This is a genomic window from Streptomyces sp. NPDC058464 (assembly GCF_042721035.1).
GTDB lineage: Bacteria > Actinomycetota > Actinomycetes > Streptomycetales > Streptomycetaceae > Streptomyces.
In genome coordinates this window covers 55064-108254 of record NZ_JBHXMA010000033.1, presented here as the reverse complement: position 1 = coordinate 108254, position 53191 = coordinate 55064, and the positions used below count along the sequence as shown (strand labels likewise).

Annotated in this window: 63 protein-coding genes (2 of these 63 cut by a window edge); 34 read left to right on the top strand and 29 right to left on the bottom strand. The window is 71.1% G+C overall.

Translation table 11 applies throughout. The features are described from left to right. The 3 genes in view from pstC to pstB are tightly spaced (at most 39 nt apart) and all read left to right on the top strand, a layout consistent with a single transcriptional unit that may run on beyond the window. Positions 1-267, top strand: the 3' end of a protein-coding gene (gene pstC / locus ACFWPQ_RS36170) for a phosphate ABC transporter permease subunit PstC (RefSeq protein WP_384044452.1). Its footprint begins 744 nt before the window's first position; only the last 267 of its 1011 coding nucleotides appear in the window; its start codon lies off the left edge, out of view; it ends in the stop codon at positions 265-267. Then, positions 264-1310, top strand: a complete 1047-nt coding sequence (pstA, locus tag ACFWPQ_RS36165) for a phosphate ABC transporter permease PstA (RefSeq protein WP_384044449.1) — start codon at positions 264-266, stop codon at positions 1308-1310. The genes pstC and pstA overlap by 4 nt, the downstream gene beginning before the upstream one ends. Before the next feature lie 39 nt (positions 1311-1349). Further along, positions 1350-2126, top strand: a complete 777-nt coding sequence (gene pstB / locus ACFWPQ_RS36160) for a phosphate ABC transporter ATP-binding protein PstB (RefSeq protein WP_384044447.1) — start codon at positions 1350-1352, stop codon at positions 2124-2126. A gap of 361 nt (positions 2127-2487) precedes the next feature. Here the strand turns inward: pstB and ACFWPQ_RS36155 are convergent, their stop codons facing one another. Both ACFWPQ_RS36155 and ACFWPQ_RS36150 read right to left on the bottom strand, forming a co-directional pair. Continuing rightward, a complete protein-coding gene (locus ACFWPQ_RS36155) occupies positions 2488-3486 on the bottom strand; it encodes an anion permease (RefSeq protein ID WP_384044445.1) in 999 nt (332 codons plus the stop codon). Between the two features lie 7 nt (positions 3487-3493). Further along, a complete protein-coding gene (locus ACFWPQ_RS36150) occupies positions 3494-4114 on the bottom strand; it encodes a DUF47 family protein (protein WP_361300303.1) in 621 nt (206 codons plus the stop codon). Between the two features lie 197 nt (positions 4115-4311). Here ACFWPQ_RS36150 and ACFWPQ_RS36145 point away from each other — a divergent pair, with 197 nt between their 5' ends. Then, on the top strand, positions 4312-4650 hold the full coding sequence (locus ACFWPQ_RS36145) for a metal-sensitive transcriptional regulator (protein WP_217546246.1): 339 nt from the start codon (positions 4312-4314) through the stop codon (positions 4648-4650). 34 nt (positions 4651-4684) lie between these two features. Here ACFWPQ_RS36145 and ACFWPQ_RS36140 read toward each other — a convergent pair whose 3' ends face one another. The 9 genes from ACFWPQ_RS36140 to ACFWPQ_RS36100 all read right to left on the bottom strand — a co-directional run bounded on the left by ACFWPQ_RS36140 (position 4685) and on the right by ACFWPQ_RS36100 (position 12842). Beyond that, a complete protein-coding gene (locus ACFWPQ_RS36140) occupies positions 4685-4852 on the bottom strand; it encodes a hypothetical protein (protein ID WP_361300299.1) in 168 nt (55 codons plus the stop codon). Positions 4853-4956: 104 nt separating this feature from the next. Continuing rightward, entirely contained in the window at positions 4957-5811 is an 855-nt protein-coding gene (locus ACFWPQ_RS36135; protein WP_384044443.1) for a hypothetical protein, read from the bottom strand. Between the two features lie 562 nt (positions 5812-6373). Then, a complete protein-coding gene (locus ACFWPQ_RS36130) occupies positions 6374-6790 on the bottom strand; it encodes an NUDIX hydrolase (protein WP_384044441.1) in 417 nt (138 codons plus the stop codon). Next, positions 6787-7809: a CHAD domain-containing protein gene (locus ACFWPQ_RS36125; protein ID WP_384044438.1), complete on the bottom strand. Its 1023-nt coding sequence runs from the start codon at positions 7807-7809 to the stop codon at positions 6787-6789. The genes ACFWPQ_RS36130 and ACFWPQ_RS36125 overlap by 4 nt, the downstream gene beginning before the upstream one ends. Then, complete coding sequence (locus ACFWPQ_RS36120; protein WP_384044436.1) at positions 7790-10147, bottom strand: RNA degradosome polyphosphate kinase; 2358 nt, start codon at positions 10145-10147, stop codon at positions 7790-7792. Before ACFWPQ_RS36120 ends, ACFWPQ_RS36125 begins: the two co-directional genes overlap by 20 nt. Positions 10148-10343: 196 nt before the next feature. Beyond that, positions 10344-10628, bottom strand: a complete 285-nt coding sequence (locus tag ACFWPQ_RS36115) for a hypothetical protein (RefSeq protein WP_384044433.1) — start codon at positions 10626-10628, stop codon at positions 10344-10346. Then, positions 10628-11533, bottom strand: coding sequence for an ABC transporter permease (locus ACFWPQ_RS36110; protein WP_384044430.1), 906 nt, complete (start codon positions 11531-11533; stop codon positions 10628-10630). The genes ACFWPQ_RS36115 and ACFWPQ_RS36110 overlap by 1 nt, the downstream gene beginning before the upstream one ends. Beyond that, the gene (locus ACFWPQ_RS36105) at positions 11530-12408 is read right to left on the bottom strand and encodes an ABC transporter ATP-binding protein (protein WP_384044427.1); all 879 of its coding nucleotides are present in this window, start codon (positions 12406-12408) and stop codon (positions 11530-11532) included. The genes ACFWPQ_RS36110 and ACFWPQ_RS36105 overlap by 4 nt, the downstream gene beginning before the upstream one ends. After that, a complete protein-coding gene (locus ACFWPQ_RS36100; protein ID WP_384044424.1) occupies positions 12405-12842 on the bottom strand; it encodes a GntR family transcriptional regulator in 438 nt (145 codons plus the stop codon). The genes ACFWPQ_RS36105 and ACFWPQ_RS36100 overlap by 4 nt, the downstream gene beginning before the upstream one ends. Before the next feature lie 111 nt (positions 12843-12953). Between ACFWPQ_RS36100 and ACFWPQ_RS36095 the strand changes: the two genes are divergently transcribed. The 4 genes from ACFWPQ_RS36095 to ACFWPQ_RS36080 all read left to right on the top strand — a co-directional run bounded on the left by ACFWPQ_RS36095 (position 12954) and on the right by ACFWPQ_RS36080 (position 16833). Beyond that, positions 12954-13505, top strand: a complete 552-nt coding sequence (locus ACFWPQ_RS36095) for an RNA polymerase sigma factor (RefSeq protein WP_384044421.1) — start codon at positions 12954-12956, stop codon at positions 13503-13505. After that, the gene (locus ACFWPQ_RS36090) at positions 13502-14311 is read left to right on the top strand and encodes a zf-HC2 domain-containing protein (protein ID WP_384044418.1); all 810 of its coding nucleotides are present in this window, start codon (positions 13502-13504) and stop codon (positions 14309-14311) included. The genes ACFWPQ_RS36095 and ACFWPQ_RS36090 overlap by 4 nt, the downstream gene beginning before the upstream one ends. A gap of 120 nt (positions 14312-14431) precedes the next feature. After that, positions 14432-15295, top strand: coding sequence for an ABC transporter ATP-binding protein (locus ACFWPQ_RS36085; protein WP_384044415.1), 864 nt, complete (start codon positions 14432-14434; stop codon positions 15293-15295). Beyond that, positions 15292-16833 carry an ABC transporter permease gene (locus tag ACFWPQ_RS36080; protein ID WP_384044412.1) on the top strand — a complete coding sequence of 514 codons (1542 nt, stop codon included), beginning with the start codon at positions 15292-15294 and terminating at the stop codon, positions 16831-16833. Before ACFWPQ_RS36085 ends, ACFWPQ_RS36080 begins: the two co-directional genes overlap by 4 nt. 35 nt (positions 16834-16868) lie before the next feature. On the opposite strand, the gene mshD is transcribed toward ACFWPQ_RS36080, so the two are convergent. Further along, positions 16869-17798 (bottom strand): mycothiol synthase, encoded by a 930-nt coding sequence (gene mshD, locus ACFWPQ_RS36075; RefSeq protein ID WP_384044409.1) that lies wholly within the window; start codon positions 17796-17798, stop codon positions 16869-16871. 178 nt (positions 17799-17976) lie between these two features. Here mshD and ACFWPQ_RS36070 point away from each other — a divergent pair, with 178 nt between their 5' ends. Beyond that, entirely contained in the window at positions 17977-19773 is a 1797-nt protein-coding gene (locus ACFWPQ_RS36070; protein WP_384044407.1) for a bifunctional metallophosphatase/5'-nucleotidase, read from the top strand. Positions 19774-20653: 880 nt separating this feature from the next. Further along, positions 20654-22441 carry an ABC transporter ATP-binding protein gene (locus tag ACFWPQ_RS36065; RefSeq protein WP_384044404.1) on the top strand — a complete coding sequence of 596 codons (1788 nt, stop codon included), beginning with the start codon at positions 20654-20656 and terminating at the stop codon, positions 22439-22441. Here ACFWPQ_RS36065 and ACFWPQ_RS36060 read toward each other — a convergent pair. The 3 genes from ACFWPQ_RS36060 to ACFWPQ_RS36050 form a co-directional block, all read right to left on the bottom strand. After that, entirely contained in the window at positions 22431-23144 is a 714-nt protein-coding gene (locus ACFWPQ_RS36060; protein WP_384044401.1) for a response regulator transcription factor, read from the bottom strand. The genes ACFWPQ_RS36065 and ACFWPQ_RS36060 overlap by 11 nt on opposite strands. Before the next feature lie 88 nt (positions 23145-23232). Further along, positions 23233-23835 (bottom strand): PH domain-containing protein, encoded by a 603-nt coding sequence (locus ACFWPQ_RS36055; protein WP_384044398.1) that lies wholly within the window; start codon positions 23833-23835, stop codon positions 23233-23235. 71 nt (positions 23836-23906) lie between these two features. Beyond that, on the bottom strand, positions 23907-24650 hold the full coding sequence (locus tag ACFWPQ_RS36050; protein ID WP_384044395.1) for a PH domain-containing protein: 744 nt from the start codon (positions 24648-24650) through the stop codon (positions 23907-23909). Positions 24651-24912: 262 nt separating this feature from the next. On the opposite strand from ACFWPQ_RS36050, the gene ACFWPQ_RS36045 reads away from it, so the two are divergent. The 4 genes from ACFWPQ_RS36045 to ACFWPQ_RS36030 all read left to right on the top strand — a co-directional run bounded on the left by ACFWPQ_RS36045 (position 24913) and on the right by ACFWPQ_RS36030 (position 26921). Then, on the top strand, positions 24913-25560 hold the full coding sequence (locus ACFWPQ_RS36045; RefSeq protein ID WP_384044392.1) for a Uma2 family endonuclease: 648 nt from the start codon (positions 24913-24915) through the stop codon (positions 25558-25560). A 150-nt stretch (positions 25561-25710) separates the two neighbouring features. Beyond that, a complete protein-coding gene (locus ACFWPQ_RS36040) occupies positions 25711-26001 on the top strand; it encodes a hypothetical protein (RefSeq protein WP_384044389.1) in 291 nt (96 codons plus the stop codon). Beyond that, the gene (locus tag ACFWPQ_RS36035) at positions 25998-26396 is read left to right on the top strand and encodes a hypothetical protein (RefSeq protein ID WP_384044386.1); all 399 of its coding nucleotides are present in this window, start codon (positions 25998-26000) and stop codon (positions 26394-26396) included. The genes ACFWPQ_RS36040 and ACFWPQ_RS36035 overlap by 4 nt, the downstream gene beginning before the upstream one ends. Positions 26397-26738: 342 nt before the next feature. Continuing rightward, complete coding sequence (locus ACFWPQ_RS36030) at positions 26739-26921, top strand: hypothetical protein (protein WP_384044383.1); 183 nt, start codon at positions 26739-26741, stop codon at positions 26919-26921. On the opposite strand, the gene ACFWPQ_RS36025 is transcribed toward ACFWPQ_RS36030, so the two are convergent. The 6 genes from ACFWPQ_RS36025 to ACFWPQ_RS36000 all read right to left on the bottom strand — a co-directional run bounded on the left by ACFWPQ_RS36025 (position 26884) and on the right by ACFWPQ_RS36000 (position 32834). Further along, a complete protein-coding gene (locus tag ACFWPQ_RS36025; RefSeq protein WP_384044380.1) occupies positions 26884-28317 on the bottom strand; it encodes a sensor histidine kinase in 1434 nt (477 codons plus the stop codon). The two genes, ACFWPQ_RS36030 and ACFWPQ_RS36025, sit on opposite strands and share 38 nt — an antisense overlap. After that, positions 28314-29048, bottom strand: coding sequence for a response regulator transcription factor (locus ACFWPQ_RS36020; RefSeq protein ID WP_361300203.1), 735 nt, complete (start codon positions 29046-29048; stop codon positions 28314-28316). Before ACFWPQ_RS36020 ends, ACFWPQ_RS36025 begins: the two co-directional genes overlap by 4 nt. A gap of 100 nt (positions 29049-29148) precedes the next feature. Further along, positions 29149-29382, bottom strand: coding sequence for a hypothetical protein (locus tag ACFWPQ_RS36015; protein ID WP_384044378.1), 234 nt, complete (start codon positions 29380-29382; stop codon positions 29149-29151). Between the two features lie 72 nt (positions 29383-29454). Further along, positions 29455-30636 carry a S1C family serine protease gene (locus tag ACFWPQ_RS36010; RefSeq protein WP_384044376.1) on the bottom strand — a complete coding sequence of 394 codons (1182 nt, stop codon included), beginning with the start codon at positions 30634-30636 and terminating at the stop codon, positions 29455-29457. 285 nt (positions 30637-30921) lie between these two features. Beyond that, entirely contained in the window at positions 30922-31947 is a 1026-nt protein-coding gene (locus ACFWPQ_RS36005) for a LacI family DNA-binding transcriptional regulator (protein ID WP_384044373.1), read from the bottom strand. Between the two features lie 107 nt (positions 31948-32054). Further along, complete coding sequence (locus ACFWPQ_RS36000; protein WP_217546290.1) at positions 32055-32834, bottom strand: response regulator transcription factor; 780 nt, start codon at positions 32832-32834, stop codon at positions 32055-32057. Between the two features lie 179 nt (positions 32835-33013). On the opposite strand from ACFWPQ_RS36000, the gene ACFWPQ_RS35995 reads away from it, so the two are divergent. From ACFWPQ_RS35995 to ACFWPQ_RS35960, 8 genes are all read left to right on the top strand, one after another. Then, positions 33014-33850, top strand: a complete 837-nt coding sequence (locus ACFWPQ_RS35995) for an alpha/beta hydrolase family protein (RefSeq protein WP_384044370.1) — start codon at positions 33014-33016, stop codon at positions 33848-33850. Positions 33851-33922: 72 nt separating this feature from the next. Next, positions 33923-34177, top strand: coding sequence for a MoaD/ThiS family protein (locus ACFWPQ_RS35990; protein ID WP_361300189.1), 255 nt, complete (start codon positions 33923-33925; stop codon positions 34175-34177). 9 nt (positions 34178-34186) lie between these two features. Further along, positions 34187-35320 carry a hypothetical protein gene (locus ACFWPQ_RS35985; protein ID WP_384044367.1) on the top strand — a complete coding sequence of 378 codons (1134 nt, stop codon included), beginning with the start codon at positions 34187-34189 and terminating at the stop codon, positions 35318-35320. A gap of 381 nt (positions 35321-35701) precedes the next feature. Further along, positions 35702-36439: a DUF2993 domain-containing protein gene (locus ACFWPQ_RS35980; protein WP_384044364.1), complete on the top strand. Its 738-nt coding sequence runs from the start codon at positions 35702-35704 to the stop codon at positions 36437-36439. 200 nt (positions 36440-36639) lie between these two features. Next, positions 36640-36720 carry an Ms5788A family Cys-rich leader peptide gene (locus tag ACFWPQ_RS35975; RefSeq protein WP_350751515.1) on the top strand — a complete coding sequence of 27 codons (81 nt, stop codon included), beginning with the start codon at positions 36640-36642 and terminating at the stop codon, positions 36718-36720. A gap of 122 nt (positions 36721-36842) precedes the next feature. Beyond that, positions 36843-37682: a sulfurtransferase gene (locus tag ACFWPQ_RS35970; protein ID WP_361300180.1), complete on the top strand. Its 840-nt coding sequence runs from the start codon at positions 36843-36845 to the stop codon at positions 37680-37682. 25 nt (positions 37683-37707) lie between these two features. After that, on the top strand, positions 37708-37995 hold the full coding sequence (locus tag ACFWPQ_RS35965; RefSeq protein WP_003991226.1) for a DUF1416 domain-containing protein: 288 nt from the start codon (positions 37708-37710) through the stop codon (positions 37993-37995). A gap of 321 nt (positions 37996-38316) precedes the next feature. After that, positions 38317-38577: a DUF3099 domain-containing protein gene (locus tag ACFWPQ_RS35960; protein WP_384044360.1), complete on the top strand. Its 261-nt coding sequence runs from the start codon at positions 38317-38319 to the stop codon at positions 38575-38577. Positions 38578-38588: 11 nt separating this feature from the next. Here the strand turns inward: ACFWPQ_RS35960 and ACFWPQ_RS35955 are convergent, their stop codons facing one another. Together ACFWPQ_RS35955 and ACFWPQ_RS35950 are read right to left on the bottom strand one after the other, a co-directional pair. Further along, positions 38589-38951 carry a DsrE family protein gene (locus ACFWPQ_RS35955; RefSeq protein WP_217546300.1) on the bottom strand — a complete coding sequence of 121 codons (363 nt, stop codon included), beginning with the start codon at positions 38949-38951 and terminating at the stop codon, positions 38589-38591. A gap of 40 nt (positions 38952-38991) precedes the next feature. After that, complete coding sequence (locus ACFWPQ_RS35950; RefSeq protein WP_384044357.1) at positions 38992-40053, bottom strand: nuclear transport factor 2 family protein; 1062 nt, start codon at positions 40051-40053, stop codon at positions 38992-38994. 261 nt (positions 40054-40314) lie between these two features. On the opposite strand from ACFWPQ_RS35950, the gene sigJ reads away from it, so the two are divergent. Continuing rightward, positions 40315-41190, top strand: a complete 876-nt coding sequence (sigJ, locus tag ACFWPQ_RS35945; RefSeq protein WP_384044504.1) for an RNA polymerase sigma factor SigJ — start codon at positions 40315-40317, stop codon at positions 41188-41190. Here sigJ and ACFWPQ_RS35940 read toward each other — a convergent pair. Both ACFWPQ_RS35940 and ACFWPQ_RS35935 read right to left on the bottom strand, forming a co-directional pair. After that, the gene (locus tag ACFWPQ_RS35940; protein WP_384044354.1) at positions 41183-42223 is read right to left on the bottom strand and encodes a Gfo/Idh/MocA family oxidoreductase; all 1041 of its coding nucleotides are present in this window, start codon (positions 42221-42223) and stop codon (positions 41183-41185) included. The two genes, sigJ and ACFWPQ_RS35940, sit on opposite strands and share 8 nt — an antisense overlap. A gap of 65 nt (positions 42224-42288) precedes the next feature. Next, positions 42289-43071, bottom strand: a complete 783-nt coding sequence (locus ACFWPQ_RS35935; RefSeq protein WP_384044351.1) for a TIM barrel protein — start codon at positions 43069-43071, stop codon at positions 42289-42291. Positions 43072-43259: 188 nt separating this feature from the next. On the opposite strand from ACFWPQ_RS35935, the gene ACFWPQ_RS35930 reads away from it, so the two are divergent. The 3 genes from ACFWPQ_RS35930 (at position 43260) to ACFWPQ_RS35920 (ending at position 45187) form a co-directional block, all read left to right on the top strand. Continuing rightward, the gene (locus ACFWPQ_RS35930) at positions 43260-44288 is read left to right on the top strand and encodes a LacI family DNA-binding transcriptional regulator (protein WP_384044348.1); all 1029 of its coding nucleotides are present in this window, start codon (positions 43260-43262) and stop codon (positions 44286-44288) included. Beyond that, a complete protein-coding gene (locus tag ACFWPQ_RS35925; protein WP_384044346.1) occupies positions 44285-44455 on the top strand; it encodes a hypothetical protein in 171 nt (56 codons plus the stop codon). The genes ACFWPQ_RS35930 and ACFWPQ_RS35925 overlap by 4 nt, the downstream gene beginning before the upstream one ends. A 138-nt stretch (positions 44456-44593) precedes the next feature. Next, a complete protein-coding gene (locus tag ACFWPQ_RS35920) occupies positions 44594-45187 on the top strand; it encodes a hypothetical protein (protein ID WP_384044342.1) in 594 nt (197 codons plus the stop codon). Between the two features lie 3 nt (positions 45188-45190). Here ACFWPQ_RS35920 and ACFWPQ_RS35915 read toward each other — a convergent pair whose 3' ends face one another. Continuing rightward, positions 45191-45424 carry a hypothetical protein gene (locus ACFWPQ_RS35915; RefSeq protein WP_384044339.1) on the bottom strand — a complete coding sequence of 78 codons (234 nt, stop codon included), beginning with the start codon at positions 45422-45424 and terminating at the stop codon, positions 45191-45193. Continuing rightward, positions 45421-45795, bottom strand: a complete 375-nt coding sequence (locus ACFWPQ_RS35910; protein ID WP_384044336.1) for a hypothetical protein — start codon at positions 45793-45795, stop codon at positions 45421-45423. The genes ACFWPQ_RS35915 and ACFWPQ_RS35910 overlap by 4 nt, the downstream gene beginning before the upstream one ends. 176 nt (positions 45796-45971) lie before the next feature. Here ACFWPQ_RS35910 and ACFWPQ_RS35905 point away from each other — a divergent pair, with 176 nt between their 5' ends. Both ACFWPQ_RS35905 and ACFWPQ_RS35900 read left to right on the top strand, forming a co-directional pair. Continuing rightward, positions 45972-46814: a helix-turn-helix domain-containing protein gene (locus tag ACFWPQ_RS35905; RefSeq protein WP_384044333.1), complete on the top strand. Its 843-nt coding sequence runs from the start codon at positions 45972-45974 to the stop codon at positions 46812-46814. Next, positions 46796-47074, top strand: a complete 279-nt coding sequence (locus ACFWPQ_RS35900) for a DUF397 domain-containing protein (RefSeq protein ID WP_384044330.1) — start codon at positions 46796-46798, stop codon at positions 47072-47074. Before ACFWPQ_RS35905 ends, ACFWPQ_RS35900 begins: the two co-directional genes overlap by 19 nt. Here the strand turns inward: ACFWPQ_RS35900 and ACFWPQ_RS35895 are convergent. Beyond that, positions 47064-47612, bottom strand: coding sequence for a TetR/AcrR family transcriptional regulator (locus tag ACFWPQ_RS35895; RefSeq protein WP_384044327.1), 549 nt, complete (start codon positions 47610-47612; stop codon positions 47064-47066). The two genes, ACFWPQ_RS35900 and ACFWPQ_RS35895, sit on opposite strands and share 11 nt — an antisense overlap. A gap of 127 nt (positions 47613-47739) precedes the next feature. Between ACFWPQ_RS35895 and ACFWPQ_RS35890 the strand changes: the two genes are divergently transcribed. Further along, positions 47740-48480 (top strand): SDR family oxidoreductase, encoded by a 741-nt coding sequence (locus tag ACFWPQ_RS35890; protein ID WP_384044324.1) that lies wholly within the window; start codon positions 47740-47742, stop codon positions 48478-48480. A gap of 98 nt (positions 48481-48578) precedes the next feature. Here the strand turns inward: ACFWPQ_RS35890 and ACFWPQ_RS35885 are convergent, their stop codons facing one another. After that, positions 48579-49427 carry a LysR substrate-binding domain-containing protein gene (locus ACFWPQ_RS35885; RefSeq protein ID WP_384044321.1) on the bottom strand — a complete coding sequence of 283 codons (849 nt, stop codon included), beginning with the start codon at positions 49425-49427 and terminating at the stop codon, positions 48579-48581. Positions 49428-49507: 80 nt separating this feature from the next. Here ACFWPQ_RS35885 and ACFWPQ_RS35880 point away from each other — a divergent pair, with 80 nt between their 5' ends. The 5 genes from ACFWPQ_RS35880 to ACFWPQ_RS35860 all read left to right on the top strand — a co-directional run. Beyond that, the gene (locus tag ACFWPQ_RS35880; RefSeq protein ID WP_384044318.1) at positions 49508-49978 is read left to right on the top strand and encodes a cupin domain-containing protein; all 471 of its coding nucleotides are present in this window, start codon (positions 49508-49510) and stop codon (positions 49976-49978) included. Next, positions 49975-50334, top strand: coding sequence for a DoxX family protein (locus ACFWPQ_RS35875; protein WP_384044315.1), 360 nt, complete (start codon positions 49975-49977; stop codon positions 50332-50334). The genes ACFWPQ_RS35880 and ACFWPQ_RS35875 overlap by 4 nt, the downstream gene beginning before the upstream one ends. 236 nt (positions 50335-50570) lie before the next feature. After that, complete coding sequence (locus tag ACFWPQ_RS35870; protein ID WP_384044312.1) at positions 50571-51230, top strand: hypothetical protein; 660 nt, start codon at positions 50571-50573, stop codon at positions 51228-51230. After that, entirely contained in the window at positions 51227-52276 is a 1050-nt protein-coding gene (locus ACFWPQ_RS35865; protein ID WP_384044309.1) for a hypothetical protein, read from the top strand. Before ACFWPQ_RS35870 ends, ACFWPQ_RS35865 begins: the two co-directional genes overlap by 4 nt. Next, positions 52273-53191, top strand: partial view of a hypothetical protein gene (locus tag ACFWPQ_RS35860; RefSeq protein ID WP_384044307.1) — the 5' portion only. 11 nt of this gene lie beyond the right edge of the window; only the first 919 of its 930 coding nucleotides appear in the window; it begins with the start codon at positions 52273-52275; its stop codon lies beyond the right edge, outside the window. Before ACFWPQ_RS35865 ends, ACFWPQ_RS35860 begins: the two co-directional genes overlap by 4 nt.

Genomic DNA, 53191 nt, shown 5'->3' with positions numbered 1-53191 from the left:
ATGCTCGGCCTCGGCCGCGCGCTCGGCGAGACGATGGCCGTCGCCACCGTGCTCTCCCCGGACTTCGACATCCACGCCAGCCTGCTCAACCCGGGCGGCGGCACCTTCGCCCAGAACATCGCCAGCAAGTTCGGCGAGGCGACCGAGGACGGCCGTGACGCGCTCATCGCCTCCGGTCTGGTCCTCTTCGTCATCACCCTGGTGGTCAACGGCGCGGCCCGCATCATCATCCAGCGCCGCGCAGAGTACTCGGGGGCCAACGCATGAGCACCGCAGCAGTCAGCACCCTGCGCGGTGCCACCCTCCCCAAGTGGTCCTCCTACGCCATCGTCGCCGGGGCCATCGTCCTCGGCGTGGTCATCGGCCTGGTCGGCGGACTGGACAGCAAGGTCCAGTGGGGCCTGATCGCCGGTGTCCTCTACGTCCTCGGCACCTATGTCATCGCCGCCCGGGTGGAGGGCCGCCGGCAGGCCAAGGACCGGGTCGCGACCTCCCTGGTCTGGGTCGCCTTCGTCATCGCCGTGGTCCCGCTGGTCTCCCTGATCTGGGTGACCGTCTCGCGCGGTGTGAAGGTCCTGGACCCCTACTTCCTCAGCCACTCCATGGGCGTGGTCGCCAACGCCGACGCCGGTGGTGGTGCCTACGCGGCCATCATCGGCTCCCTGGAGCAGGTCGGTCTCGCCACCCTCATCGGTGCGCCGATCGGCATCCTCACCGCGGTCTACCTCGTCGAGTACGGACGCGGTCGCCTCGCGAAGGCCGTCACCTTCTTCGTGGACGTGATGACCGGTATCCCGTCGATCGTCGCGGGTCTGTTCATCCTCAGCATCATGCTGATCTTCGACATGCAGCCCTTCGGCTTCGCCGGATCGCTGGCCCTGGCCATCCTGATGATGCCGGTGGTCGTGCGCTCCACCGAGGAGATGCTCAAGCTCGTCCCGAACGAGCTGCGCGAGGCGTCCCTGGCGCTCGGCGTGCCCAAGTGGCGCACCATCCTGAAGGTGGTCCTGCCGACTTCTATCGGCGGTATCACGACCGGTGTCATGCTGGCCATCGCCCGTATCGCGGGTGAGACCGCGCCGGTGCTGCTGCTGGTGTTCGGCAACCCGTTCATCAACAACAACCCCTTCGAGGGTGCGCAGTCGTCGCTGCCGCTGTTCATCTACCAGCAGTACGCGGACAGCGCCGGCGCCAACGCGGCGTACGACCGTGCCTGGGCGGCCTCGCTCACGCTGATCGCCTTCGTGATGATCCTGAACCTGGTGGCTCGCGGCATCGCCCGCTGGAAGGCCCCCAAGACCGGTCGCTGACCGGCCGACAGCGACCGACTCCCTGGAAGTGAAGAAGTAATGTCCAAGCGAATCGACGTAAGCGGGCTCACCGCCTACTACGGCTCCCACAAGGCCATCGAAGACATCTCGATGAACATCGAGCCGCGCACCGTCACGGCGTTCATCGGCCCCTCCGGCTGCGGCAAGTCGACGTTCCTGCGCACGCTCAACCGCATGCACGAGGTCACCCCCGGCGGCCGCGTCGAGGGCAAGGTCCTCCTCGACGACGAGAACCTGTACGGCGCCAACATCGACCCGGTGGCGGTGCGCCGCGAGGTCGGCATGGTGTTCCAGCGCCCCAACCCCTTCCCCACGATGTCGATCTTCGACAACGTGGCCGCTGGTCTGAAGCTGAACGGCAACTTCAAGAAGAGCGAGCTCGGCGACGTCGTCGAGAAGTCGCTCAAGGGCGCGAACCTCTGGAACGAGGTCAAGGACCGCCTGAACAAGCCGGGTTCCGGCCTCTCCGGTGGTCAGCAGCAGCGTCTGTGCATCGCCCGCGCGATCGCGGTCGAGCCGAAGGTGCTGCTCATGGACGAGCCCTGCTCGGCCCTGGACCCGATCTCGACCCTCGCCATCGAGGACCTGATCGGTGAGCTGAAGGAGCGCTTCACGATCGTCATCGTGACGCACAACATGCAGCAGGCGGCGCGGGTCTCCGACCGTACGGCGTTCTTCAACCTGGCCGCCGTCGGGCAGCCCGGCAAGCTGATCGAGATCGACGACACGGAGCGCATCTTCTCCAACCCGTCGGTCCAGGCCACGGAGGACTACATCTCCGGCCGCTTCGGCTGAGCCGGACCTGACCCCTCGCGGTGCTGCATGGCGGTGCCACCGCGAGGACGCAAAAGGGCCCGCCCCTGGCTCCCGGGGGCGGGCCCGTCTGCGTGCAGCGCCGCTGCACGAGCCCCGTAAGGGGCGCGGGGAACTGCGCGACAAGCCACCGCGCACCCGCGGCCGACACTGAACGGAATGGCGGTCCGAGGGGGCCGCGATCCGCCGTCGGTCGCGTTGCGCAGCGTCGTGGCTGGTCGCGCAGTTCCCCGCGCCCCTTGGGGGGCGCGTTCGGCAGCCGCGCATCAAGCGCAGCCCCCCGCCCGCCGAGGCGTTCGACCTCGCCCCTCTGCCGACCGAGTCGGGTGGGTGGGTCAAGGGGCTACAGGAACGCCAGGTCCACGACGCCGAAGGCCGCGGCGGCGACCAGTGCTGCCGCCGGCATCGTGATGAACCAGCCCAGGACGATGTTCTTGGCCACGCCCCAGCGGACCGCGTTCACGCGCTTCGTCGCGCCGACGCCCATGATGGCCGAGGTGATGACGTGGGTGGTGGAGATGGGCGCCTTGAAGAGGAACGCCGTGGTGAACATGATCGACGCACCCGTCGCCTCGGCGGCGAACCCCTGCGGCGGGTCCAGCTCGATGATCTTCCGGCCCAGCGTGCGCATGATGCGCCAGCCGCCGGCGTAGGTGCCGAGGGAGAGCATGACGGCACAGACGATCTTGACCCAGACCGGGATCCCGTCGCCGTACGTCGCGTGGCCGGAAATCACCAGCGCCATGACGACGACGCCCATCGTCTTCTGGGCGTCCTGGAGGCCGTGTCCGAGGGCCATGCCGGCCGCGGAGACGGTCTGGGCGATACGGAAGCCGCGCTTCGCCTTGTGCGGGTTGGCGCGGCGGAAGATCCACATGATGGCCGTCATGACCAGGTAGCCGAGGATCAGGCCGACCATCGGCGACAGGAACATCGGGATGATGACCTTGTCGACGACGCCGTTCCAGAGGACCTCCGTGCCGCCGGCCAGGGCCGCGCCCACCAGACCGCCGAACAGGGCGTGGGAAGAGGAGGACGGCAGGCCGAAGTACCAGGTGACGAGGTTCCAGACGATCGCGCCGACCAGCGCCGCGAAGAGGATGCCCATGCCCTTGGAGCCCTCGGGCGTCTCGATCAGGCCCTCGCTGACGGTCTTGGCGACCCCGGTGCCGAAGAACGCGCCGGCCAGGTTCATCACCGCGGCCATGGCGAGCGCCGCCCGCGGGGTCAGGGCCCGGGTCGAGACCGACGTGGCGATCGCGTTCGCCGAGTCGTGGAAACCGTTCGTGTACGTGAAGAAGAGCGCGACCAGGATGGTCACGACGAGCGCGAAGGTGTCCATCGACGGCTCAGGACTCCTTGACGGCGATGGTCTCCACCGTGTTCGCCACGTGCTCGAACGCGTCCGCCGCCTCTTCCAGGACGTCCACGATCTGCTTGAGCTTCAGCACCTCGATCGCGTCGTACTTGCCGTTGAAGAGGTGGGCGAGAAGCCTGCGGTGGATCTGGTCCGCCTGGTTCTCCAGGCGGTTCACCTCGATCCAGTACTCGGTGAGGTTCTCCAGCGTGCGCAGGTGCGGCATCGCCTCGGCCGTCAGGTCGGCGGCCCGCGCCAGCACCTCGATCTGCTGCTCGACGCCCTTGGGCAGTTCCTCGATGTTGTAGAGGACGACCAGGTCGACGGCCTCCTCCATGAAGTCCATGATGTCGTCGAGGGAGGACGCGAGGGTGTAGATGTCCTCGCGGTCGAAGGGCGTGATGAACGAGGAGTTCAGCTGGTGGAAGATCGCGTGCGTGGCGTCGTCACCTGCGTGTTCCGCTGCCCGCATACGCTCTGCGATCTCGGCCCGGGCAGACGCGTCCGCCCCGAGCAGTTCCATCAGGAGTTTCGAGCCCGTGACGATGTTGTCCGCGGAGGCGGCGAACATGTCGTAGAAGCTCGTCTCCCTGGGGGTCAGACGAAAGCGCACTTGGGGTCCTCGGTATGCATGGGTTTCGGTCAGGCTGATGCTAAGCGCATCATCCGGCCACGGCTAATGGGCCGCCCTCCAGTTTCGCCCATCGGGCTTGGTGATCAGCACGGGGGCGTCCCGAGGGCCCTATACCCAGCAAAGTTCGTTACCATATACCCACCAGGGGTATATGTCTCGACAATGCGGAGGACGCGATGACGACCACCGAGGCCGGCGCCACCAAGCCCTCCGGAAGCGGAGCGCCGGCGACCACGCACGGCTACCACAAGCAGAAGGACGAGCACCTCAAACGGCTGCGCCGGATCGAGGGCCAGATCCGGGGTCTGCAGCGGATGGTCGACGAGGACACCTACTGCATCGACATACTCACCCAGGTCTCCGCCTCCACCAAGGCGCTCCAGTCGTTCGCCCTGCAACTCCTCGAGGAGCACCTGCGGCACTGCGTCGCCGATGCGGCCGTCAAGGGCGGGTCGGAGATCGACGCGAAGGTCGAGGAGGCCACTCAGGCCATCGCCCGCCTGCTGCGCACCTGAGGGGAGAGGGGGAGCCGGCCGGTGCTGGCCGGAATCAGCAGGCCTCGCGCTCCTCGGCCACGCGCAGCACCTCGTCGATACTCTCCAGGCTGAGCCGGTCCTCGGCGGCCGACGCCGCGATGATCAGTTCTCCGCACAGCTCGATCTCGGCGAGGGCCACGTGGTCCTGAACTGCCGTACCGCCGACCGGAGCCACGTGCATCACCTCTTCTCTGCCGTCACCGACTCTCTAGAGTAGGCAGCGGTCTACACAACGCGCATGGCACGGACGGGCTAGTTCACAGGTTGTACAGAGCCGTTCCCTGACTAGTGCGTCGGCTGGTTTTCGGCGATCCGGCCCGCGTAGATGTCCTCGGAACGTGGCAGCTTCACGTCGACCGGCGTGCCGAAACCGTACAGCAGGGTCGTCGAGGCGACCGCGACGGTGCCCTTGCCGCCGTCGTTGACGAAGCTGAACCGCTGCCGCAGTTTCCGGATCCGGCCCTGGTCGTCCAGGTACACGTCGAACGGGACCTCGGCGGTGGCGAACCCTTTCGCCGCGGCCGCCAGGGAGGGCCTGCTGCCGGCCGACGCCGAGCGGGCGGCGGCCGCGAGGTCGGCGGTGCCCCGGTAGTGCCGGACCTCGGTCCCGGCGAGCTCGGTCTCGCCCAGGTACGTCGCCGTCCGGGTGCCGCGCAGCAACTCGGCCGCCGCGAAGGGGTCCGTGGCGCCGCCGGTGACCAGGTTGCCGTCGGAGAGGGTCGCGGTCTCCACGCGGACCCACTTGTCGGCGGGCACCCCCGCGCCCCGGTTCTTCATGAACAGCGCGCCCGGGGCGAGGAGTTCGGTGATCGGGCGGTGCTCGGAGGTGCCGGCGGGGTCCTGCGGGAGGACGACCGTGAGCCTGCCGAACTGCTTGTCGTAGTCGTAGACGCCCTTGCCGCGGATGGTGACCCGGGTGCCGCCGGTGGCCATCTCCATCGAGGTCGTCGCCCGGGAGGTGCGGGTGGCGCGCAGGGTGTCCGCCGTGCGCTTGAGGAGGGAGACCGGGTTGTCGCCGGGGGTGCCGCCGACGCCCTCGGCCGTGGCGCCGCCGCAGGCGGTGGCGCAGGCGCCGAGGCCGACCACGAGCCCTACGGTGACGGCCGTCTTTCCAGCGCGCCAGTGCTGCCGCCGATCCATCGCCTGCCTACCCCCAGCCGGTACGTCCGTCACGGGCCCCCTGTCGTTCCGCTTAACGAGGGGTGGGAGGGGCCGTCACGCATACCAGTGCTTTACCGAGCATGGGTAACGTTGTCGGTGTGGCGCAGGAGGACGGTTCCGGGCGGGCCCTGCAGAGGGCGGAACACGATGCGGGCACGGTTGAACAGGGGCGGTTCTGTTTCGCCAGGTGCACGTGTGGGTGGCGGGGGCCGGCGAGGAGGGCGAGAAGCCTTGCGCGTTCCGATGCGGAAGGGCACTTGGCCGGAGGGTGAGTTCGGTCGTTCGGTGGCTGCGGGCCGGTGGGGGCTTGTCGCGCAGTTCCCCGCGCCCCTTTAGGTCGGCTGTTCTCGCGTCGGCTGTGGGGTGCCGTTGGTCGCGCCCGCGCGGCGGCAGCCGCATATCGATACAGCCCCGCGCCCCTGAAGGGGCGCTGCACGAGTGCCCCTTCAGGGGCGCGGGGAACTGCGCGATCAGCCACAACGCACCCGCGGCCGTTCACGGCCCCGCGCCCCTGAAAGACCGAAGACAGGGGCGCGCTCTTCTACTGCGTGTTGTGGAGTGAGGTCAGGAGTTCGTCCACCAGCTCGGCGTCTCTCGGCTGGGTCAGGCGGTGGCGGGCCTCTGCCGGGCGCAGCCACAGGATCCTGTCCACCTCGTGGTTCGGGGTGAAGTGGCCCTCTCCCGCTTCGCCGGCCCAGTAACGGACGTCCTTGGGGCGGCCGTTGGCGTAGTAGTGGGCGGTGGAGAGTTCGGCGCCGAGGGTGGCCGTGTAGCCGGTCTCCTCGGTCACCTCGCGCAGTGCGGCCGTGCCCGCGTCCTCGCCGCGCTTGAGCTTGCCCTTCGGATGGGACCAGTCGTCGTACTTGGGGCGGTGCACGAGACAGATCTCCAGGTCGCCGTCGACCGGCGAGCGGCGCCACAGGACGCAGCCCGCCGCCAGCACCGGGGTGTCGTTCACACGGCCTCCACCCGCTGCTTCTGCCACGCCTGCTGGAACGCGAACCGGGCCGCCTCCACCTCGTGCCGCTGGTCGGCGTGGAGGACACCGAGGGCGTAGGCCGTCGCGGGGGCGATGCGCGGGGTACGGGCCGCCGCCGCGGCCGCGGCAGCCGCTTCCGAGGCGTCACGGTGGCGGTTCAGGGCCTGGCCGGCCGCGAACAGCCGTACGTCCACGGGCGCGCCCTCGCCGCACAGCACCTCGCGGGCGTAGCGGTGCAGGCGCAGCAGGAGGCGGACCTGGTGCCAGGGGCCGTCCTGGGGGTGCGGGGCGGGGTCCGGGGACAGGCCGTGGACCAGGGCCTCCGCGTTGTAGGGGTGGCCCGCGGTGACCAGCGGGAGTGCGGCGATGGCGTCGGTGAGGCGCTCCTCGGCCGCCGCCGCCGGCGGGCGCAGGTCGGCGGTGGGCGCCGCGGCCGTCAGCGGGACCTCGCTGGCCAGTACCGCGACCTTGTCGGCGACCGCGTGGAAGCGGGAGGAGCCGAGCGCCTGGAGGGCGGTGGAGTGGGCCCGGGTGCGGGCGAGGGTGAGCTGGCGGTCCAGCAGGGCACCCGCCTTGGCCGCGCCGACGGTGAGGTTGCCGCGGTCCTGCGGAGTCTCCGAGGTGGCCTGACTGGGCAGGGTCGTCGAGCCGGAGAGGCGGTGCAGCGCCAGCAACAGGCGCTCCAGCCGGGCCTCGTAGGCGTGCTCGAGGCCCAACGTGCCCGACAGCCAGGCCAGTTCGGGGCGGATCTCCTCGGACCAGTCCGCGTCGAGCAGCGGGCGGAAGGTGTGCAGGCTGCCGCTGATGCGCCGGGCCGAGCGGCGCAGGGCGCGGGCCGCGTCGACGGACTCCTCCGTCGCGCTCACCGTCCCGGTTTCCCGGTGCAGGCGCAGCGCGCGGAGGAACTCCGTGGCCTGGGCGCGCAGGTAGCCCGCGAGGGCTTCCCCGGTAACTGCCCGGGCCGTGGGGTCCGTCGGTTCAAGGTGTTGCTGTGCCACGCCGGCGCCTCCGGGCGTCTATGAGCATCTCCTGGATGTTGCGCAGTGGCCGTCCGTCGGCGTCGGTCGCGTGCCGGGTCCATTCGCCGTCCGGGCCCAGGTGCCAGGAGGAAGTGGAGTCGGACATGCCGGATTCGAGGAACCGGTTGAGGGTTGCTCGGTGAGCCGGGTCGGTGACCCGGACCAGGGCCTCTATCCGGCGGTCGAGGTTGCGGTGCATCATGTCGGCGCTGCCGATCCACACCTCGGGCTCGCCGCCGTTGCCGAAGGCGAAGACCCGGGAGTGCTCCAGGAAGCGGCCGAGGACCGAGCGGACCCGGATGTTCTCCGAGAGACCGGCGACACCGGGGCGGATCGCGCAGATGCCGCGCACCCAGATGTCGACGGGTACGCCGGCCATGGACGCCCGGTAGAGGGCGTCGATGATCGCCTCGTCCACCATCGAGTTCGCCTTGATCCGGACGAACGCGGGCCGGCCGGCCCGGTGGTGCTGTATTTCCTTCTCAATGCGCGCGATCAGGCCGTCGCGCAGCGACTTGGGGGCCACCAGCAGGCGGCGGTACGTCTCCCGGCGGGAGTAGCCGGAGAGGCGGTTGAACAGGTCGGACAGGTCCGCGCCGACCTGCGGGTCGGCGGTGAGCAGGCCGAGGTCCTCGTACAGTCTCGCGGTCTTCGGGTGGTAGTTGCCGGTGCCGACGTGGCTGTAGCGCCGTAGCGTCTCGCCCTCCTGGCGGACCACCAGGGACAGCTTGCAGTGGGTCTTCAGGCCGACCAGGCCGTAGACGACGTGGCAGCCGGCCTCTTCCAGCTTGCGCGCCCACTTGATGTTGGCGTGCTCGTCGAAACGGGCCTTGATCTCGACCAGGACGAGGACCTGCTTGCCGGCCTCGGCGGCGTCGATGAGCGCGGTGACGATCGGGGAGTCGCCGGAGGTCCGGTACAGGGTCTGCTTGATCGCGAGGACGTCGGGGTCCTCGGCGGCCTGCTCGACGAAGGCCTGCACGGAGGTGGAGAAGCTGTCGTACGGGTGGTGCAGCAGCACGTCCCGCTCGCGCAGGGCCGCGAAGATGTCGGGCGCCGACGACGACTCGACCTCGGCGAGGTCGCGGTGGGTGCCGGCGATGAACTTGCGGTACTTCAGCTCCGGCCGGTCGAGACCGGAGATGCGGAAGAGGCCGGTGAGGTCGAGCGGGCCGGGCAGCGGGTAGACCTCGGCCTCGCTGACCTTCAGCTCGCGGACCAGCAGGTCGAGGACCTCGCGGTCGATGGACTCCTCGACCTCCAGGCGCACCGGCGGCCCGAAGCGGCGCCGCATGAGCTCCTTCTCCAGGGCCTTGAGGAGGTTCTCGGCGTCGTCCTCCTCGACCTCCAGGTCCTCGTTCCTGGTGAGGCGGAAGGCGTGGTGCTCCACGACCTCCATGCCCGGGAACAGCTCCTCCAGGTGGGCGCCGATGACGTCCTCGATCGGGACGTACCGGCCCGGGGAGCTCTCCAGGAAGCGGGCCAGGGACGGCGGCACCTTGACCCGGGCGAAGTGCTTGTGGCCGCTGACCGGGTTGCGTACGACCACGGCCAGGTTGAGGGAAAGCCCGGAGATGTACGGGAACGGGTGCGCGGGGTCGACCGCCAGCGGGGTCAGGACCGGGAAGATCTGGTGCCGGAAGAGCGTGAAGAGCCGCGCCTGCTCCTTCTCGGTCAGCTCGGCCCAGCGGACCAGATGGATGCCCTCCTCCGCGAGCGCGGGGGCGACGTCCTCGTGGTAGCAGGCCGCGTGCCGGGCCATCAGCTCGCGGGAGCGGGCCCAGATCATCTCCAGCACCTCGCGCGGCTGCAGCCCGGAGGCGGACCGCGTGGCCACACCCGTGGCTATCCGGCGCTTCAGCCCTGCCACCCGGACCATGAAGAACTCGTCCAGGTTGCTCGCGAAGATCGCCAGGAAGTTCGCCCGCTCCAGCAGTGGGGTCTCCGGGTCCTCGGCGAGCTCCAGCACCCGCTCGTTGAACGCGAGCCAGCTGCGCTCCCGGTCCAGGAAGCGTCCCTGCGGCAGCAAGGTACCGTCGACCTGCGACTCCTCGTACGTGTCGAGGTCGGCGTCGATGTCGGGTTCCAGGTCGGAGACCACGGCGGCCACGGTGTGCGGGCGGTGCGCGGCTATGGAGCCCACGGAGGGCTGGGCGTGGTGGACCTCGGCTGCCTGGGCGTTCTGCTGACTCATGACCCCATTCTTCCGCGCCCGGGCCGTGACAGGCGCGTCGGAACGCGCGGGTGGGAGCTGGACGGCCCCGTTTCCCGCGAACCCCTCAAGAGGTGGCGACGGCTCTGGCACGGCGGGCTTCATTGGCTGAGCGTCGCAAGTCCGTCTGAACCAATGGTTACGAAGACATGGCGTATGGGATAGCGGAGGGAGGCTCGCGGACGTCTGTGATCAGGCCCGGGAGGCCTTGGGGATCACGAAAGTGACGATCCCGTACGACCTTCTCACCGGCCCCGTGCGTCTTTCCCCCGTCCGGGGTACGCACGGGACCGACGGTCTCTCAGCGGGTCCGGCGGCGCAAGATGCAGAACGCGCCGACGGTGGCCGCGGCGGCCAGTGCGAGCACCATCGCGGAGTAACCGCAGTCGGCCGCGTACTTCTCGCTGTCGAAGTGGAGGTCGGGGCAGGTCCGCTCGGTCGGCACCTTCGAGAGGTGCAGCCAGAGCAGCCAGCCCACCACGACCAGCAGGAACCCGGCCCAGACGAGCAGCGCCGGGCGGTGCAGCCGGCGCAGCGAGCGGTGGGCGGCCGCGGGGGCGGCCGGGGCGGTGGGCAGGGCGGTCATCAGGCGGTGGTCTTTCCGGTCAGGCGGCGCAGCGCCAGGAAGCAGCCCAGGGTCAGCAGGGCCGTCACGGCGAGGAGCAGGACGGTGGTGGTCAGCTGCAGCGGCCAGTAGTGCGCGGCGGGGTGGTAGTCGCCGTAGGGGACGCCGGCGTGTTTGCCGGTCCGCACCGTCCAGGAGCTGTTGGGGAGGGCGAAGAAGGCCTGTCCGCTGCTGGCCCGCGTCGGCCACAGCCGGGGCAGGAGCAGCTGGACGGCGGCCCAGACCACGCCGGTGAGGAGCAGGCCGAGGCCCAGGGCGGGCAGGGTGCGGCGGGACAGCAGGCCCGTCAGGGCGCCCGCCGCCAGGCCGCACAGGGCCAGGGCGACGAGGGTGGGGCCGTTGGTGTGGAAGGTCCAGGCGTCGTACCACTGCTTGGCGGTGTCGATACGGCCGTTGCCCGCGTCCCAGGCCAGACGGTGCAGCCAGACCAGCAGCCCGGTCCCGGCGGCGACGGCCGCGGCCGGTACCGCGAGCCGGACGGCCAGCCAGCGCACGGGGGTGCTGGACTGGGTCCAGGCCAGCCGGGCGGTGCCGGACTCCAGTTCCCTGCCGAACGCGCCGCCCGCCCAGGCCGCCGTCAGGAGGGGCACCGCGGCCACGGCCAGGGTGGCGTAGTTGTACCAGTCCTTGTAGCGCAGGATCGCGTCCTGGTCGTACGTGCACCTCCGCCAGTCCGTGCAACTGTCGTACTGGCGCCAGGCGTCGGCCGCCGCGTCGGCCAGCGGGCCGCGCAGGAGGAGGAGCAGGACGGCGGCGACGAGCACCAGGCCCGCCCAGACGTACAGCGCGGGGCGGTGCAGGCGCAGCAGCCAGCGGGTGAGGTGGGCGCGTGGGGCGGCCGGCGCGGGTGCGGTCAGGGCGGTCATACGGCGGCCTCCAGCGCGGTCAGGGCCGGGGCCTCGGGGTTGCGGAGGTGGGCGAGGACCAGCTCCTCCAGGGAGGGGGAGCCGGTGCGCCAGTCTGCGGGCAGCGGGCCGGCGGGGCGGACCAGGGCGCTGAGCTGCCGGCCGGTGGTCCGGGAGTCCACGACGGTGTGCGGCGCGAGGTCGGTGCCGGCTTCGGCGGCGACCCGGGCGTGCGCGGCCAGCAGGTCGTCGATCTCGCCGGCCAGCCGGACCCGGCCGCCGCCGATCAGCAGCAGGTGGTCGCAGGAGTCCTCCAGTTCGGCGACCACGTGCGAGGACATCGCGATGGTGGTGCCGTGCTGGGCGGCCTGCACCATCAGCACGCCCATCAGCTCGTGCCGGGCGAGCGGGTCGAGGTCGGCCATCGGCTCGTCCAGGAGCAGCAGTTCGGGTCGCTTGCCGAGGGCGAGGGCGAGCGCGACCCGGGTGCGCTGCCCGCCGGAGAGGGAGCGGATGCGGGAGTCCGGGTCCAGGTCCCCGCCGGCCACGACGCCTTCGGCGGCGGCCGCGTCCCAGCGCCCGGGGTTGAGGTCGGCGCCCATCCGGAGCGTCTCGGCGACCGTGAGCTGCGGGTACAGCGGCTTGTCCTGGGCGACGTAGCCGATCCGGGTGCGGGCCTCGGCCGGGGTGGTGCCGAGCACGGTCAGCTCGCCCTCGGTGGCGCCCAGCAGACCGGCGGCGAGGGCGAGGAGCGTGGACTTGCCCGCCCCGTTGGGGCCGACGACGGCGCAGACCCGCCCGGCGGGGAGCCGGAAGGTGCAGTCGCGCAGCGCCCAGCCCCCACGCCGGCCGAACCGCTTGCCGAGCGCGGACGCCGCTATCGCGGTGTCGGTCATGAACTCTCTCCTTGAGGATGCTTCTCGAGGTGCTTCTCGGAGTGCTTCTCGAAGTGCTTCTCGAAGTGCTTTTCGAGTACGGCGGTGAAGAGTGCGGCCACGTCGTCGCGGTCCAGGCCGGCCGCGCGGGCCCGGGCGGCCCAGTCGTCCAGCTCCCCGTGCAGGGGGGACTCGGCGGCCGGGGCGGTGCCGAGCGAGCGCTTCACGAACGTGCCGAGGCCGCGCCGGGCCTCCACCAGGCCCTCGCGCTCCAGCTCCCGGTAGGCCTTCAGGACCGTGTTGGGGTTGATGGCGGTGGCCTCGACCACCTCGCGGGCGGTGGGCAGCTTGTCTCCCGGCCGGAGGTGCCCCAGGCGCAGGGCCTGTTTGGTCTGCTGGACGATCTGGACGTAGGTGGCGACGCCGGAGCGCCGGTCGATGCGGTACTCGACCACCCGTACAACCACCCTTTCACTAATTGAGTAGTGAAATGGTGGTGCAAGATTGTTCGGAAAGTCAAGGCCGGATCCGTGAACCGGTCGGCGGGGCTCGTGCGATGAGGAGACGTGAGCGGAACGAGAAGCGACGGGGAGCTGCTGCGGGCGATCGCGGCGGATGCGGACCGGCGCGCCTTCGAGGAGCTGTACCGGCGGTACGCGCCGTGGCTGACCGCGCGGCTGCGCGGCCGGTGCGCGGATCCGTCGGTCGTGGACGACGTCGTGCAGGAGACGTTCCTCGCGGTGTGGCGGGGGACCGCCCGATACCACGCGGACGCCGACAACGCCGACGCGGCCGGGTGGCTGTGGCGGATCGGGTCGCGGCGACTGGTCGACGTGCTGCGCGGCGACGGGGCCCGCGGCCGGCTGCGGCAGGCGCTGGCCCGGCTGCGGCACCGGGACGAGGTCTCGGCGGAGGAACGCGTGCTCGCGGGGGTGGAGCACGGGGACCTCGCCGGGGCCCTGGTCCGGCTCTCGCCCGAACTACGGGCGGTGCTCCAGGCGACGGTGATCGACGGACTGACCACCCGTGAGGCGGCGGTCCTGCTCGGCATCCCGCCGGGGACGGTCAAGACCCGCGCGATGCGGGCGCGCAAGCAGCTGCGGGAGGAGTTGGCATGACCTGGCATGTTGCCGAAGAGGATCTGCGGGCGTACGCGCGCGGCGAGCTGGCGCCGCCGCTGCTGTGGTCGGCCGACACCCACGTCGGCTCCTGCACCGACTGCCGAGCGGTGCTCGCGTCGGTGTCGGACCCGGTCGCGCTGGACGCGGGCTGGGAACGGCTCGACGCCGAACTGGACGCCCCACGGCCCGGGTTGGGCGAACGGCTGCTGACCCGCGTCGGGGTCGCCGAGCCCACTGCACGGCTGCTCACCGCGACCCCGGTGCTGCGCCGCTCCTGGCTGGCGTCGGTCGCGTTCGTGCTGGCGGCGACGGTCCTCGTGGTCCACGCGGTGGACGCCCCGGCCCTGTTCCTGGCCCTCGCCCCGCTGCTCCCGCTCGCCGCGGTGGCCCTGTCGTACGGGCCGGTCCTCGACCCGACGTACGAGATCGCCGCGGTCGCCCCGACGCACGGCTTCCGGCTGCTGATGATCCGCACGGTGGCCGCGCTGACCGCCTCGCTCGGCCTCAACTGCCTGGCCGCGCTGGCCCTTCCCGGCTACGGCCTGCTCGCCTTCGGCTGGCTGCTGCCCGCCCTCGCGCTCACCGCGGCGGGCCTCGCCCTCTCCGTCCGGCTGGGCCCGCTGCTCGGGCCCGGACTGGTCGGCGGGGCGTGGACGGCCCTGATGGCGGTGGCGGCGATGCACCCGGCGCACACGCCGGCCGCCTTCACCACGGCCGGCCAGTCCGTGGCCGCCGCCCTCGCCGCGCTGGCGACGGTCCTGCTGCACCAGGTGCGGGACCGCTTCGACGCCAAGCCCTACTGACCGCCCGGCCGCCCGATCGCCCGATCGCCTCACGGACCGATCGCCCGACCGCCCGATCGCCTCACGGACCGATCGCCCGACCGCCCGATCACCTGACCGACTGATCGCTGGAGTCCCACGTTGAACACCACTGTCTCCGCCGCCGGCCTCACCGTGCGCTACGGCGGCACCCCGGCGCTCGACGGCGTCACCCTGTCGCTGACGGACGGCGTCACGGGCCTGCTCGGGCCCAACGGCGCCGGAAAGACCACCCTGTTGAAGGTCCTGGCCACCGCCGTACCGCCGGACGCCGGCGCCGTCACGGTGCACGGCGCGGACCCGGCCACCCCGGCCGGCCGGCTCGCGGTCCGCCGCACGCTCGGCTACCTCCCGCAGACCCCCGCCTTCCACCCGGACTTCACGGCCTTCGAGTTCGTCGACTACGTCGCCATCCTCAAGGAGCTCACCGGCCGCGGCGGCCGCCATCGCGAGGTACGGCGCGTCCTCGACCAGGTCGGCCTGGCCGACGTGCGCGGCAGGCGGATCAAGCGGCTGTCCGGCGGGATGCGGCAGCGGGTCGCGCTGGCCGCCGCGCTCGTCGGCGACCCCCGGTTCCTGGTCCTGGACGAGCCGACGGTCGGACTCGACCCCGAACAGCGCATGCGGTTCAGGGAGCTGATCGCGGAGGCGGGCGAGGACCGCACGGTCCTGCTCTCCACCCACCAGACCGAGGACGTGGCGATGCTCTGCAACCGGGTGATCGTGCTCGCCGAGGGCCGGGTCCGCTTCGACGGCACGCCGGCCGGGCTGACGGCCCGCGCGGCCGGACGCGTCTGGAGCAGCACGGAACGCGCCCCGGGTGCCCGGGCGAGCTGGCGCACCGGCACCGGTGCCTTCCGCAACGTCGGCGACCCGCCCACCGGCGCCGACCTGCTCGAACCGACCCTGGAGGACGGCTACCTGCTGGTCCTCGAAGCGGCGGGGACCGAGGTGGCGGCGGCATGACGACGACACTCGTGACGAATCCGGCGGCCGCCGGGCGCGCCGGCCACGACCGCGACACCGCGTCCGCGTCCGTCTTCGCCCTGGCCGTGTTCGAGGCCCGCCAGCTGCTCCTCCAGATCCCGCTGCTCGTCTTCGGCCTGCTGTATCTCGCCTATGTCGGGTACGGCCTGATCGGCCGGGACGAGGGCATGGACGCGTATCCGGTCCTGCACGACGTGGACCGCGCCACCCAGGGCGGACCGGAACTGCTCGCCGTCGCCCTGCTGGTGTGCGTGCACCGGGCGGCGCTGCTCAACCGGCGGCGGGGCCTGGAGGAGCAGTTCGGGGTGCTGGCGATGCCACCCGCACGCCGTACGCTCGCCCACGCCCTGTCCGCCGTGCCCTTCGCCGTCGGCGTGGCCGTGGTGGTCGACGTCCAGTTCGCCCGGGCGGCGCTGCGGCCGGGCGCGGTCGGCCACGGCTCGGTGTTCGAACTGGCGGTGGCCCCGCTGACCGTCCTGCTGGCCGGCGCGCTCGGCGTACTGCTGGCCCGGGTCCTGCCCCACCCGGCGGCCCCGCTGTTCTTCCTGCTCGCGATCGGGTTGGTCACCAGCCTGCTGACCGCCGGCTCGGGCACGCACGGCGTGGACTGGCTGTGGCCCGCGGTGCTGCAGAACGGCGGCACCCCGGTCCCCGGCGAACTGCTGGGCCGCCCGGCGGGCTGGCACGCGCTGTACCTGACGGGGCTCACGGTGCTGCTGGTGTGCGTGGCGATGTGGGTGGCCGGCGGCAGGGCGCGGCTCCTGAAGGCGGCGGCCGCCGTGGCCCTGGCGGCGGCGGTGGCCGGCGCGGCCGGTCAGACGCCGGGGGACTCCGCGGGTCTGCAGGCGGCGCGGAAGGCGGAGGCGGACCACCCGGCGAAGTTCCAGACGTGCGTCGAGCGGGCGGGCTCCCGGTACTGCGCCTACCCGGACTGGAAGGGCTGGACGGTCGACTGGGCCGGAGTCGTCCATCGCGTCCAGTCCGAGGCGGGCGGCGAGCAGGCCACCACCCGCCTCACCGTCCGCCAGCGCATCCAGGAGATCACCGACCTCACCACGGACGCCACCCTGCCGACGAGCTCCACCCCCGGCACGGTCACCGTCGGCACCCAGTGGGGCGGCAACCGGGTCCCCGAGTTCGCGGTCGGGGTCGCCCGGGTCCTGGTCGCGGGCAACGAGCGGGCCTCCGTCGAGATGTGCGACGCCCGCGCCGTCACCACGATGTGGCTGGCCCTGGCGACCGACCCCACCCCCGAGGACACCTTCCGCCACCTCCGCATCGACGACAGCCTCAGCGGCTCGGCCGCGGTCCTCACCCCGGACGGCGGCAGCATGTCCGTCTCGGCCCAGCAGACCGAGGTCGTACGGGAGCTGTTCCGGGAGCCGCACGACACGGTGGCGGCCCGGGTGAAGGCCCACTGGCAGGAGCTGGTCTCCCCGCACACGACGACGGCCGAGGCGGCCCGCCTGCTCGGCGTGCGGGTGCCGAAGGGCCCGGACGACTGCCTGACCGGGTGACGCGGGCACGGACAGTCCCTGCCGCTGAGGCCCCCTCAGGTCTCCGTCCGGTACATCAGGTCCGTCTCGTGGGTCGTGAAGCCCAGGCGTTCGTATACCGCCACCGCCGCCGTGTTGTCGGCGTCGACGTAGAGCATCGCCGTGGGCAGGCCGCGGTCGGCCAGATACCGCAGGCCGATGGTCGTGAGGGACTTGCCGAGGCCGCCGCCCTGGGCGGCGGGGGAGACGCCGAGGACGTAGACCTCGCCCAGGCCCTCCGCGTCGTGGACCTTCGTCCAGTGGAAGCCGAGGAGTTCGCCGCCGCGTTCGGCGAGGAAGAAGCCGGCCGGGTCGAACCAGGGCTGGGACATGCGGTCGTCCAGGTCGCGCTGGGTGAGCGAGCCCTGTTCCGGGTGGTGGGCGAAGGCCGCGGCGTTGACGGCGAGCCAGGCCGCGTCGTCCCGGCCGGGCACGAAGGTGCGGACGGTGACACCCTCGGGCAGCTTCGGGTCCGGCAGGTCGAGGTCCGTCAACGGGCGGCGCATCTGGCGCAGTTCGCGGAACAGGGTGAGGCCGAGGACCTGGGCGAGGTGGCGGGCCGCCGAGTGGCCGCCGTGCGCCCACACCCGCAGCCGCTTGCCGGACGCGGCCAGCAGGGCGGCGCCCAGCGCGCGGCCGTGACCGTGGCCCCGGTGGGCCGGGTGGACGACCAGTTCCGCGGCCGGCGCCTCCACCGGGTCGGTGTCCTCCAGCTGGGCGTAGCCCACGAGTTCGCCGCCGACGGACAGGAGCAGATGGGAGACGCCCTCCCGGGCGCCGCCGGCGAGCTGGAGGCGGCCCTGCTCGGACACCGGTTGCTGGCCGTCGGCCCGCGCGGCCTCCGCCAGCAGTTCCCGTACGGCCTCGGCCTGATCCGGGGCGAGCGCGGAGAAGGTGTCGATGGAGCGGGAGTACATGGGCGGCCGTGCGGTGTCGTCGCTGGTCATGCGTACGAGGGTACGGCGCCTGATCGGCAAAGTGGGGACACCGGGGAAAGGTGCGGAAAGGTAAAGGGCAGGGCAATCGGCAACCAAGATGTAACCATGAACACCCTGTTGTGCTACGCGCGTTGACCCTAGGCTGCGCCGGACCGGGCCACTTCTCAGCAGACCCACAGGGGGCTCCATGCAAGCGAAGTCCAGACCGTCCAGACGCCGTACGTACGCGCTGCTCGCGTCGGCCGCGGGGCTCGCCACCGTCGCGGCCCTGGCGAGCGCGCTGCCCGCCGACGCGCACTCCGGCAAGGGGCACGGGCACCAGCACCCCAGCCGCTACCAGGACGTCCAGCTGCTCTCCTTCAACGACCTGCACGGCAACCTGGAGCCGCCGTCCGGTTCCTCGGGCCGGGTCACCGAGGCCCAGGCCGACGGGACGACGAAGACCATCGACGCCGGTGGTGTCGAGTACCTCGCCACCCACCTGCGCGCGGCCCGCAAGGGGCACCCGTACTCCGTCACCGCCGCCGGCGGCGACATGGTCGGCGCCTCCCCGCTCATCTCCGGCCTCTTCCACGACGAGCCGACCATCGAGGCGCTCAACAAGCTCGACCTGGACGTGACGACGGTCGGCAACCACGAGTTCGACGAGGGCGCGAAGGAACTGGCCCGCCTCCAGAACGGCGGCTGCCACCCCACCGACGGCTGCTACACGGACAAGAAGTTCAAGGGCGCCGACTTCCCCTACCTGGCGGCCAACGTCCTGGACGAGAAGACGGACAAGCCGATCCTCAAGCCGTACTGGGTCTGGCAGAAGAAGGACGTCAGGATCGGCTTCATCGGCGTCACCCTGGAGGGCACGCCCGGCATCGTCTCCGCCGACGGCGTCAAGGGCCTGGCCTTCAAGGACGAGGTCGAGACCATCAACAAGTACGCCAAGGTGCTCCAGCGCCAGGGCGTCCAGTCGATCGTGGCGCTGGTCCACGAGGGCGGCTTCCCGGCCTCCTCCAGCTACAACTACGACTGCGACTCCGCGGGCGCCGGCAGCGGCATCTCCGGCCCGATCGTGGACATCGCGAAGAACGTGACCCCGGCCGTGGACGCGCTGGTCACCGGCCACACCCACACGGCGTACGTGTGCACGGTCGACGACCCGGCCGGCAACCCCCGCATGGTCACCTCCGCCGCCTCCTTCGGCCGCCTCTACACCGACACCACGCTGACCTACGACCGCCGTACCGGCGACATCGCGCGTACGGCCGTGCAGTCCGCGAACCACGTGGTCACCCGGGACGTCGCCAAGGCGCCCGACATGACCGAGCTGATCAGCAAGTGGAACACCCTCGCCGCCCCGATCGGCAACCGCGCCATCGGTTACATCGCCGCCGACGTGAACAACACCGGCACCGAGTCCCCGATGGGCGACCTGATCGCCGACGCCCAGTTCGCGTACGGCAAGGAGCTGGACCCGGGGACCGACCTCGCGCTCATGAACCCGGGCGGGGTGCGGGCCGGGCTGACCTACGCGGCGAAGGGCAGTGAGGGCGACGGCGTCGTGACGTACGCCGAGGGCTTCACCGTGCAGCCGTTCGCCAACACCGTGAACCTCCAGGACTTCACCGGCGCGCAGCTGATCCAGGTGCTCAAGGAACAGGTGAGCGGAACGAACGCGGCCGCGCCGAAGATCCTCCAGCCGTCCGCCAACCTCACCTACACCCTGGACCTGACGAAGACCGGCGCGGACCGTGTCGTCACCGACTCCATCCGCCTCGACGGCGCGGTCGTCGACCCGGCCGCCACCTACCGCGTCGCCACCAACTCCTTCCTCGCGGGCGGCGGCGACGGCTTCACCACCCTCGGCCAGGGCACGAACGACCTCGTCGGCACCGACGACCTGTCGGCCCTCGCCCAGTACCTGACGGCCCACTCCTCGGCCACGAGCCCGCTCGCGCCGCCGGCCGCGAACAGGATCACGATCGTGCAGTAGCCGCCTGCTCCTGCGGTAGCACGCCTCCGGGCCCGGTACGCACCCCCGTGCGTACCGGGCCCTTTCTGCTGCATCTGCTGGATCCGTTGGATAAAACCTATGTGAGGCAGCGAACGGTTCCCGGTTGCTCCTGAAAATTCATCTCAGCCGCAATTCATCGAGGTCTAAGTGAAAATGGCTTTCTCCGGCTCTCGGATCACGTAATGTTTTCCATGTCGAAAGCGAACGGCGCGGACGACAGAACGAAGGAGAAGGACATGAGCTTCCATAAGATCGTCCCGGTGAAGAAGGCCGAGAAGCCCGCCCCGAAGCTGGCTCCGAAGAACCAGGACTGCAAGAAGTCCCAGCCCAAGCGCCCCGTGGGCAACCGCTAACTCACCAGCCCTGAGGAGGGAATTTTCATGAGCTTCCACAAGATCGTCCCCGTCAAGAAGCACTGCAAGCCCGCCCCGGCCCCGAAGAAGCCCGCGCCGAAGAAGCCGGAGCCGCAGCGCCGCCCGGTCGGCGACGAGCGCTGACAAAGAATTTACAGACGTAATTCAAATCAATTCACAGGTTGTTGCGGCGGGGCAGTAGAGAAACTGTTGCAGAACCACGACAGAAGTCACCGCAGAAGTCTTCGCAGAAGTCTTCGCAGAGAGGTAGAACACCATGAGCTTCCACAAGATCGTCCCCGTCAAGAAGCACCCCAAGCCCGCCCCGGCCCCGAAGAAGCCCGCGCCGAAGAAGCCGGAGCCGAAGCGCCCCGTCGGCGACCAGCACTGACACACCCCGTGAGGCGGGGCCACCGGTTACGCGTGGTCGCACCGGTGGCCCCGCCTCGGCCATGTCCGTCCCCCTGATCTCCCCCCCCGACTACCCCTGAAGGGAGTTGCCGACCATGAGAGAAGCCCGTACGGCCTTCCGCCGCTTCTGGCCGCTGACCCGCGGCGACCGCAAGTGGCTGTGGATGATCATCGCGTGTGTCGTGGTGTCCGCCCTCGCCGAGACCGCCGCGATCCTGCTCTTCGCCGACCTCACCGACAACGCCCTGCAGGCCGGTTCGCTCTCCGCCTTCTGGGGCCCGGCCGGCGCCTGGCTGCTGGTCGCCGCGGTGGGCGCGTTCGTCGGCTACCTCGGCAACTCGCTGGCCACCTGGACCGCCGAGAGATTCGTGCTGCGCCTGCGCGCCAAGGTCTTCCGGCACGTCCAGGACCTGCCCCCGCACTTCTTCCAGCAGCACCGCCGGGGCGACCTGGTGGAACGCCTCACCGGTGACGTCGAGGCCATCGAGCAGATGGTCGTCTCCGGTGTCGTCGGCACCGTCGCCGCCGCCTTCTCCGCCGTCTTCTACGCGGCCGCCGCCTTCTGGCTGCGCTGGGACCTGGCGCTGGCCACCTTCGTCCTCGCGCCCCTGTTCCTGTTCGCCGCCCGCCGCTTCTCCGGCCGCATCAGGACGGCGTCCCAGGACGAGCGGGTCGCCGACGGCGCGATCACCTCCGTGGTCGAGGAGTCCCTCGGCAACGTCGTCCTCACCCAGGCGTACAACCGCCGCCGGGACGAGGAGCAGCGCCTCGACGTCGAGGCCCGCGCCTGGATGCGGGCGAGCGTGCGCGGGGCCCGGCTCAGCGAGATGTACGCGCAGTTCGTCGAGGTGGTCGAGACCCTGTGCGTGCTGGCCGTGATCGGCCTGGGCGTCTGGGAGATCTCCGCCGACCGCATGACCCTCGGCCAGCTCCTCGCCTTCGCCGCCTTCCTCGGCTACCTCTACCCGCCGATCCGCAACCTCGGCCAGCTCGGCCTCACCCTCACCGCGGCCACCGCGGGCGCCGAGCGCATCGGCGAGATCCTGGACGCCGAGCCCGCCGTCACCGACCCCGCCGAGCCCGTCGGCCCCTGGCCCGTCCGCGGCTGGGTCAGCTTCCACAACGTCTCCTTCCGCTACCCGGAGTCGCCGCGCGCCTCCCTCCGGGACGTCGACTTCGCGGCCGGCCCCGGCGAACTGGTCCTGGTCACCGGCAAGAGCGGCGCCGGCAAGTCCACCCTCTCCAAGCTCCTCACCCGCTTCTACGACCCCTCGGCCGGCGTGATCTGCCTGGACGGCGTCCCGCTCGGCGACGTCCCCCTGGAGTTCCTCCGCGAGAACGTCGCCCTGCTCCCGCAGCAGACGCTGATCCTCAACGGCACGGTCCGCGAGAACATCGAGTGCGGCCGCCCCGGCGCGAGCGACGAGGAGATCGAGCGGGCGGCCCGCGACGCGGCGGCGCACGACTTCATCGCCGCACTCCCCGAGGGGTACGACACCCACATCGCCCCCGGCACGGCGGCCCTCTCCGGAGGCCAGCTCCAGCGGATCGCCATCGCCCGCGCGATGCTCCGCGCCGCCCCGGTCCTCGTCCTCGACGAGCCGACGGCGGGCCTGGACGCGATCGCCGCCCGCCAGGTGGTGGCCCCGCTGCGCAGGCTCATGGCCGGCCGCACGACCATCATGATCACGCACGACCTCACCCTGGCCCCCGACGCCGACCGGATCCTGGTCGTCGACCACGGCCGGCTGGTGGAGGCGGGCACCCACGCCGAACTCCTGGCCCGCGACGGCGCCTACGCCGCCCTGGCCCACCCGCTCCCGGAGGCGATCGCGGCCGAACCGGCCCCGGCCCCGGACGAGACGATGATCCTCAGGTGGTAGCACCGTTCCTGAGCGTGTACCCCATCCCGCGCACGGTGTGGATGAGCCGCGGTTCGCCGCGGCTCTCCAGTTTCCGCCGCAGGTACATGACGTAGACGTCCAGCGTGTTGGAGGCCGGCGCGAACTCGAAGCCCCACACGTCCCGCAGGATCCGCTCCCGGCTGAGCACCCGCCCCGGATGGCGCAGCAGGAACTCCAGCAGCGCGTACTCGGTCTTGGTCAGGTCGAGGGCCCGGTCGCCGCGGTGCACGGTCCGGGTCCGCAGGTCCATCGCGACGTCGTCGTAACCCAGGAGCCGGTCTCCGGGTGGGGCCGTCGCCGCCTCCCGCCGCGGGCTGCGCCGCAGCAACGCCCGCACCCGGGCGAGGAGTTCCTCGGCGGCGAACGGCTTGGCCAGATACCCGTCGGCGCCGTTGTCGAGGGCGACGATCCGATCCCCCACGGCATTCCGCCCCGTGATCATGAGAATCGGCACGGTGGACCCGGAGGCCCGGATCCGCCGCGTGGCCGCCAGACCGTCGAGGCCCGGCATCTCCACGTCCATCAGCACCAGGTCCGGCTCGCTCTCCGGAGCCCCGACCAGATCGAGGGCCACTCTGCCGTCCCCGGCGAGGACCGTCTCGTACCCCTCGAACCTGAGCAGCCGCCCGATCCCGTCCCGCACGGCCGCGTCGTCGTCGGCCAGCAAAATCTTCCTCGCCATCTGACTCGCCATCCGACAAAAGTGTGACGAGGGGCTGTGACGGGGCTGGGTGAGGGATGTGGATGGGCTACGGCTGCCGGGCAGGCGGTCACACCGGGCTCACGGCGAGCACGACCGCGATGATCAGTGCCGTCAGCGCCAAGGCCACCACCACGGTCCACGTCTTGCCCCGCGCGATCCGCCGTACGATCCGCTCCTCGAGGTCCGGACGGCGCTCCCAGGTGAGGCCTCGGTACGGGGTGGCGGCTGCACAGAGGTCGGCGACCTCGGCGTACGGGTCGTCCAGCTGCCAGCTGTTGAGCTGCGGGAGTGTGAACCGACGGCCCTCGAAGTCGTACAGGTAGGTGATCCACTCCGGATACGTCGTCCCGGCGTTCCTGCCCGGGGCGCGTTCGACCCGGATGTCGTACACCTCCTGCCAGGACCAGGTCCGTCCGCGCAGAGCCCACTGCGCGGTGATGCCGTGGGCCGTCACCCGGGTGTGTGCCCGGTACTGGTTCAGGGGGACCATGACCAGGACCGTCACGAGCATCAGCCCGAACGCCAGTGAGCCCCATCTGCGCAGCCCGCTGTCGCCCGTGTACACCTGCAGGAGCGCCACCCCGATGGTCACGGCCGCCGCCACGAAGTACTGCCCCGGGAGCCTGCGCCGTCTCCGGTACACGCGCTCCACGCCTGTTGTCTCCCCCATCGAGGCCCCCTCCTCGGCCCGCACCGAACTGGTGCGCGGCTGAGAAGAGGATAAGACCGCGCGCTGTGACGTCAGTTGGGCCCCTGCGCCACTCCGGAGCGCGGCGGCCGGGCACTCCAGTACCACTGGAGTACCGCGGCGAACACGGCGCCCGAGACCAGGGGTACGCACACGAAGAGCACGAGCGGATGGTCCGGACGCTCCGTCAGGACCAGCCAGAAGTCGACCGGGATCATGAGGATGAAGGCCACGAGCCCGCCGTACACCCCCCATACCCGTGCCCTGCGCCGCATGGCCCCCTGCCGGATCCGCTCCTCGACGTCCGGACGGCGCTCCCAGGTGAGGCTTCGGTACGGGGCGGCGGCCAGGCAGAGCTCCGCGACCTCGGCGTAGGGGTCGTCCAGCTGCCAGTCGTTGATGTGCGGGAGCAGGAAGCGGCGGCCCTGAAAGTCGTACAGGTAGGTGATCCACTGCGGGGCCGTCCGACCGGAACCGCGCGGCGCCTGCTCGACCCGGATGTCGTACACCTCGGACCAGGTCCAGCTCCGCGCACGCACCGGACCCTGCGCGGTGATCCCCGCGGCCGTGACCCTGGTGTGCGCCCGGAACCGCTCCAGCGCGAGCCGCACGACGGCCAGGACCATCAGCGCCACGATGAACGGCGGCGCCCACCGGAACCCGCCCCCGTCGCGGTCGGCGGACACCCTGCTGGTCTGGATGAGCGCGTTCAGCAGTATCACCCCCAGCAGGAGGAGTTGCGTCAGGGGCGGGTTGCGCCGCCTCCGGTACTCCCGCTCGACTCCACCCTCGTCCACGTCGTCCCGTACCCCTCCCCTGGCGCACCGAACGGGTGCGCGACTGGGGGAGAGGATATGGCCGCTTGCTGAGGCGCCGGCGACCGGTCGGGTCCCGTCGGAGGAACGTGGATCGAGCCGAGCCGTGGCGGACCGTTCCGCCTTCGCTCGAACGGGTGAGCTGGAGTCGATTCCCCTGGTCACTCATGGCGCCGTACCTACCGTGATCGCGTTGCTTGTGCCGCAGGCAGGCCCAGCCCGCACTTGATGAGGAGGTGTCCCCTTGACCGCTCTCGCACATGAGAGGCCCGAGACCATGTCCGAGGCTTCGGCTGACATCGTGAACGGACCCGACCTGGACGAGGTCCTGTGGCAGGCATGGAAGGCCATGGAACTCCCCGAGGGCTACCGCGCCGAGATCATCGAGGGAGCCATCGAGGTGTCGCCCACCGGTCGTCTGACCCACGCCCAGATCACGAATCGCCTGCGACGGGCGCTGGACAAGTTCCTGGACGGTGGCGAACATGCATGCCACCAGGACACCAACGTCATCCACAAGCGCAAGGGGTGGATTCCAGACGCATTCGTCGCTCCCGAAGACCTGGAGGAGTATGCCGACGAGGAAGGACTGGGAGTGGAGGCCTCCGCCGTCCATCTCGTCGTCGAAGTAGTCTCCCCGGGCAAACGCAACCAGGACCGCGACCGCGTCCGCAAGCGCCGCGAGTACGCCCGCGCCGGAATCCCCGTGCACGTGATCATCGACGACTACGACGGCCAGGGCGCCGTCACCCTCTTCACCGGGCCTCGCCCCGACAGGGCCGACTGGGAGGACATCCACCGTGTCCCCTACGGCACCGAGGTCACCGTCCCCGAAGGACCCGCCAAGGGGTTCGTGATCGGGGAGACGATCACGGGCCCGAAGCGCGGGTGAGTGCTCTCTTACAGGGGGTCGGCTCGGTATGGGGGCACCTCTCGCTCGCCGCACCCGGGGTCTGGACGAGGACAATGGGCGACTGCCACGAACGGGTGAAGCCGATGAAAGACGGCTCGGCCGGTTTTATGGAGTGGCTATGGTGGAGCCATGACGGACACCACCACGATCCAGGTCTCCCGGCAGGCCCGAGACCACCTCGCGCAGATCGCCAAGGAAAGAGGGCTGACTCTGGGGCAGCTCGTGGACGAACTGGCGGCCCAGCAGCCCACGGCTGAACAGATCGCCGAGCGGCTCGCCGCCGATCGCCAGGTTGTGCGGGACGTGATCGGGCTCGACATCAGCGACGAGGAGTTCGAGCAGGCCCCTGACGTGCTCGGCAACATCCGTCGGATTGCCGCTGAGAAGGCGCGCGCGGCCAGGGGGGCCGCAGCAGCGTGATCATCCTCGACACCAGCGCGACCCGCGCGTTGGCGGACGGCCACAAGACGCTGAACCTCCTGGCCGCGAACATGGCGCGTACCCCTGGCGATCTCCTGCGCATCCCTGCGATCTGCCTCATGCAGGCGGAGTCGGAGGACGAGGGCGTCGCACGCCGCGTCCTCGCGTTCTCTTCCGTCGAGGTCGACGAGCTGAACACGGCCGCGGCAGCCACCGTCGGCACGATGATCCGGGACGGATACGGCGGAGCCGACACCTGTCATGCCCTGTATGCGGCACTGCCGCGTCCCGACTTCAACGGGATGTCCATCCTCCTGACCGACCGTGAAGATCGTTACCCGCCTGGAGTGGTGGCCATCGGCATCGACTCCCCGGGAATGCTCGGCTTCCACTGAGCCTCCGGCGGACTCTCATCCCTCGCGTCCCTCGCGCTCCAGCAGGCGCCCGCCCCGGCATAGTCCCCGTCTGGGACAGCAAGCTCCCGGCGGCCGGCCAAGGCCCTCCTTGAGGAGGCGGCGAAGATCCGCCATCGGGTACGAGCTGTGGAGCCCGGGGAGTGACTCACGGTTTCATGGGGCCGCCCTGGCAGATGGACTGGCGGCTCGACGCTCTCGCTGCCCTGAAAGCGTTGCCTGCACACGTGCGAGAAATGGTCTACGCAGCGCGTGCCAAGCTGGTCATAGCCAAGGATCCCTATTTCCGCGGCATCGAGACCGACGTCGGCCTCCCTGAGAGGCATGAAAGTCAGGCCGATCCGGTCCACCGAGCCCAAGGGCGCCCACGCGCTCTTCTTCGACTACGGCAACGGCTGGCCGAAGTACACCTTCTCCAGACGAGCCGAAGATCCGCAGATCCTGGTCGAGGAGCTCTTCCGGCTGGAATTCAAACCGCCTGCCCCGCCGCCTCCGGCGGAGCCGTAGGCGCCCCCGGCAGTCGTACCGTCGCCACCGTGCCGCCGCCGTTCGCGCGGGCCAGGTTCACGTCGCCGCCCGCCTGCTGGACGGTGCGGGCCACGATGGACAGACCCAGTCCCGAGCCCGGGAGGGCCCTCGCGCTCGGGGAGCGCCAGAAGCGGTCGAAGACGTGGGGGAGTTCGTCCTCGGGGATGCCGGGGCCGTGGTCGCGGACGGTGAGGACGCCGCGGTCCAGGGTGACGTCGATCTTGCCGCCCTCCGGGCTGAACTTCACCGCGTTGTCGAGGATGTTGACGATCGCCCGCTCCAGGGCGGAGGGCTCCGCCCGGACGAACCACGGCTGGACGTCCGCCGTGATCGTCAGCTCCGGGCCACGCAGCCGGGCCCGGCGCAGGGCCGCCTCGACCGTGTCCTGAAGGGCCACGATCTGCACGCGCTCGCCACGCTGCCCCTCCGAGCGGGACAGCTCCTGGAGGTCGCCGATCAGCGAGGCCAACTCCGTCATCTGCGCCTTCACCGACGCGAGCAGCGCCTTGCGGTCCGCCGGGGGGATCGGGCGGCCGGTCTCCTCGCTGCGGGTGAGGAGTTCGATGTTGGTACGGAGGGAGGTGAGGGGGGTGCGGAGCTCGTGTCCCGCGTCCGCGATGAGCTGCTGCTGGAGCTCCCGGGAGTTCGCCAGAGAGGTGGTCATGCTGTTGAAGGAGCGGGACAGCCGCGCGATCTCGTCGTCCGACTCCTCCTCCACCGGGATGCGGACGCTCAGATCCTCGGTACGGGCGACGTGCTCGACGGCTTCGGTGAGCTTGTCGACGGGGCGGAGGCCTGCACGGGCGACGGCGAGGCCTGCGGCTCCGGCGCCGAGGACTCCGATGCCGGAGACGAGGAGGAGGATCAGGGCGAGGTCTTTGAGGGTGTCCTGGGTGCTCTTCAGGGGGACGGCGGTGACCAGTCCGACGTAGGTGCCGGTATTGGTGGGGAACACCTGGGTCATCACGCGCAGCGCGTTGCCGTCCTTGTCCGTGCCGTCGCGGAAGTAGAGAGTGTTGACGTCCCCGGCCTTGATGACGTCTTTGTCGGCCTGACTGACCTTGATCACGCCTGTCGAGTCACGGGCGAGGCAGATCGTGCCGTCTGCCTTGACTACCTGGCCGTAGCTGATTCGCAGGCCGTTGGTGTCCTGAACCGTGTCGGTGCAGTCGGCGAGGGCGTTGTTGGCGGCCATGTACGCCGGCCCGCGTACCTTCTGCAGGTCACTCTCGAGCTGGTCGTACAGCTTCCCCTGCACGATGAACCAGCAAGTCACCGAAACCGCCGCCACTGCGAACGCCACCGCTGCCGCGACCAGCATCGACAGGCGGGACCGGAGCGGGAGGTTGCGGAAGCGGCGGGCGAGCCTGTTCACTCGGCGCCGCCCTGGCGCAGGACGTACCCGACGCCGCGCACGGTGTGGACGAGGCGCGGCTCGCCGCCGGCCTCGGTCTTGCGGCGGAGGTACATGACGTAGACGTCGAGCGAGTTGGAGGAGGGCTCGAAGTCGAAGCCCCAGACGGCCTTCAGGATCTGCTCGCGGGTGAGGACCTGGCGCGGGTGCGCCATGAACATCTCGAGGAGGGTGAACTCGGTGCGGGTGAGCTCGACCTGGCGGCCGGACCGGGTGACCTCGCGGGTCGCGAGGTCCATGCGCAGGTCGCCGAAGGTCAGGGCCTCGTCCTCCTCGACCCCGTCGGCCAGGGAAGCCGCGTAGGAGCTGCGACGGAGGAGGGCGCGGATACGGGCGAAGAGTTCGTCGAGTTCGAACGGCTTGACCAGGTAGTCGTCGGCCCCGGCGTCGAGGCCGGTGACGCGGTCGCCGACCGTGTCCCGGGCCGTCAGCATCAGGATCGGGGTGGTGTCGCCGGCCCCGCGGATGCGGCGGGCGGCCGTCATGCCGTCCATGCGGGGCATCTGGATGTCGAGGACGATCAGGTCCGGCTTGTAGGCGGTCGCCTTCTCCAGCGCGTCCGCGCCGTCGACCGCGACCTCGGTCTCGTACCCCTCGAAGGCGAGGCTGCGCTGGAGGGCTTCGCGTACGGCCGGCTCGTCGTCGACGATCAGGATGCGCTGGGGTTCACGGTCGCCATCGGCGGGGCTCATCGCTCGCGGTTCCTCGGGGTGCGGTGGTACTGGGTCGGGACGCCTCTCAGCCTCGCATGTTTCCGGGCTGTCGGGTATGCACGCTGGTGGGGCGAACGCCCTAGCCGCGTACCAGGGTCATGCGGCTCAGCGGCACCTTGCGCTGGTGCGGCCGGGCCGCGGAGGTGCGGAGCCCCATCAGCTGCGGAGCCGGTGCGACCTCCGGAGCGCGCGGGGCCGGGGCCGGGGCCACCGCCGCCTCCGTCGGTGCGTGGAGCTCGTACGCCACGGCAAGGGCCAGGCTGAAACCGGCCGGGCTGTCGGCGGCCATCGGGTGCGAAACCTGCTTGATCATGACGTACTCCCTTGCTCGTGCGTGCCGTGCGTGCCGTGCGTGCCGTACGTGCCGTACGTGGTCTGCCGTTGCTCAGTTGGTGGAGCCCGCCCGCAGCTTGGCCAGGTCGGACTTGACGGTGTTGATCGGGATGGCGAAGCCGAGGCCGACGCTGCCCGCGTCCGAGGAGGACGAGGAGGAGTCCGAACTGGCCGAGTACATCGCCGAGTTGATGCCGATGATGTTGCCGCCGGCGTCGATCAGCGCGCCGCCGGAGTTGCCGGGGTTCAACGAGGCGTCGGTCTGGATCGCCTTGTAGGTCGTGGTGGACGAGCCGGTGTCGCCGTTGAACTGCTGGCCGCCGAAGGAGAACGGCCACTGGCCGCTGCCGCCGCTGCCCTGCTGCTGCTCCTGCTGGCCCTCGTCGGTGGAGACGGTCACGTCCCGGTTGAGCGCGGAGACGATGCCGCTGGTGACGGTGCCGGTCAGGCCCTCGGGGGAGCCGATCGCCACGACCGAGTCGCCGACCTGGACACCGTCGGAGTTGCCGAGGGTGGCGACGCTGAGGCCGCTTGCGCCCTTGAGCTTGAGGAGGGCGAGGTCCTTGGAGCTGTCGGTGCCGACGACCTCGGCCGTGTACGACTTGCCGTCGCTGGTGGAGACCTTGATCGACTGGGCGCCGGAGATCACGTGGTTGTTGGTGATGATCTCGCCGTCGCTGGTGATGATGATGCCGGAACCGGTGGAGGTGCCGTTGCTGAGGGTCGCGTTGACCTCGACGACGCTCGGGCTGACGGCGGCGGCGATCGTGGCGACGTCGCCCTTCTTGCTGGAGGGCACCACGCTGGTGGTGGTGCTGCTGGAGACGACGTTGTTCTTGCCGGTCAGCTCCTGGAAGGCGTACGCGGTGCCGCCGCCGACGGCAGCCGCGACGATCGCGACCGCGGCGAGGAGGGCTATCGGGCCCCGGGTGCGCTTCTTCTTGGCGTGGACCGAGTGCTCGGGGTGCTCCGGGTGCTCCGCCGGGTGCTCCGCTTCGGGGCCGACCGCGGGGAGTACGGCCGTGCCGCCGCCGTACCCGCCGCCCTGACCGCCGTCCGCCGCCGGCTCCGCGGCCACCGGCTGCTGCGCCGGCTGGTGGGTGGGCGGGGGCGGCCACTCCGGGTTGACGGGGGAGGAGGCGTGCTGCTGCTGGGGGTACGCGCCCTGGTAGGCGTCACCCTGGGGACCCTGCGGGTTCTCGTACTCGCCGCTGCGGCGGAAGCTCTCGGTCATGACAATTAGCTTGTCCCGCGACCATGAGAGCCTCCTGAGTGCCCGCTGAGAACGCCGCGAGAAGCGCGTTTGCCCGATATAAGGAACCTTCTCGCAGGTCGCGGGGGGTTCTCAGACGGCGTTCATGAAGGCTTTGCTGTGGATTTCCGGGTGCGGGCCGGTGGGGGCTGGTCGCGCAGTTCCCCGCGCCCCTTTGGGGCGCGTCTGTGGCGCCCCTCGCTACAGCGCCCCGTCAGGGGCGCGGGGAACTGCGCGAGCAACCACGACGCCCCCGCAGTCGACGTACTACTCCACGCACCCGCAGGACCCACGCACCACCAGCCGCGAGGGAAACGTCTTCAGACGCTCCCTCCGCGACCCCGCCACCCGCAACCCGTCGTCGAGGACCAGGTCCACCGCCGCTCGGGCCATCGCCGGACGGTCGGAGGCGATCGTCGTCAGCGGCGGGTCCGCCAGCGCCGCCTCCTTGATGTCGTCGAAGCCGGCCACCGCCAGCTCCCCGGGCACGTCGATGCGCAGCTCGCGGGCCGCCCGCAGGACGCCGAGCGCCTGGTCGTCGGTGGAGCAGAAGATCGCCGGGGGGCGCTGGGGACCGGCGAGGATCTCCAGGGCGACCTTGTACGCGTCGTACCGGTTGTACGGCGCCTCGAACAGCCGGTCCTCCGTCGGCAGGCCCGCCTCGGCCATGGCCCGGCGCCAGCCCTCGACGTGGTCGGAGACCGGGTCGCCGACGGCCGGGGTGTCGGCGGTGCCGCCCATACAGGCCACGTAGTCGTAGCCGTGCTCCAGCAGATGGCGGACGGCGAGCTGGGCGCCGCCGAGGTCGTCCGTCACCACCGCCACGTCGTCGATCGCCTCCGGCCGCTCGTGCAGCAGCACCACCCGGGCGTCCCAGGCCTCGATCTCGGCGGCCGCCAGGTCGTTCAGGGCGTGCGAGACGAGGATGAGGCCGGAGACCCGCATCCCGAGGAACGCGCGCAGGTAGTGGACCTCGCGCTCCCCGACGTAGTCGGTGTTGCCGACGAGCACCATCTTTCCGCGCTCGGACGCGGCCTGCTCGACCGCGTGCGCCATCTCGCCGAAGAACGGCTGACGGGCGTCCGGGATGATGAGGCCTATGAGGTCGGTGCGCCGCGAGGCCATCGCCTGGGCGACCCGGTCGGGGCGGTACCCCAGCTCCTTGATCGCCGCGAGGACACGCTCGCGCGTGGCCGGGGCGACCGGCCGGGGTCCGTTGTTGATGACATAGCTGACAACGGCGGTGGAAGTACCCGCCAACCGCGCCACATCATCCCGAGTCACCTTGGCCACGCGCGGAGTCTACGCGGATGGACCGGCTCTGGGCAGGGCGTATCGAAGCTTCGCTTGCGGAAGCAATGCCCCGTCCGGGCGACGCCCATGCCTCGCCCGGACGACGACTATGCCTCGGTGGGTACCTCGACCGCGTCCAGGGCGGCCGATGCGTCCGCATCCTCCGCCTTTGCGAGCTCCGCCTTGGCCCTGGCCTCGTCGCTGAGCCGGTCGCCCTTCTCCGGCGTAACGAATCGATAACCGACGTTCCGGACCGTTCCGATCAAGGACTCGTGCTCCACGCCGAGCTTGGCGCGCAGCCGTCGTACGTGTACGTCGACGGTCCGGGTGCCGCCGAAGTAGTCGTACCCCCAGACCTCCTGGAGCAGCTGTGCGCGTGTGAACACCCGGCCGGGGTGCTGGGCGAGGTATTTCAGCAGCTCGAACTCCTTGAAGGTGAGGTCGAGGACCCGTCCCTTCAGCTTGGCGCTGTACGTCGCCTCGTCGACCGACAGGTCGCCGTTGCGGATCTCCATGGGGGAGTCGTCGTTGACGATCTGCTGGCGGCCCATGGCGAGCCGCAGCCGGGCCTCGACCTCGGCGGGACCCGCGGTGTCGAGGAGTACGTCGTCGATGCCCCAGTCGGCGGTGACGGCGGCGAGCCCGCCCTCGGTGACGACGAGGATGAGCGGACAGCCGGGGCCGGTCGAGCGGAGCAGCTGGCAGAGGCTGCGGACCTGCGGGAGGTCGCGGCGGCCGTCGATCAGGATGACGTCGGCACCCGGGGTGTCGACGAGGGCGGGGCCTTCGGCCGGGGCGACCCGCACGTTGTGCAGGAGCAGGCCGAGGGCCGGCAGCACCTCCGTCGAAGGCTGGAGGGCGTTGGTCAGGAGCAGCAGAGAACTCATATGTCTGGTTCCTCCTCGGTCCCTGCGAGGACTGTGTGCAATGACACTGCGCTGCGCTCCCGATGTTCCGTACACCGCGGGTCACCTGGAGTTTCCCGCTTCGTATACAGCCCTTCCGAAAGCACAAAAGGACCCGGTGGCGGCGCTGCCCGAGTCCTCTGCCCAGCAGAATAGCCCACATGAGCATTGGTCCGGCAGGTCATGTGGCACGTTCCGTCGTTCGTCCGGCATATGAGACGAGCAGAAACGGCTCTATGCGGACGTTTCTGCGCACGGACGACGGGGTTTCCATCGATTCCGTATACGATCCCGCCGCCGTCGTATACGACGGCTCCCGGCCACTCTCCCGTGACCTGGTGTTCGTCATGGCCCACGGTTTCACGGGCGACGTGGACCGGCCACACGTACGACGGGTGGTGGCGGCCCTGACGGATTACGCGCCGGTGGTCAGCTTCTCCTTCCGCGGCCACGGCCGGTCCGCCGGCCGCACCACCGTCGGCGACCGCGAGGTCCTCGACCTGGCGGCGGCGGTGGCGTGGGCCCGGGACCTCGGCCACACCCGCGTCGTCACCGTCGGCTTCTCGATGGGCGGCTCGGTGGTCCTGCGGCACGCGGCCCTGCACGCCGGAGCGGACGCCGTGGTCTCCGTGTCGTCCCCCGCCCGCTGGTACTACCGGGGCACCGCCCCCATGCGCCGCGTCCACTGGCTGGTCACCAGACCGGCGGGCCGGCTGATCGGCCGCTACGGCTTCCACACCCGTATCCACTACCGCGACTGGGACCCGGTGCCGATCTCCCCGGTCGAGGCGGTGCCGAAGATCGCCCCGACCCCGCTGCTGATCGTGCACGGCGACAGCGACGGCTACTTCCCGGTCGACCACCCCCGGATGCTGGCCGACGCCGCAGGTGGCGCGGCCGACCTCTGGCTGGAACCGGGCATGGGCCACGCCGAACACGCGGCGGACGACCGGCTCCTGGCCAGGATCGGCGACTGGGCGGTCTCCAGGGCGGGCTAGCCTGACCCCGTACACAGCCGATGTACACAACCGATGTACACAGCCGACTGATCGACTCTCTTGAGGAACCGGATGCCCAAGGTCACGGTGCGCTACTGGGCCGCCGCGAAGGCCGCGGCCGGCATCGCCGAGGAGCCGTACGACGCGGACACCCTCGCCGAGGCGCTGGCGGAGGTACGCGTGCGACACCCCGGGGAACTGGCGCGCGTCCTGCGGCGATGCTCCTTCCTCATCGACGGTGACCCCGTGGGCACGCGCGAACATGAGACGGTACGGCTGGCCGAGGGCGGCACGGTCGAGGTGCTCCCGCCGTTCGCAGGAGGGTGAGCGAGAGCGATGACCAACCAGCCGTATGACTCGTACGGGCAGTACGAGGGCCACGACCCGTCGTACCAGCAGCAGCCTCCCGCCCAGCCGCAGCCGCAGCCGCAGTGGGGGTACGAGGAGCAGCAGTACGCCACGCAGCAGTGGCAGGGGCAGACCTGGGAGACGCAGACGCACGCGCCGGTGCAGGCGGCGGCCGCGGAGACGGGTTACCTGCCGCCGCAGTCCTACGAGCGGCCGTACGTCGCCGACCAGCAGCAGCCGTACCCCACGCCCGCTCCCGCGCAGCCGCAGCCGCAGCCGCAGCCCGAGGCACCCACCCCGGCCCCGACCCCTGCCCCGGCCCCCGCCGAGTCCGCGGACGAGGGCTACGGTCCCGCGACCCTCGCCGGCAACGCCCGCATCACGGACGCCCAGCGGGCCCGCCTGGAGGGCCGCTCGCCGATCATCGAGCCGGGCATGCAGCCGGCGCTGCTCACGGCGGCGCTGGGCCTGCTACTCGCGGTGGCGGCGCCCATCTCCTCGTACGCCCTGGCCGTCCCCCTGGTGATCCTGCAGGCCGTCACGGCGGCGGGCTGGTTCCGGCTGAACGGCATGTGGCCGGCCCGGCAGGGCATCGCGCTCGCCTTCCTGGGCGGGGTCACGGCGGACGTGGCGGTCCTGGTGGCGGGCCGCGACCAGGCGCCGGCGGCGATCCTCGGCCCCCTGGGCATCTGGGTCCTCCTCACCCTCGTCCTCCAGCTCCGCTCGCACGCGGACCCCGACACCCGTATGTACGGCCTGATGGCCACGGTCGCCTCATCCGCGCTGGCGATCATCGCGACCGGTTACCTGGGCGCGGACCCCGACGCGGTGTCGGTCGGCGCGGCCGCGGTCGCGGTGGCGGTCCTGGCCCGGGCGCTGCCCCTGCCGACCCCGGCGTCGGTGACGGTGTCCCTGCTGGCCGCGGCCGGGGCGGGCATCGCGGTGGGCGGCATGACGGGGCTGGGCACGAAGGGCGCGCTGATCGGAGCGTCGGCCGCGGTCTGCGCCCTCGTCGGCCACCGCGCGGCGAGCTACGACTACCCGTCGAGGTTCGTCCACTTCACAGCAGGCGTGGCCCTTCCCCTGACGGCGGCGGCCCCGGTGGTGTGGATCCTGCACTAGCTTTCCCACCCACCCACCCGACTCGGTTCGTGGAACAGCGAGGTCGAACAGCTTTCCCACCCACCCACCCGACTCGGTTGGCAGTGGGGCGAGGTCGAAGAAAAGTGGCTGGGCTTCGAACGCCGGTCGTGCAGCGCCCCGTCAGGGGCGCGGGGCTGTGTCCGACATGCGGCTCCGCCGCGTGGGCGCGACCAGCCCCCACCGGCCCGCGCCCGAACATCGGCCGGTTCACCCCTGATGCGGGGGTCTGGGGGCGGCAGCCCCCAGCATCACCAGCGCCCGCACTGTCACAGCTGCTCGACAATCTCCCGTCGGCCCGCCCCCGCAGGGTTAGCGTGGCGGCACCGACATGAGCAGCCGACCCCGGGGGAAACCGACCACATGCGTGCCCTGCGAATCTTTCTGATCGTCGTCGTCGTCCTCGGCGTCCTCTTCGTGATCGTCGACCGGGTCGCCGTGCACTTCGCCCAGGGCGAGGCCGCCGACAAGCTGAAGACGACGGAGAACCTCGCGAGCACCCCCGATGTCTCCATCAAGGGCTTCCCGTTCCTCACCCAGGTCGCGAGCGGCACCCTCGACGACGTGCACGTCGGCATCAAGGAATACGACGCCACCACCGGCACCACCGGCAAGACCATCCGGATCCAGGACCTGAACGCCGACATGAAGGACGTCACCTTCACCGGCGACTACAGCTCCGCCACCGCGCAGACCGCCACCGGCACCGCGCACATCTCCTACGCCGATCTGCTGAAGGACGCCCAGACGGAGCCCACCGACCTCGGCCTCGGCTTCACCGGCCAGGTCGTCGGGCTCGCCTACGGCGGCAACGGCAAGATCAAGGTCACCGTCGACGTCACCGTCCCCGGCGTCAGCGCCCACCAGAAGGCGACCGTCCTGAGCACGGTCACCGTCAAGGACAACACCGTCCAGGTGCACGCCGACAACCTCCCCAAGCTCGCCGGTGTCGGCCTCGCCGAGGACCGCTTCCGCCAGGCCTCCGACTTCCAGCAGGCGATCGACCAGCTCCCCGGCGGCATCAAGCTGGACAAGGTGGAGGCCGCGCAGGACGGTGTGGAGATCGCGGTGAAGGGTTCGAACGTCCTGCTCGCCGGGTAGAAGCGGCACGGCGGGGACCGGCGCCGTTCCAGCACGCGAGACGGTCGCGTCCGTACAGTAGATGTGATGACCGATACAGGCGCCCGGCTGCCCCCGAATCACGCCCCGGGCACCCACCCCGTCCCACAATTCGGACGATCGCGTCTCACCATACGACATGCCGGTGACATGCCCGCTTATCCGTCCCTACGATCGAGCCCATGAAGCGTCAGGCGGATCTCACGAAGCGGCGGGCAGTCGACCTGTGCCGCGTCGCCGCCATGCTCTGTCGCCCCTTCTGACGGCGGAGGCCGTGCCGCCTCCGCATCCCCCTTGCCCTCCCTGCCGAGGGCATCCGTGCGCTCTGCCGCGCACCCACCCGCACTCGCACGCCCCGCCGCAACTGCCCCGGAGGAGAAAGAGCATGAGCCGCAGCGACGTCCTCGTCGATGCCGACTGGGTCCAGGACAACCTGGACAACCCCGAGATCGCGATCGTGGAGGTGGACGAGGACACGTCCGCCTACGAGAAGAACCACATCCGAGGCGCGATCCGCATCGACTGGACCAAGGACCTGCAGGACCCGGTCCGCCGCGACTTCATCGACCAGGAGGGCTTCGAGAAGCTCCTGTCGGCGAAGGGCATCGCCAACGACACGCTGGTGATCCTCTACGGCGGCAACAACAACTGGTTCGCGTCCTACGCCTACTGGTACTTCAAGCTCTACGGCCACGAGAACGTCAAGCTCCTCGACGGCGGCCGCAAGAAGTGGGAGCTGGACGCCCGCGACCTGGTCGAGGAGGTCCCGGACCGCACCGAGACCACCTACAAGGCCAAGCCGCAGAACACCGCCATCCGCGCCTTCCGCGACGACGTCGTGGCGGCCATCGGCTCGCAGAACCTCGTCGACGTGCGCTCCCCCGACGAGTTCTCCGGCAAGCTGCTCGCCCCGGCCCACCTGCCGCAGGAGCAGTCCCAGCGCCCCGGCCACGTCCCGTCCGCGCGCAACATCCCGTGGTCGAAGAACGCCAACGACGACGGCACCTTCAAGTCGGACGACGAGCTCAAGGAGCTCTACGCCGAGGAGAACGTGGACCTCGCCAAGGACACCATCGCCTACTGCCGTATCGGCGAGCGTTCGGCCCTGACCTGGTTCGTCCTGCACGAGCTGCTCGGTGTCGAGAACGTCAAGAACTACGACGGCTCCTGGACCGAGTACGGCAGCCTCGTCGGCGTCCCGATCGAGCTCGGCGCCAACAAGTAAGCCCCCGACCCCTTAAGGACAGACCATGTGTGGAGCGAAGGCCGGCGGCCCGGACGCCTCGACGATCAAGCCCGGTGAGACCACGATCCAGGGTCAGGTGACGAAGGACGGCGAGCCCGTGGTCGGCTACGTCCGCCTGCTCGACTCGACCGGCGAGTTCACCGCGGAGGTCCCCACCTCCGCCACCGGACAGTTCCGCTTCTACGCGGCGGAGGGCACCTGGACCGTCCGCGCCCTCGTCCCCGGCGCCACCGCCGACCGCACGGTCGTCGCCCAGCAGGGCGGCCTGGCCGAGGTCGCGATCGCGGTCTGAGACCAGCGGCAGCACAAGGGCCGCGCCTCCGGTACCCACACCGGAGCCGCGGCCCTTCGCCGTACCCGGACCGAGCCCCGACGCTGTCTCCACCATGGCGCCGGCCCCTGTCTCCGCCATGGCGCCGGACCCGCCGTGCCGACCTACCCTGGATGCATGCTGGCCCGTCGCCGTCGCGTCGCCCCTTCCTGACGCGTCCCTCGCACTGCTTCGCAGGCTTCGGGGCCGCTGCGCCGGACTCCGTCCGTCGGCCCTGCGGTGGGTGTATGCCGACGGTTCTGCCATGGCGCCGGACCCGCCGTGCCGACCTACCCTGGATGCATGCTGGCCCGTCGCCGTCGCGTCTACTTCGTCATGATGGGGATCTGCATCGGTCTCTTCGTCCTGGCGTGGGGTGTCGTGCGCATCTGGTCGGTCCCCGCCGCGGTGGGGATGTGCGTGGTGGCCATGGTCATCCCGCCGGTCGCCGCGATGGTCGCGAACCGCCGGGGCCCCGACGACCGCTGGTGGGACGATCCCTCCGGCGACCCCCAGTCCGACGAGTGGTGGGACGAGCTGGACGGCAAGAAGCGCCGTCAGTAGACCAGCGGCCGTCAGTAGACCAGCGCCTGGGTACCGTCCGTCATCGCCTCCTGGACGAAGACCTGGGCGCCCGCGATGCGTACGCCCTCGATGACGTCCTTCTCCGTGATGTCCCGGCGGGCCGCGCACTGCGTGCAGAGGGTGAGCGTGCCTCCGGCGAGGATCGACTCGATCAGGTCGGGGAGCGGGGCCGCGTGGGGGAGTTCGAACTCGGCGGCCCGGCCCGGCAGGGCGAACCACGCGGATTCGCCGGTCAGCCACATCGACACCTCGACGCCGCTCGCCACGGCCACCGCCGCCACCGTGAACGCCTGCGAGCACCGCTCGGGGGCGTCCGCCCCCGCCGTCACCTTGATCACCAGCTTCTTCGCCATGCCGGAAGCGTAACCACCGCCCGGGGCGCCCGTGCCGTCGTCAGTATCCGACGGCCTCGCGGAGCAGCAGCACGGTGCCGCGTCCCGGGCGGGGGTCCGCGTTCAGGACGAGCAGGAGGTTGACGGCGCTGGGCGACCCGTACACCTCCCGGGCGCGGGCGTCCTCCAGCGGGAGGGCGTGCTCCTCGACGCGGCGCAGCGCCGTGTTCAGGTCGGGCACCACCTTCTGCGCGCCGACGATCCAGACCGCGTGGCCGGCCCCGCCCGCGTTGGCGGGGAGCTGGCTGCCGCTGCCCGAGGCGAGGACGAGCGAGCCGGTCTCGGTGACCGCGGCGACGCTGTTGACCACGAACTCGGGAACGGCGACCAGCCTGCGGATCTCGTCGGCGTCGGTGACCCGGTCCATGGCCAGGACGCGCGGCCTGACGGCGTCGTACCGCCCGCCGCCGTTGATGTCCTCTTCGATGCCGGACAGCCGGAGCGTCTCGCTGGCCCCGGTGAACACGGTGGCGCCCTCGGGGAGCAGGTCCCTGACCCGGGCGCGCGCGGCCGCGGTGTCGTCCAGGATCTCGGCGGCGAAGCCGTTGGCACGCAGTGCGGCGGCCGTCCGCTCCAGCCGTTCGGACGGTGCCGGGTCGGCGAAGGAGGCGGCAGGGGCCGCTCGGGGCGCCGCGCCCGCCAGCGGGGAGGTGTCGAGGTACCTGACCTCGTACACCCGCTCGGCGAACCGCCAGCCCTCCGCGGTGCGCCGGTAACGGTCGTGGTAGACGGCGTAGTTGAGTCCCTGGCGGCCGTCGAGGGTGCGGGCGAGTTCCTGGATGTAGGCGCGGCCGGTCGCGGTGTCGCCGTCGCCGTCGATCAGGATCGTGCCGGGGTGCGTGTTCTGCACGAAGAAGTCCCACTGGCTCTGCAGCCGCTCGCCCCCGGCGAGGATCTCCTCGCGGCCGATCAGCTCGACGGGGATGTCGGGCATGCGCAGGGCACCGTCGGGGGTGAACAGCGAGGCCAGGCGGGGCCGGTCGCGCATCATCGCCGCGTCGGTGAACTCGCCGCGCAGTGCCTCGATCTCGACCCGGTCCGCGATGGCCTGGAAGTCGTTCATGAAAGTCCCCTCGCCGTCGACGTGTTGTCGTCGTCCTCACCGGTACGACAACGCAGCCCCGCGGAATGTGAGGCGGCGCGTCGGCCTCACATTCCGGCGCGCTGTTCTGTCGTAACGGGTAGGGGCACAGGCACACGGGCGAGCGAGGGAGACGGGCCGGCCATGACCGCGGGAGCCGAGCGGGACGAACAGGGTGCGCAGGGTGAGCAGGGTGCGCAGGGCGACCGGGGCGGCCAAGGTGATCCGGGCCTCCGTGCGGTCATGAGCGAGCGCCGTCAGCTGATCAACCTCGCCTACCGGCTCCTCGGCTCCGTCGCCGACGCCGAGGACGTCGTCCAGGAGACCTACGCCCGCTGGTACGCCATGTCCGCGTCCGAGCGGCAGGCCATCGCGTCGCCCGGCGCCTGGCTGACCACGGTCGCCGGCCGCATCTGCCTGAACCTGCTCGGCTCGGCGCGGGCCAGGCGGGAGACGTACGTGGGCGACTGGATCCCGGAACCGCTGCCCGAGCCCACGGAGTGGATCACCGCGCGCTCCGGCGGGACCGACCCTGCCGACCGGATCACCCTCGACGAGTCGGTGACCATGGCCTTCCTCGTCGTCCTCGACGCGATGACCCCGGCCGAGCGGGTCGCGTTCGTCCTGCACGACGTCTTCAGCTACCCGTTCGGCGAGGTCGCCGGGATCGTCGGCCGCACCCCGGCGGCCTGCCGCCAGCTGGCCTCCTCCGCCCGCCGCCGCATCCGCACCGCGCAGGCCCCCGCCGGCCCGAGCGCCGGGCAGGCCGGCATCGTCAGACGGTTCCGGACCGCGTGGGAGGCCAAGGACATCGAGGCCCTGATCGGCCTGCTCGACCCCGACGCCATCGCGACCGCCGACGGCGGCGGGCTGGCCGTCACCCACCCTTCCCCGATCGTGGGCGGCGAGCGGATCGCCCGTGCCTACGCCGCGATCGCGCGCGTGGCGGGCCACCGCACGACGTTCGTGGAGTGCACGGTCAACGGCCTGCCCGGCCTGGTCGCCCAGCAGGACGGCGCCGTCGCGACCGTCTTCGCCTTCGAGATCGCGGGCGAACGGATCAGGCGGATCTGGGCGGTACGCAACCCGGAGAAGCTCCGCCCCTGGCGGATCACCTGAGGACCGGCACCGGTCGGCCCGTGGTGACCGACTCGACGGCCGCCAGGGCGACGGCCAGGGCCGCGCGGGCGTCCTCGCCGGTCACGTACGGGGTGCGGCCGGTACGGACGGTCTCCGTGAAGTCGGCCAGCTCGGCGACGTAGGCGTCCCGGAACAGGTCCTGGTCGTACGTCGTGCAGGCGGCGCCGATGCCGTCGGGGCCGTAGGCGGTGAGGTGGGTGCGGCGGATGTCGCCCATGGTGAACATGCCGTTCGAGCCGAAGACCTCGCCGCGCACGTCGTAGCCGTACACCGCCTGGAAGTTGGCCTCCGCCGTGGCCAGGGCGCCGTTGTCGAAACGGATGGTGACCACGGCCGTGTCCAGGAGGCCGCGGTCCTTGAAGTCCGGGCGGACCAACGCGTCGGCCATCGCGAAGACTTCCGCCGGTTCGGCGCCGGGGTTGAGGTAGCGCAGGGTGTCGAAGTCGTGGATGAGGGTCTCCAGGAAGATCGTCCACGGCGGGACGCGGGACGGGTCGGCGAGGCCCGGGTCCCGGGTCAGCGAACGCAGCAGCTGCGGGGTGCCGATGTCACCGGCCCTGATCCGGTCGTGGGCGGCCCGGAAGCCCGCGTCGTAGCGCCGGTTGAAGCCGACCTGGAGCGGTACGCCCGCCACCCGCGCCGCCTCGACGGCCCGGTCGGCGTCGGCGAGGGTGACCGCCATCGGCTTCTCGCAGTAGACCGCCTTCCCGGCCTTGGCCGCGGCCTCGACCAGGTCGGCGTGGGTGCGGGCCGGGGTGGCGATCACCACCGCGTCGATGTCCGGGTCCGCGAACAGGTCGGCCGTGTCCGTGTAGGCGGTGGCGCAGCCGAGCCGGTCGGCGAGGGCCCGGGCGGCGCCCGGGACGGGGTCGGCGAGGGCGCCGAGCCGGACGCCGGGCAGCCGGCGGGCGAGCGTCTCGGCGTGGAAGGAGCCCATGCGGCCGGTGCCGATGAGGCCGACGGAGAGGGGGTGCGAGGTGGGCGCGGAGGCCGTGCCGGCCATGGGAGTCATGAGGGTTTCCTTACGTCCGTGGGCGCTGGGCGGGCTGGCAGGGCTGGCAGGGCTGACAGGGCTGGTCAGACGGTGAACGCGGTGCGGAACCGGCGGAGCGCGCTGTCGCTGTCCTCGCTCGCCCAGGCCTCCATCGCCACCGTGCCGTCGTACCCGAGGGCGGCCAGGGCGCGGGCGACCGCCGGGTAGTTGATCTCGCCGGTGCCGGGTTCGCGGCGGCCGGGCACGTCGGCCACCTGGATCTCGCCGATCAGACCCGCGCCGTGCGCCGCGCGGACCAGCTCGATCAGGTTCCCCTCGCCGATCTGGGCGTGGTAGAGGTCCAGGTTCATCCGCAGGCCCGGCCGGTCCACGGCGGCGACCAGCGCCAGCGTGTCGGCGGCCTTCGCGAACGGCACGCCGGGGTGGTCGACGGCCGTGTTGAGGTTCTCCAGCGTGAAGACGACACCGGCCCGCTCGCCCAACTCGGCGACCCGCGTGAGCGTGTCCCGCGCGGCGGCCCACATCTCCTGCGTCGGCTCGCCCTTCACCGGGTCCACGGGCAGCCCGTCCCCGTCCAGGCCGGTGCCGTGCAGGTTGAGTCGCGGGCAGCCGAGCCGCTCGGCCGCGTCGATCGACTCCCGTGCGGTGCGCAGCAGTTCGGCCACGCCGTCCGGGTCCGTGAGGTTGCCCCGCACGTACCCGGTCATCGAGCCGAACTCGGCCGGGGTGCGGGCCAGCGCGTCGAGATCGTGCCGGGTCCAGTCCCAGATCTCGACCTGGAACCCCTCGTCGTGCAGCCGCCGCGCCCGCTCGTCGACGGGCAGGTCCCGGAAGACCATCTCGGCACAGACCGCCAGTGTGAACATCGTCGTCCGCCCCTGTCTGTCATCTGGAAGCTGGCATCTAGAACGTTCTAGATTGCTGCCGTCAGTACGCCAGCACGCGGCAGCCATGTCAAGACATAATTCCTAGAACGTTGCAGTAACCCTGACCTCGGGGTTCACCCTCGTCTACGATCGTCGACACCACCACACACCTGCTAGGGAGACCCGCCGTGCCACCGCCCCCCGCGGTTCCCGACGGCCGTCGGCCGACCCTCGCCGACGTCGCCGCCCGTGCCGGCGTCTCCACGGCGCTGGTCTCCATCGTGATGCGCGACGTGCCGGGCGCGAGCGCGGCCACCCGGGAACGCGTCCTGCAGGCCGCCCGGGAGATCGGCTACCGCCCCGACTCCCGCGCCCGCCTCCTGCGCAGCAACCGCACCCATCTGATCGGCGTGCAGTTCGAGATCCAGGAACCCTTCCACACCGACCTGGTGGAGCACCTGTACGCGGCCGCCGAGTCGGCGGGCTACCAGCTCGCGCTCAGCGCGGTCGCGGCCGGCCGCAGTGAGCGGCAGGCCGTCGAGTCACTGCTCGGCGACCGTTGCGAGGCGCTGGTTCTGCTGGGCCCCCGGGCGCCGGCCGCCCGCCTCGCCGAACTCGCCGCCCTCCTGCCCGTCGTCTCCGTGGCCCGGCGGCTGCGTCCCGCCGTACCCGGCGTCCGGGTCGTCCGCACCGCCGACGACGAGGGCGCCCGCCAGGCCGTCGACCACCTGGTGTCCCTGGGCCACCGGGACATCCTGCACATCGACGGCGGCCGGGCGCCGGGCGCGGCCGAACGCCGCCGCGGCTACCGCACCGCGATGGACGACCACGGTCTCGCCGACCGCGTCCGCGTCCTGCCCGGCGGCCTGACCGAGCAGGACGGCGCCACGGCCGCCCGCACGATCCTCGACGCCACCCCCTGGCCCTCCGCGGTCCTCGCCTTCAACGACGCCTGCGCCACCGGCCTGCTCGGGGCGTTCTTCCGTGCCGGGGTCTCGGTTCCCGGCGAGTTCTCCGTGGTCGGCTTCGACGACAGCCGCGTGGCCCGCCTGCCCCACATCGACCTGACGACGGTGGCCCAGGACGTCTCCCGCATCGCCGAACTCGCCGTCGCCGCGGCAACGACCCGCCTGGACGCGCCGCCCGCTGCCAAGGCGACGAGCGAGGACGTGGTTGCCCCGCGCCTGGTCGTCAGGGGCACCACGGCGCCCGTGTGAGCCCTGACGAGGACGACGCGTTCGACCTGCTGCTGCTGCGCGTCGCCGGAGCCGCACACGGCCTCGCCGTCTTCCTCCGGCAGGGCCTCTTCGGGGTGGGCGGCACGGCCCTCGCGGACACGGAGGAGAGGGCCGCCCGCACGGCCCGGGCGATCGCGCGGGGGTGAGCACCCCGTAGCCCGTAACCCGCGGCACCTGGCCGGTGCGGTGTCGATGTGCGTCCGAGGGGTGGGAGTCGCACAGGTTTTCGGTCACAGTGGGCGTACTCGGTCGAGGAGAAACCGGGGCGGGGGGAGACAGGACCGATGACGGAACCCGATCTGTTCGCACTGGAAGCCGTTGTGGTGGGGCAGCCGAAGCGTTCGATGTGGCGCAGGTACACGGGCCCCCTCCTGGCCGTGTCCACCGTGGAGGGGACTCCGCTCGCCCAGGTCAAGGACATCAACCACCAGCACTTCTTCCTGACGAGAACGTCCGGCGAGTTCATCCTGCGCATCGAGAAGCGGTCCTGGTACGAGCCGCTCCAGCAGTTCGGGCCGGTGCGGTTCCACTTCGTCGACGGAGCGGACCGGGAGGTCGGCACCGCCGGTGCCCGCGGACTCGTCAAGTCCCGGCAGCTGACCCTCCGGACGGAGCGGGGACGCCGGCTCCTGCTCACCCGCCGGGGTCAGCTGTCCGCCGAATGGCACCTCACCGAGCCGGACCCGGCAGGGGACCCGGCGCCGGAGGTCCTCGGCCGGGTCACGGTGAGCAGCATCGACTCGTGGACCGGGTTACAGCAGTACGCCGTCGAGATGGTCCACCACCTGGACGCCTCCGAACGGCAGACGGTCATCGCCTCGGTCGTCTGCCTGCACCTGATCCGCCGGCCCCCGGGCGAGGGCCCCGCGGTGGTGTGAGGTTCACGCCGGGGTCAGCATCGCGTAGTCCGCGAAGACCCGCCGGTACCGCAGGTGCCGGGTCTCCTGCGTGTGCCTGCGCTGCCACTCCTCGACCTCCGCCGGATGCCCGCGCACCCCCGACTCGGCCCCGCAGTCCTCCTCGTCCCCCGACACGCACCGCGCCGCGTACTCGGGCGCCGCGCTCGCGTCCTGCGCGATCACGTACGGCACGTACCGGAAGACACGGCGGGTCACGGCCGGTGCTCCGCAAGCTGGTGCTGGCGCAGCAGCACGTTCGCGTCGGTGGCCGCGCTGTGGTCGTGGGCGACCAGTGCGGTCTCCCGGCGGCCGCCCAGCTCCGTGCAATCGGCGCAGCCGGGGACGGGCCAAGGTGGGCGGCTCAGGTCGTCCGGACTCGGCGGTACGGCCCACGAGCTACGGTCGTTCGCCGCGCGTACGCCCGCGCTCAGCCGCTCTCTGTCGGTGGCGGGCCGCAGCGTCGAGGGATGTGCCTGCCACTCTCTCCCTCCTCCCACAGGACGCAGCATCGCGTACGGCCCCGACTGGTCCCGGTACTCGCCGACCTGGTCGGTGGCGGTGTCGTAGAGCAGGGTTCCGGGCTCCATGGCATTCGCTCCTTTTGTCCAACATCTATACGAAATGAGCGAGTTGGACTACTCTGCGTATCGAGGCTGCTACGAGGATGGCCAGGAGGTGGGGTCGGCACGCCGAGGAGGACCGGTTCTTCCCCGTCTGGCGGCGCTAATTCCACAAATTCCATGGGGAATCAGGGAGGGGCGCGGTGCCGCAGAGGCGGGTGGTGACGGGACGCAGTCAGGAGCCCAGGCAGCGGTTCGCGGAGGAGCTGCGGTTGTTGCGGGCGGAGAGGGGGGTGAGCTTGAAGGGGTTGGCCGAGGAACTGGGCTGGGACGCGTCCAACTTCGGGAAGATGGAGAGCGGGCGGACTCTGGGGAGCCCGGAGATCGTGGAGGCGCTGGATCAGTTCTACGGGACGCCTGGGTTGTTGCTGGCCTTGTGGGAGCTGGCGGTTGGGGATCCGTCGCAGTTCAAGGAGCAGTATCGGCGGTACATGGTGCTGGAGGCGGAGGCGGTGAGCCTGTGGCAGTACTCCGTGAGTAGGCCGCCGGGGTTGCTCCAGACGCCTGGGTACGTGCGCGAGGCGCTCGCGGCCGGTGCCTTGACGGGCGAAGACCTGGAGCAGCAAGTCGATGCGCGCATTGGCCGCCGGTCCGTGCTGGAGGGCGTAGACGCGCCGCCGTTTCGCGTCATTCTTTTCGAGGCGACGCTGCGCAATTCGCTGCGGGATCCTCAAGACTGGCGTGTGCAGCTGGAGTATCTGCTGGAGGCTGCCGAGCGCCCCAACATCACTCTCCATGTACTGCCGTTCGGCACCGGGCTGCACGGCCTGGACAGCACCGACACCATGTTCCTGCGGCTGCCGGACGGTCGTACCGTCGCCTATGCCGAAAACGACGTACGGGGCGAACTCATCGAAGAAACGGGCAAGGTTGAGCGACTGCACCGCACATATGATGACGTACGTGACCGGGCCCTGAGCCCCGCCGAGTCGCGGACGTTCATCTTGCGAGTGTTGGAGGAAGTGCCGTGCGAGCCATCCACTTGAGCAATGTGACGTGGCGGAAGAGCAGTTACAGCAACTCCGACGGCGGCAACTGCATCGAAGTCTCCGACGACCTCATCCGCACCGCCTCCTGGCGCAAGAGCAGCTACAGCAACACGAGTGGCGGCGACTGCGTCGAGGTCGCCGCCGGTCTCCCTTCCCCCTCCCTCGTCCCCGTCCGCGACAGCAAAGCCCCCTCCCGCGGAACTCTCCTCTTCGACGCCTCCGCCTGGGCGGCCTTCGTCCGCGGAGTCAAGCGCTGATCTTCAGGCCGTCCAGCGTGAGGTCGAGCAGGCGCTCGGCGCGTTCCCGTTGTTCGGGCCTCGCCGAGGTGAGGGCGATGCCCTCGAGGGCGGTGGCAAGGTCGGCGGGGCTGATGTCCGCGCGGATCGCGCCGGCGGCCACGCAGGGATCCATCAGTGCGGTGATGGCGGCCCGGATCATGTCCCGGCTCTGGCCGTAGGGGCTGTCTCCTGCCGCGGCGATGGCGCGCAGGGCGTCGATCATGCCGTATTTCGTGGTGACGTAGTCCAGGAAGAGACGCGTCCAGGCGTGCAGGGCCTCGTAGGGCGGCTTCGCTGCGAGCAGGCCGGGGACGGCGTCACAGAGCTGGGCCACCTCGTTGCGGTAGACGGCCTCGATCAGGGCTTCCCGGGTCGCGAAGTTGCGATAGAGGGTCGCGCTGCCCACGCCCGCCTCCTTGGCGATGCGCTCCAGATGCGTGTCCAGGCCCTCGTCGGCGAACATCCGCACCGCCGCCGCGAGGATCTTGTCTCTGTTGCGCTGTGCGTCGGCCCGCAACGGGATCTCCTTCGACTTGCTAACCGGGGGCGCGCCCACTTAGCGTTGGGGATAAGTGGTGGCGCCTCCACTTTCATCGTAGGCCATGCTCTGGCCTGCGCACACCCCCTTGGGAAGGGCGTTGATCATGTCATCAGGGATCGAGGGCAAGGTCGTGGCGATCACGGGTGCCAGCAGCGGTATCGGTGCGGCGACAGCGGCCTACCTTGCTGAGAGGGGCGCGCGGCTCGTGCTCGGGGCCCGGCGGGAGGACCGGCTGAACCAGGTCGTGGACCAGATCACGGCGAAGGGAGGTTCGGCCGTGGGGGTCGTCGTCGACGTGACGCGCCGGGCGGACCTGGGGCGGCTGACGGACACGGCGGTCGACCGGTTCGGGCGGCTCGACGTCCTGGTCTCCAACGCCGGCACGATGGCGGTGTCACCGTTCGACGAACTGCGCCAGGACGACTGGGACGCGATGGTCGCGACGCATGTCACCGGACTGCTGAACGGTATCGGGGCCGCGCTGCCGGTCTTCCGGCGGCAGCGCTCCGGCCAGTTCGTCAACGTCGCCTCCACCGCGGCCAACGTCGTGAAATCCCCGCAGGGCGTCTACGCGGCGACCAAGACGGCGGTGAAGGTGCTGACCGAAGGGCTGCGGCAGGAGTCGGGACCTGACCTGCGGGTCACCCTGGTCTCCCCCGGGTTCACCGACACCGAGGGGGTGGGCAGGGGAGGGAGTCCCGAGGCGGCGGCAGCACTGGCTCGGCAGCGTGACGAGATCGCGATGCCGCCCTCCGCCGTCGCGTCCGCGATCGGTTACGCGATCGAGCAGCCCGTCGGCATCGACATCAGCGAGATCGTCGTCCGGCCGACCGTGCAGGCCTGACGCGCACGGCGCCGGACCGCCCCGGCATCGGAACGGGGGGCATCCCCCGGATCCCCCCATCCCCTCGGACGCGGGCTGTCACCGGTCCGGTGCGGCGATCACCGGTAGGCGCCCACCGCCACCCGCACGAACGACCGCAGCAACGGATTGCCGTCCCCCTCCGCCCATGCCACCACCACCCGGCTCGGCGGCATGTCGGAGACCGGCACCACGGTGAGCCCGGCTCCGGGGTCGTGGCCGGCCAGCGTCATGCCGACCGTGCCGTTCCAGAGCACGGCCTGCCGGCATTCCTGAACGGCCCGTACCACCGGCCCCTCCCGCACCTCCCCGCCGTTCCAGTACGACTGCCAGAGCCGGTCCGTGTCCTCCGGGAACCGGAACCAGTGCCGGTCGGCGAGGTCGGCCAGCTTCAGGCTCTCCCGGCCGGCCAGCGGATCGTCGGCACGGAGCAGCGCCCCCACCGGGTCGGCGCGCAACTCCCGTACCACCAGCCCTGTCTCGTCGAACGGCGCGCGGGTGAGCGCGATGTCGACGGCACCGGCGTGCAATCCGCACGTGGGGTCCGTCAGGTCGGTCTCGCGGATACGGATCTCGACGCCCGGGTGCCGTTCGCGGTACGCCCGGGCCAGCCGCCGTACGCCCGGATCCGTGCTGTCGCCCAGGAGGCCGACGGTGAGCACCCCGGCGCCCGCCGCCGTCGCGACCCGCACGCGCAGCCTGTCGGCCTGGTCGAGGAGTGCGCGGGCCTCGTCCAGCAGGACCGCTCCCACCGGGGTCAGGGCGACCCCGGCCGGCGACCGCTCGAAGAGCCGCGCGCCCAGCTCGGCCTCCAGCGCCCTGACCGCACGGCTCAGCGGGGGCTGGCTCATATGGAGCCGTGCGGCGGCCCGGCCGAAGTGGAGTTCCTCGGCGACCGCCACGAAATAGCGCAGCGTACGTAGCTCCATGCTGCAACGATACCGATCGGGTATCGGGGCGACGGAACAGGTCTTGGACGGCCGGACCGCCCAGGACGTCGAATCGACGCATGACGACTCACGCCAACAACACCCCCGCCGTATCCGTCGTCGGACCCGGCGACGGCGAGGTGCTGATGCTCGGGACCACCCGTATGCGGGTCCTGGAGGACGGACGTACCACCGGTCACCGGCTCGGTCTCGCCGAGTCCGTCCTCGCGCCGCACACCCCCGGCCCGCCGCAGCACCGGCACGCCCGGCACGACGAGGGGTTCTACGTCATCTCCGGCTCGGTCCGCTTCACCGTCGGGGACGAGGAGTACGACGCCGGGGCCGGGACGCTCGTCATGGTGCCGCCCGGCGCCCCGCACACCTTCGCCAACGTCACCGGCGAACCGGCCGTCATGCTCAGCACGTTCACGCCCGACCTCTACGTGCAGTACTTCCGCGACCTGCGGGACATGTTCGCGGCCGGTGCGGCGCCGACCCGGCAGGCGAACATCGACGCGATGAGCCGATACGCCACCGAGCCCGCCTCGTGAGGGGCGCGTACTGGGCCGTGGCCGGCCTGCTCGCCCTGTTCTACCTCTACGGGGGCGGGCTGAAGGTCGTACGGAGCAGGGAGCGGCTGCGGCCGATGATGGCGTGGGTGGACGGCATGCCGATGGCGGCCGTGCGGGCGATCGGGGGCGTCGAGGTGCTCGGTGCGGTCGGCCTGGTGCTGCCGCGGCTCACGGGTGTCGCGCCCTGGCTGGCCCTGGTCGCGGCCGTCGGCTTCGCCGTTCTCCAGGTGGGCGCGATCGGAGTCCACCTGAGGATGGGGGACCGTCAGGTCGGCCTCAATGTCGCGCTGTTGCTCGTGGCCGCGGTGACCGGCTGGCTCGCGGCGGTGTCCTGATCGTGATTAATCCTTGTACAACTCATTGAACGGACCATGAGTCTCCTGTGGGGCGTGGATCAAGGAATTCACGTTCCCGTTGTGCACAGGGGGACGAAATGGATGAATCAGAGACACCTCCGGAACCTAGGCCGGAAGCAGCTTCGGAAACGCCACCGGAGACACCGCTGGCAGCACCGTCGGCAACGCCTCGCCGTACCGCCGCGCTGATCGCCGGCGCCGCCGTACTCGGCGTCGTGGCCGGCATCTGCGTCGGCTACCTCGTGCAGGCCGACCGCGAGCCCACCGCCCTGCCGCCCCTCTCCCAGCCGTCGATCGCGCAGGCGAAGGGCGCCGGCCCGGAGCCGCTGTCGGCCGCCCGGGACCGGAAGGTCAAGGTCGACGGCGATCTGCGCAAGCTGCTGCTGAAGAAGCCGCGCGGGGCGGGCAAGGCAGTCGTCGAGGCGGGCGACGACGGATGGATGGACCTCGCCGAGTACGCGGACACCTTCAAGTACCCGGCCGGGGCCTTCCGGAGCCTGACCGAGGACGAGGAGTTCCGCCGGGCCGCCGTCACCGACTGGCGTGAGGGCAGCACGTTCAGTGTGCAGATCAGGCTGGTCCAGTTCCGCCAGGAGGAGACGGGCACGGAGGCCGCCGACGCGGCGTCCGACGGCAACTACTACGCCATCACGCCGGACAACTACGACACGCACAGCTGGCCGATACCCGGCACGGGCGACGGCATGGTGTACGTCCGCTCCAAGCCCGACACCTCCTACGGCGTGAGCCTGTACTCGGCGGAGGCGCACGCCTGGCGCGGGGACATCGAGATGCAGGTCTGGATCTACGACACGAAGCCGATCCCGAAGGCGAAGGTGCTGGACCTGGCGAAGCGGCAGATGGAGCAGCTGTGAGCGAGAACCAGGAAGCAACCTCCGTGACCCCTGAGCCGACCCCCGCCCAGCAGCCCGCGGCCCCCGAGCCGACGCTCGCCGAGCCTGCGGCCACCGAGCCGACGCTCGCCGAGCCTGCGGCCACCGAGCCGACGCTTGCCGAGCCTGCGGCCACCGAGCCGACGCCTGCTGAGCCTGCGGCTACCGAGTCGACGGCCGCCGAGCCGACAGCAGCCGAGCCTGCGGCCGACGCCCCGGACCCCGCTCTCGCGGACCCGGCCCTCGCTCTCGCGGACCCGGCCCCCGCCGACCCCGCCGCCCCCACCCCGAAGCGCCCCCGTGACCCCCGTCGTATCGCCACCCTCGTCGCCTCCGGCGTCCTGGCCGCGGCCGTGCTCGGCGCCGGGGCCTGGACCGTCGTCGCCGTGCACGACGCCGACCGCGACCCCGGTGCCCCCGTCTGGAGCCTTCCGAAGGCCGCCAAGGAGACGAAGGCGGCCTCGGTCGGCGGTCTCCGGGGGATGCTGCTGCCGTACGGCTCCGACACGTACGGGCGCGGCCCGGACATGGCCGAGTTCGGGTCGGACGCCGCGCTGACCGGTGCACAGGCGACCCTGCTGCGCAAGGAGTCGATCAAGGACCTGCCGCGTTCGCAGCGGCGGGAGCTGGAGCGGCAGATGGACCGGAACCCGGTCCGGGGCATGGCGATGCGCAGCTACGTGAGCAAGGACGCGCCGGGCTACCCGTACACGATGGAGATCGTGCTGGCGCAGATGGGGAACGAGCGGACGGTCCGCTCCATGGCCGGCGTCCAGAAGGAGCTCTTCGACGCGCTGAAGGTGTTCCGCAAGGGCCCGGAGATCAAGGGGTACAAGGACTCGACCGCGTGCTTCCTGACGCCGGCCGACAAGGACGTGAAGCTCGACACGATGTTCTGCTCCGGCTACGTGGGCGACATCCTGGTCACCACGACGGCCACCGCGGCGAAGCCGCTGGACAAGCAGAGCGCGGCGGACATGCTCCGCGCACAGCTCGACCGCATCAAGGAGCCGGGGGCGGCCGTATGACCATGGAAGTGAACCAGCAGCCGGAACCCGACGTCACCGCTGTCGCCACTGCCGTCGATGCCACTGCCGGCGACGCCACTGCTGCCGACGCCCCCGAGGAGCGCCCCGAGGTGCGCCCCGACGAGCACCCCGAGGCCCAGCCCCAGCAGCCCGCTCCCAAGGACCGGCGCCTGCTGCGCGCCGCGCTCCGCTGGGGCGCCGCCGTCGCCGTCTTCGCGGTGGTCGGCGGCGGGACGGCGTACGGCATCACCAGCCTCGACCGCACCGACGTCCCCGGTCTCGCCACGCACTCCGACGGCCGCTGGGCGTACCCCGTCCTCGTGAAGCCCCCGCTGCCCGCCGGCAGCCCCGGCCCGAACGACGACGCCCGCAACCCGGCCGGCACCCACTACGCCGACCTGCGCGAACTCGTCCTGCCCGCGCCGAAGGGCGCGAAGGCCGACGCGTCGCTCAAGGGGACGGACGGCTGGCTGGCGACGAAGACGTTCCTCAAGGAGTTCTCGCTCGCGCCGGACCGCGAGGACGTGGGGCAGCGGCTCACCGACAACGGGCTGCGGCACATCGCGGCCCGCGGCTGGACCACCGCCGACGGCACGCACACCCGCGTCTACCTGCTGCAGTTCGACACCGGGGCGGTCGCCGACCACGTGCTCGGCGACGAGCTCACGGTGAACGAGGCGCCGATCTACCGGGTGCGGGGCGGCGACGCGTTCGAGCCGGACGACCTCCTCCCGAAGGCGGCGCAGGTGGCGGACGTGCACACGGTCCTGGTCCACGAGGCCAGGCCGTACGGCGCCGAACAGGTGCGCGAGGCCTATCTCGCCTCCGGGGACACCGTCGCCGTGATCGTCCAGTCCCGGAAGGGCAGCGCGCTCGCCGTGCCCTTCCGGCAGACCGTGACCCTGCAGGGCGAGC

Excerpts from the sequence above, each read along its gene's own strand:
- pstA (WP_384044449.1), top strand. The coding sequence starts at position 264 with ATGAGCACCGCAGCAGTCAGCACCCTGCGCGGTGCCACCCTCCCCAAG.
- pstB (WP_384044447.1), top strand. The coding sequence starts at position 1,350 with ATGTCCAAGCGAATCGACGTAAGCGGGCTCACCGCCTACTACGGCTCC.
- ACFWPQ_RS36155 (WP_384044445.1), bottom strand. The coding sequence starts at position 3,486 with ATGGACACCTTCGCGCTCGTCGTGACCATCCTGGTCGCGCTCTTCTTC.
- ACFWPQ_RS36145 (WP_217546246.1), top strand. The coding sequence starts at position 4,312 with ATGACGACCACCGAGGCCGGCGCCACCAAGCCCTCCGGAAGCGGAGCG.
- ACFWPQ_RS36140 (WP_361300299.1), bottom strand. The coding sequence starts at position 4,852 with ATGCACGTGGCTCCGGTCGGCGGTACGGCAGTTCAGGACCACGTGGCC.
- ACFWPQ_RS36135 (WP_384044443.1), bottom strand. The coding sequence starts at position 5,811 with ATGGATCGGCGGCAGCACTGGCGCGCTGGAAAGACGGCCGTCACCGTA.
- ACFWPQ_RS36120 (WP_384044436.1), bottom strand. The coding sequence starts at position 10,147 with ATGAAGCCCGCCGTGCCAGAGCCGTCGCCACCTCTTGAGGGGTTCGCG.
- ACFWPQ_RS36115 (WP_384044433.1), bottom strand. The coding sequence starts at position 10,628 with ATGACCGCCCTGCCCACCGCCCCGGCCGCCCCCGCGGCCGCCCACCGC.
- ACFWPQ_RS36110 (WP_384044430.1), bottom strand. The coding sequence starts at position 11,533 with ATGACCGCCCTGACCGCACCCGCGCCGGCCGCCCCACGCGCCCACCTC.
- ACFWPQ_RS36105 (WP_384044427.1), bottom strand. The coding sequence starts at position 12,408 with ATGACCGACACCGCGATAGCGGCGTCCGCGCTCGGCAAGCGGTTCGGC.
- ACFWPQ_RS36090 (WP_384044418.1), top strand. The coding sequence starts at position 13,502 with ATGACCTGGCATGTTGCCGAAGAGGATCTGCGGGCGTACGCGCGCGGC.
- ACFWPQ_RS36080 (WP_384044412.1), top strand. The coding sequence starts at position 15,292 with ATGACGACGACACTCGTGACGAATCCGGCGGCCGCCGGGCGCGCCGGC.
- mshD (WP_384044409.1), bottom strand. The coding sequence starts at position 17,798 with ATGACCAGCGACGACACCGCACGGCCGCCCATGTACTCCCGCTCCATC.
- ACFWPQ_RS36070 (WP_384044407.1), top strand. The coding sequence starts at position 17,977 with ATGCAAGCGAAGTCCAGACCGTCCAGACGCCGTACGTACGCGCTGCTC.
- ACFWPQ_RS36065 (WP_384044404.1), top strand. The coding sequence starts at position 20,654 with ATGAGAGAAGCCCGTACGGCCTTCCGCCGCTTCTGGCCGCTGACCCGC.
- ACFWPQ_RS36060 (WP_384044401.1), bottom strand. The coding sequence starts at position 23,144 with ATGGCGAGGAAGATTTTGCTGGCCGACGACGACGCGGCCGTGCGGGAC.
- ACFWPQ_RS36055 (WP_384044398.1), bottom strand. The coding sequence starts at position 23,835 with ATGGGGGAGACAACAGGCGTGGAGCGCGTGTACCGGAGACGGCGCAGG.
- ACFWPQ_RS36040 (WP_384044389.1), top strand. The coding sequence starts at position 25,711 with ATGACGGACACCACCACGATCCAGGTCTCCCGGCAGGCCCGAGACCAC.
- ACFWPQ_RS36030 (WP_384044383.1), top strand. The coding sequence starts at position 26,739 with ATGAAAGTCAGGCCGATCCGGTCCACCGAGCCCAAGGGCGCCCACGCG.
- ACFWPQ_RS36020 (WP_361300203.1), bottom strand. The coding sequence starts at position 29,048 with ATGAGCCCCGCCGATGGCGACCGTGAACCCCAGCGCATCCTGATCGTC.
- ACFWPQ_RS36015 (WP_384044378.1), bottom strand. The coding sequence starts at position 29,382 with ATGATCAAGCAGGTTTCGCACCCGATGGCCGCCGACAGCCCGGCCGGT.
- ACFWPQ_RS36010 (WP_384044376.1), bottom strand. The coding sequence starts at position 30,636 with ATGACCGAGAGCTTCCGCCGCAGCGGCGAGTACGAGAACCCGCAGGGT.
- ACFWPQ_RS36000 (WP_217546290.1), bottom strand. The coding sequence starts at position 32,834 with ATGAGTTCTCTGCTGCTCCTGACCAACGCCCTCCAGCCTTCGACGGAG.
- ACFWPQ_RS35995 (WP_384044370.1), top strand. The coding sequence starts at position 33,014 with ATGAGCATTGGTCCGGCAGGTCATGTGGCACGTTCCGTCGTTCGTCCG.
- ACFWPQ_RS35990 (WP_361300189.1), top strand. The coding sequence starts at position 33,923 with ATGCCCAAGGTCACGGTGCGCTACTGGGCCGCCGCGAAGGCCGCGGCC.
- ACFWPQ_RS35985 (WP_384044367.1), top strand. The coding sequence starts at position 34,187 with ATGACCAACCAGCCGTATGACTCGTACGGGCAGTACGAGGGCCACGAC.
- ACFWPQ_RS35980 (WP_384044364.1), top strand. The coding sequence starts at position 35,702 with ATGCGTGCCCTGCGAATCTTTCTGATCGTCGTCGTCGTCCTCGGCGTC.
- ACFWPQ_RS35975 (WP_350751515.1), top strand. The coding sequence starts at position 36,640 with ATGAAGCGTCAGGCGGATCTCACGAAGCGGCGGGCAGTCGACCTGTGC.
- ACFWPQ_RS35970 (WP_361300180.1), top strand. The coding sequence starts at position 36,843 with ATGAGCCGCAGCGACGTCCTCGTCGATGCCGACTGGGTCCAGGACAAC.
- ACFWPQ_RS35965 (WP_003991226.1), top strand. The coding sequence starts at position 37,708 with ATGTGTGGAGCGAAGGCCGGCGGCCCGGACGCCTCGACGATCAAGCCC.
- ACFWPQ_RS35960 (WP_384044360.1), top strand. The coding sequence starts at position 38,317 with ATGCTGGCCCGTCGCCGTCGCGTCTACTTCGTCATGATGGGGATCTGC.
- ACFWPQ_RS35955 (WP_217546300.1), bottom strand. The coding sequence starts at position 38,951 with ATGGCGAAGAAGCTGGTGATCAAGGTGACGGCGGGGGCGGACGCCCCC.
- ACFWPQ_RS35950 (WP_384044357.1), bottom strand. The coding sequence starts at position 40,053 with ATGAACGACTTCCAGGCCATCGCGGACCGGGTCGAGATCGAGGCACTG.
- sigJ (WP_384044504.1), top strand. The coding sequence starts at position 40,315 with ATGAGCGAGCGCCGTCAGCTGATCAACCTCGCCTACCGGCTCCTCGGC.
- ACFWPQ_RS35940 (WP_384044354.1), bottom strand. The coding sequence starts at position 42,223 with ATGACTCCCATGGCCGGCACGGCCTCCGCGCCCACCTCGCACCCCCTC.
- ACFWPQ_RS35935 (WP_384044351.1), bottom strand. The coding sequence starts at position 43,071 with ATGTTCACACTGGCGGTCTGTGCCGAGATGGTCTTCCGGGACCTGCCC.
- ACFWPQ_RS35920 (WP_384044342.1), top strand. The coding sequence starts at position 44,594 with ATGACGGAACCCGATCTGTTCGCACTGGAAGCCGTTGTGGTGGGGCAG.
- ACFWPQ_RS35910 (WP_384044336.1), bottom strand. The coding sequence starts at position 45,795 with ATGGAGCCCGGAACCCTGCTCTACGACACCGCCACCGACCAGGTCGGC.
- ACFWPQ_RS35890 (WP_384044324.1), top strand. The coding sequence starts at position 47,740 with ATGTCATCAGGGATCGAGGGCAAGGTCGTGGCGATCACGGGTGCCAGC.
- ACFWPQ_RS35885 (WP_384044321.1), bottom strand. The coding sequence starts at position 49,427 with ATGGAGCTACGTACGCTGCGCTATTTCGTGGCGGTCGCCGAGGAACTC.
- ACFWPQ_RS35880 (WP_384044318.1), top strand. The coding sequence starts at position 49,508 with ATGACGACTCACGCCAACAACACCCCCGCCGTATCCGTCGTCGGACCC.